At 38.8% G+C, this 57,671-nt stretch carries 59 protein-coding genes and 2 pseudogenes (1 of these 61 running past the window's edge); 35 read left to right on the forward strand and 26 right to left on the reverse strand.

Going from position 1 to position 57,671, the window contains the following annotated elements; genetic code table 11:
- The 5 genes and pseudogenes from B9T24_RS15000 to B9T24_RS15020 form a co-directional block, all read right to left on the reverse strand.
- Positions 1-194: pseudogene (locus B9T24_RS15000) on the reverse strand (alkyl hydroperoxide reductase subunit F); the annotation flags it as partial.
- Positions 195-632: 438 nt separating this feature from the next.
- The gene (locus B9T24_RS15005) at positions 633-1,553 is read right to left on the reverse strand and encodes a hypothetical protein (RefSeq protein WP_086166522.1); all 921 of its coding nucleotides are present in this window, start codon (positions 1,551-1,553) and stop codon (positions 633-635) included.
- 30 nt (positions 1,554-1,583) lie between these two features.
- Complete coding sequence (locus tag B9T24_RS15010; RefSeq protein ID WP_086166523.1) at positions 1,584-2,729, reverse strand: toxic anion resistance protein; 1,146 nt, start codon at positions 2,727-2,729, stop codon at positions 1,584-1,586.
- Between the two features lie 19 nt (positions 2,730-2,748).
- Positions 2,749-3,537: a tellurium resistance protein gene (locus B9T24_RS15015; RefSeq protein ID WP_086166524.1), complete on the reverse strand. Its 789-nt coding sequence runs from the start codon at positions 3,535-3,537 to the stop codon at positions 2,749-2,751.
- 353 nt (positions 3,538-3,890) lie between these two features.
- A complete protein-coding gene (locus tag B9T24_RS15020; protein WP_086166525.1) occupies positions 3,891-4,574 on the reverse strand; it encodes an alpha/beta hydrolase in 684 nt (227 codons plus the stop codon).
- Positions 4,575-5,133: 559 nt separating this feature from the next.
- On the opposite strand from B9T24_RS15020, the gene B9T24_RS15025 reads away from it, so the two are divergent.
- A complete protein-coding gene (locus tag B9T24_RS15025) occupies positions 5,134-6,045 on the forward strand; it encodes a LysR family transcriptional regulator (protein WP_086166526.1) in 912 nt (303 codons plus the stop codon).
- Positions 6,046-6,118: 73 nt separating this feature from the next.
- On the opposite strand, the gene madM is transcribed toward B9T24_RS15025, so the two are convergent.
- From madM to B9T24_RS17240, 13 genes and pseudogenes are all read right to left on the reverse strand, one after another.
- Positions 6,119-6,880, reverse strand: a complete 762-nt coding sequence (gene madM / locus B9T24_RS15030) for a malonate transporter subunit MadM (protein WP_086166527.1) — start codon at positions 6,878-6,880, stop codon at positions 6,119-6,121.
- A 47-nt stretch (positions 6,881-6,927) separates the two neighbouring features.
- Complete coding sequence (gene madL, locus B9T24_RS15035; RefSeq protein ID WP_086166528.1) at positions 6,928-7,329, reverse strand: malonate transporter subunit MadL; 402 nt, start codon at positions 7,327-7,329, stop codon at positions 6,928-6,930.
- A 44-nt stretch (positions 7,330-7,373) separates the two neighbouring features.
- Complete coding sequence (mdcH, locus tag B9T24_RS15040; protein WP_086166529.1) at positions 7,374-8,312, reverse strand: malonate decarboxylase subunit epsilon; 939 nt, start codon at positions 8,310-8,312, stop codon at positions 7,374-7,376.
- A gap of 12 nt (positions 8,313-8,324) precedes the next feature.
- On the reverse strand, positions 8,325-8,927 hold the full coding sequence (locus B9T24_RS15045; RefSeq protein WP_086166530.1) for a malonate decarboxylase holo-ACP synthase: 603 nt from the start codon (positions 8,925-8,927) through the stop codon (positions 8,325-8,327).
- The gene (gene mdcE, locus B9T24_RS15050) at positions 8,927-9,751 is read right to left on the reverse strand and encodes a biotin-independent malonate decarboxylase subunit gamma (RefSeq protein WP_086166531.1); all 825 of its coding nucleotides are present in this window, start codon (positions 9,749-9,751) and stop codon (positions 8,927-8,929) included. Before mdcE ends, B9T24_RS15045 begins: the two co-directional genes overlap by 1 nt.
- On the reverse strand, positions 9,748-10,599 hold the full coding sequence (locus B9T24_RS15055; protein WP_086166532.1) for a biotin-independent malonate decarboxylase subunit beta: 852 nt from the start codon (positions 10,597-10,599) through the stop codon (positions 9,748-9,750). Before B9T24_RS15055 ends, mdcE begins: the two co-directional genes overlap by 4 nt.
- The gene (locus B9T24_RS15060) at positions 10,592-10,891 is read right to left on the reverse strand and encodes a malonate decarboxylase subunit delta (RefSeq protein ID WP_086166533.1); all 300 of its coding nucleotides are present in this window, start codon (positions 10,889-10,891) and stop codon (positions 10,592-10,594) included. The genes B9T24_RS15055 and B9T24_RS15060 overlap by 8 nt, the downstream gene beginning before the upstream one ends.
- Positions 10,892-10,902: 11 nt before the next feature.
- On the reverse strand, positions 10,903-11,778 hold the full coding sequence (locus B9T24_RS15065; RefSeq protein WP_086166534.1) for a triphosphoribosyl-dephospho-CoA synthase: 876 nt from the start codon (positions 11,776-11,778) through the stop codon (positions 10,903-10,905).
- Positions 11,778-13,457: a malonate decarboxylase subunit alpha gene (gene mdcA, locus B9T24_RS15070; RefSeq protein ID WP_086166535.1), complete on the reverse strand. Its 1,680-nt coding sequence runs from the start codon at positions 13,455-13,457 to the stop codon at positions 11,778-11,780. Before mdcA ends, B9T24_RS15065 begins: the two co-directional genes overlap by 1 nt.
- 450 nt (positions 13,458-13,907) lie before the next feature.
- Positions 13,908-15,356 carry an NAD-dependent succinate-semialdehyde dehydrogenase gene (locus B9T24_RS15075; RefSeq protein WP_086166536.1) on the reverse strand — a complete coding sequence of 483 codons (1,449 nt, stop codon included), beginning with the start codon at positions 15,354-15,356 and terminating at the stop codon, positions 13,908-13,910.
- Positions 15,357-15,375: 19 nt separating this feature from the next.
- Positions 15,376-16,635, reverse strand: a complete 1,260-nt coding sequence (gene gabT / locus B9T24_RS15080) for a 4-aminobutyrate--2-oxoglutarate transaminase (RefSeq protein ID WP_086166537.1) — start codon at positions 16,633-16,635, stop codon at positions 15,376-15,378.
- A gap of 256 nt (positions 16,636-16,891) precedes the next feature.
- Positions 16,892-18,064, reverse strand: coding sequence for a porin (locus tag B9T24_RS15085; RefSeq protein WP_143223763.1), 1,173 nt, complete (start codon positions 18,062-18,064; stop codon positions 16,892-16,894).
- Between the two features lie 144 nt (positions 18,065-18,208).
- Positions 18,209-18,289: pseudogene (locus B9T24_RS17240) on the reverse strand (hypothetical protein); the annotation flags it as partial.
- A gap of 419 nt (positions 18,290-18,708) precedes the next feature.
- Between B9T24_RS17240 and B9T24_RS15090 the strand changes: the two are divergent.
- Both B9T24_RS15090 and B9T24_RS15095 read left to right on the forward strand, forming a co-directional pair.
- A complete protein-coding gene (locus B9T24_RS15090) occupies positions 18,709-20,211 on the forward strand; it encodes a PLP-dependent aminotransferase family protein (protein WP_086166538.1) in 1,503 nt (500 codons plus the stop codon).
- 418 nt (positions 20,212-20,629) lie between these two features.
- Positions 20,630-22,087 carry an amino acid permease gene (locus tag B9T24_RS15095; RefSeq protein WP_086166539.1) on the forward strand — a complete coding sequence of 486 codons (1,458 nt, stop codon included), beginning with the start codon at positions 20,630-20,632 and terminating at the stop codon, positions 22,085-22,087.
- Between the two features lie 191 nt (positions 22,088-22,278).
- Here the strand turns inward: B9T24_RS15095 and B9T24_RS15100 are convergent, their stop codons facing one another.
- Entirely contained in the window at positions 22,279-24,378 is a 2,100-nt protein-coding gene (locus B9T24_RS15100; protein WP_086166540.1) for a TonB-dependent siderophore receptor, read from the reverse strand.
- Between the two features lie 360 nt (positions 24,379-24,738).
- Here B9T24_RS15100 and B9T24_RS15105 point away from each other — a divergent pair, with 360 nt between their 5' ends.
- Both B9T24_RS15105 and B9T24_RS15110 read left to right on the forward strand, forming a co-directional pair.
- Positions 24,739-25,416 (forward strand): epoxyqueuosine reductase QueH, encoded by a 678-nt coding sequence (locus tag B9T24_RS15105; RefSeq protein WP_086166541.1) that lies wholly within the window; start codon positions 24,739-24,741, stop codon positions 25,414-25,416.
- Between the two features lie 329 nt (positions 25,417-25,745).
- The gene (locus tag B9T24_RS15110) at positions 25,746-26,978 is read left to right on the forward strand and encodes an MFS transporter (RefSeq protein ID WP_086166591.1); all 1,233 of its coding nucleotides are present in this window, start codon (positions 25,746-25,748) and stop codon (positions 26,976-26,978) included.
- A 93-nt stretch (positions 26,979-27,071) separates the two neighbouring features.
- Here B9T24_RS15110 and B9T24_RS15115 read toward each other — a convergent pair whose 3' ends face one another.
- A complete protein-coding gene (locus B9T24_RS15115) occupies positions 27,072-28,466 on the reverse strand; it encodes a methylenetetrahydrofolate reductase C-terminal domain-containing protein (RefSeq protein WP_086166542.1) in 1,395 nt (464 codons plus the stop codon).
- 122 nt (positions 28,467-28,588) lie between these two features.
- A complete protein-coding gene (locus B9T24_RS15120) occupies positions 28,589-29,722 on the reverse strand; it encodes a 5-methyltetrahydropteroyltriglutamate--homocysteine S-methyltransferase (protein ID WP_086166543.1) in 1,134 nt (377 codons plus the stop codon).
- 1,627 nt (positions 29,723-31,349) lie between these two features.
- Between B9T24_RS15120 and B9T24_RS15125 the strand changes: the two genes are divergently transcribed.
- From B9T24_RS15125 to B9T24_RS15155, 7 genes are all read left to right on the forward strand, one after another.
- On the forward strand, positions 31,350-31,775 hold the full coding sequence (locus tag B9T24_RS15125; RefSeq protein ID WP_086166544.1) for an organic hydroperoxide resistance protein: 426 nt from the start codon (positions 31,350-31,352) through the stop codon (positions 31,773-31,775).
- Positions 31,776-31,785: 10 nt separating this feature from the next.
- Complete coding sequence (locus B9T24_RS15130; RefSeq protein ID WP_086166545.1) at positions 31,786-32,217, forward strand: MarR family winged helix-turn-helix transcriptional regulator; 432 nt, start codon at positions 31,786-31,788, stop codon at positions 32,215-32,217.
- Between the two features lie 136 nt (positions 32,218-32,353).
- Positions 32,354-32,986 (forward strand): glutathione S-transferase family protein, encoded by a 633-nt coding sequence (locus B9T24_RS15135; protein WP_086166546.1) that lies wholly within the window; start codon positions 32,354-32,356, stop codon positions 32,984-32,986.
- A 265-nt stretch (positions 32,987-33,251) separates the two neighbouring features.
- Entirely contained in the window at positions 33,252-33,734 is a 483-nt protein-coding gene (locus B9T24_RS15140) for a hypothetical protein (RefSeq protein WP_086166547.1), read from the forward strand.
- 106 nt (positions 33,735-33,840) lie between these two features.
- Complete coding sequence (locus B9T24_RS15145) at positions 33,841-34,086, forward strand: type II toxin-antitoxin system RelB/DinJ family antitoxin (protein WP_086166548.1); 246 nt, start codon at positions 33,841-33,843, stop codon at positions 34,084-34,086.
- Complete coding sequence (locus tag B9T24_RS15150; protein ID WP_086166549.1) at positions 34,076-34,369, forward strand: type II toxin-antitoxin system RelE family toxin; 294 nt, start codon at positions 34,076-34,078, stop codon at positions 34,367-34,369. The genes B9T24_RS15145 and B9T24_RS15150 overlap by 11 nt, the downstream gene beginning before the upstream one ends.
- Before the next feature lie 98 nt (positions 34,370-34,467).
- Positions 34,468-34,716: a hypothetical protein gene (locus B9T24_RS15155; protein ID WP_086166550.1), complete on the forward strand. Its 249-nt coding sequence runs from the start codon at positions 34,468-34,470 to the stop codon at positions 34,714-34,716.
- Between the two features lie 522 nt (positions 34,717-35,238).
- Here B9T24_RS15155 and B9T24_RS15160 read toward each other — a convergent pair.
- Both B9T24_RS15160 and B9T24_RS15165 read right to left on the reverse strand, forming a co-directional pair.
- Entirely contained in the window at positions 35,239-36,300 is a 1,062-nt protein-coding gene (locus tag B9T24_RS15160; RefSeq protein WP_086166551.1) for a phage portal protein, read from the reverse strand.
- Positions 36,297-38,078 (reverse strand): terminase large subunit domain-containing protein, encoded by a 1,782-nt coding sequence (locus tag B9T24_RS15165; RefSeq protein ID WP_086166552.1) that lies wholly within the window; start codon positions 38,076-38,078, stop codon positions 36,297-36,299. The genes B9T24_RS15160 and B9T24_RS15165 overlap by 4 nt, the downstream gene beginning before the upstream one ends.
- A gap of 138 nt (positions 38,079-38,216) precedes the next feature.
- On the opposite strand from B9T24_RS15165, the gene B9T24_RS15170 reads away from it, so the two are divergent.
- From B9T24_RS15170 to B9T24_RS15280, 23 genes are all read left to right on the forward strand, one after another.
- Complete coding sequence (locus B9T24_RS15170; RefSeq protein ID WP_086166553.1) at positions 38,217-39,110, forward strand: GPO family capsid scaffolding protein; 894 nt, start codon at positions 38,217-38,219, stop codon at positions 39,108-39,110.
- 18 nt (positions 39,111-39,128) lie between these two features.
- Positions 39,129-40,157 carry a phage major capsid protein, P2 family gene (locus B9T24_RS15175; protein ID WP_086166554.1) on the forward strand — a complete coding sequence of 343 codons (1,029 nt, stop codon included), beginning with the start codon at positions 39,129-39,131 and terminating at the stop codon, positions 40,155-40,157.
- A complete protein-coding gene (gpM, locus tag B9T24_RS15180; RefSeq protein ID WP_086166555.1) occupies positions 40,157-40,990 on the forward strand; it encodes a phage terminase small subunit in 834 nt (277 codons plus the stop codon). Before B9T24_RS15175 ends, gpM begins: the two co-directional genes overlap by 1 nt.
- A gap of 5 nt (positions 40,991-40,995) precedes the next feature.
- Positions 40,996-41,394 carry a head completion/stabilization protein gene (locus tag B9T24_RS15185; protein WP_086166556.1) on the forward strand — a complete coding sequence of 133 codons (399 nt, stop codon included), beginning with the start codon at positions 40,996-40,998 and terminating at the stop codon, positions 41,392-41,394.
- On the forward strand, positions 41,391-41,594 hold the full coding sequence (locus B9T24_RS15190; RefSeq protein WP_086166557.1) for a tail protein X: 204 nt from the start codon (positions 41,391-41,393) through the stop codon (positions 41,592-41,594). Before B9T24_RS15185 ends, B9T24_RS15190 begins: the two co-directional genes overlap by 4 nt.
- A gap of 11 nt (positions 41,595-41,605) precedes the next feature.
- Complete coding sequence (locus B9T24_RS15195; protein ID WP_086166558.1) at positions 41,606-41,977, forward strand: hypothetical protein; 372 nt, start codon at positions 41,606-41,608, stop codon at positions 41,975-41,977.
- 10 nt (positions 41,978-41,987) lie between these two features.
- Positions 41,988-42,578, forward strand: coding sequence for an N-acetylmuramidase family protein (locus B9T24_RS15200; RefSeq protein ID WP_086166559.1), 591 nt, complete (start codon positions 41,988-41,990; stop codon positions 42,576-42,578).
- Between the two features lie 3 nt (positions 42,579-42,581).
- The gene (locus tag B9T24_RS15205) at positions 42,582-42,977 is read left to right on the forward strand and encodes a phage tail protein (protein WP_086166560.1); all 396 of its coding nucleotides are present in this window, start codon (positions 42,582-42,584) and stop codon (positions 42,975-42,977) included.
- Positions 42,977-43,411, forward strand: a complete 435-nt coding sequence (locus B9T24_RS15210) for a phage virion morphogenesis protein (protein WP_086166561.1) — start codon at positions 42,977-42,979, stop codon at positions 43,409-43,411. Before B9T24_RS15205 ends, B9T24_RS15210 begins: the two co-directional genes overlap by 1 nt.
- A gap of 58 nt (positions 43,412-43,469) precedes the next feature.
- On the forward strand, positions 43,470-44,903 hold the full coding sequence (locus B9T24_RS15215; RefSeq protein ID WP_086166562.1) for a putative phage abortive infection protein: 1,434 nt from the start codon (positions 43,470-43,472) through the stop codon (positions 44,901-44,903).
- Positions 44,904-45,167: 264 nt separating this feature from the next.
- Positions 45,168-45,704: a phage baseplate assembly protein V gene (locus B9T24_RS15220; RefSeq protein WP_228145737.1), complete on the forward strand. Its 537-nt coding sequence runs from the start codon at positions 45,168-45,170 to the stop codon at positions 45,702-45,704.
- Positions 45,701-46,066 (forward strand): GPW/gp25 family protein, encoded by a 366-nt coding sequence (locus B9T24_RS15225; RefSeq protein WP_086166564.1) that lies wholly within the window; start codon positions 45,701-45,703, stop codon positions 46,064-46,066. The genes B9T24_RS15220 and B9T24_RS15225 overlap by 4 nt, the downstream gene beginning before the upstream one ends.
- A complete protein-coding gene (locus B9T24_RS15230; protein ID WP_086166565.1) occupies positions 46,063-46,962 on the forward strand; it encodes a baseplate assembly protein in 900 nt (299 codons plus the stop codon). The genes B9T24_RS15225 and B9T24_RS15230 overlap by 4 nt, the downstream gene beginning before the upstream one ends.
- On the forward strand, positions 46,955-47,479 hold the full coding sequence (locus B9T24_RS15235) for a phage tail protein I (protein WP_086166566.1): 525 nt from the start codon (positions 46,955-46,957) through the stop codon (positions 47,477-47,479). The genes B9T24_RS15230 and B9T24_RS15235 overlap by 8 nt, the downstream gene beginning before the upstream one ends.
- 10 nt (positions 47,480-47,489) lie before the next feature.
- The gene (locus B9T24_RS15240) at positions 47,490-48,467 is read left to right on the forward strand and encodes a phage tail protein (RefSeq protein WP_086166567.1); all 978 of its coding nucleotides are present in this window, start codon (positions 47,490-47,492) and stop codon (positions 48,465-48,467) included.
- Between the two features lie 112 nt (positions 48,468-48,579).
- Entirely contained in the window at positions 48,580-49,611 is a 1,032-nt protein-coding gene (locus B9T24_RS15245; RefSeq protein ID WP_086166568.1) for a hypothetical protein, read from the forward strand.
- A gap of 5 nt (positions 49,612-49,616) precedes the next feature.
- The gene (locus B9T24_RS15250) at positions 49,617-50,240 is read left to right on the forward strand and encodes a phage tail sheath subtilisin-like domain-containing protein (protein WP_086166569.1); all 624 of its coding nucleotides are present in this window, start codon (positions 49,617-49,619) and stop codon (positions 50,238-50,240) included.
- Between the two features lie 3 nt (positions 50,241-50,243).
- Positions 50,244-50,750 carry a phage major tail tube protein gene (locus tag B9T24_RS15255; protein WP_086166570.1) on the forward strand — a complete coding sequence of 169 codons (507 nt, stop codon included), beginning with the start codon at positions 50,244-50,246 and terminating at the stop codon, positions 50,748-50,750.
- Between the two features lie 45 nt (positions 50,751-50,795).
- A complete protein-coding gene (locus tag B9T24_RS15260) occupies positions 50,796-51,140 on the forward strand; it encodes a phage tail assembly protein (RefSeq protein WP_086166571.1) in 345 nt (114 codons plus the stop codon).
- Positions 51,140-51,256 carry a GpE family phage tail protein gene (locus tag B9T24_RS15265; RefSeq protein WP_086166572.1) on the forward strand — a complete coding sequence of 39 codons (117 nt, stop codon included), beginning with the start codon at positions 51,140-51,142 and terminating at the stop codon, positions 51,254-51,256. Before B9T24_RS15260 ends, B9T24_RS15265 begins: the two co-directional genes overlap by 1 nt.
- A 16-nt stretch (positions 51,257-51,272) precedes the next feature.
- On the forward strand, positions 51,273-53,816 hold the full coding sequence (locus B9T24_RS15270) for a phage tail tape measure protein (RefSeq protein WP_086166573.1): 2,544 nt from the start codon (positions 51,273-51,275) through the stop codon (positions 53,814-53,816).
- 14 nt (positions 53,817-53,830) lie between these two features.
- Positions 53,831-54,259 carry a phage tail protein gene (locus tag B9T24_RS15275; RefSeq protein ID WP_086166574.1) on the forward strand — a complete coding sequence of 143 codons (429 nt, stop codon included), beginning with the start codon at positions 53,831-53,833 and terminating at the stop codon, positions 54,257-54,259.
- Positions 54,256-55,242: a contractile injection system protein, VgrG/Pvc8 family gene (locus B9T24_RS15280; protein WP_086166575.1), complete on the forward strand. Its 987-nt coding sequence runs from the start codon at positions 54,256-54,258 to the stop codon at positions 55,240-55,242. Before B9T24_RS15275 ends, B9T24_RS15280 begins: the two co-directional genes overlap by 4 nt.
- Positions 55,243-55,263: 21 nt before the next feature.
- Here B9T24_RS15280 and B9T24_RS15285 read toward each other — a convergent pair whose 3' ends face one another.
- The 3 genes in view from B9T24_RS15285 to B9T24_RS15295 are tightly spaced (at most 15 nt apart) and all read right to left on the reverse strand, a layout consistent with a single transcriptional unit that may run on beyond the window.
- Positions 55,264-56,178, reverse strand: a complete 915-nt coding sequence (locus tag B9T24_RS15285) for a hypothetical protein (RefSeq protein WP_086166576.1) — start codon at positions 56,176-56,178, stop codon at positions 55,264-55,266.
- A gap of 15 nt (positions 56,179-56,193) precedes the next feature.
- Positions 56,194-56,805, reverse strand: a complete 612-nt coding sequence (locus B9T24_RS15290) for an alpha-ketoglutarate-dependent dioxygenase AlkB (RefSeq protein WP_086166577.1) — start codon at positions 56,803-56,805, stop codon at positions 56,194-56,196.
- A 5-nt stretch (positions 56,806-56,810) separates the two neighbouring features.
- Positions 56,811-57,671 carry the 3' portion of a hypothetical protein gene (locus tag B9T24_RS15295; RefSeq protein WP_086166578.1) on the reverse strand. The gene runs 66 nt beyond the window's last position, so 861 of the gene's 927 nt are visible here — the last part of the coding sequence; its start codon lies beyond the right edge, outside the window; its stop codon occupies positions 56,811-56,813.

Below are 57,671 nucleotides of genomic sequence, written 5' to 3' on the forward strand. Positions count from 1 at the left end.
CCAAAACTTGGACGACGGCTATTGCTGCCATCAAAACGAGCAGTCACTTGATCGGATAATGCTGCAATTTCAGTGACCAATTCTTTAATTTTGTCTGATTTATCGGAATCATTGAGTGATGCCACAATTTCAATTGGACTTTCTAAGCGTTCAAGTAGGGTTTTTAATTGTGCTGAAGTATTTTGATCTAACATGGCAAAGGTCTCCAAAGGAGTAAATGTCTATTGAATGCAGTCATCATAAGATAAATTTTTAAATAGGTGAAACAGTTTGTTTTTATAATTAAGATCGAATTATCAGATAACTCGCATAAATCAAAAAATGTTTAATATTTGATTCTTTAAAATCAGCACTGCCTCATTTAATTGATTTAATTCTTTTCCCTTTACGTAGGCACTATCTCTACTTTTGAAAGGTCAAAATGAGGATCTCAAAATATATTTTAAGTCCGCAAGAAAAACCTTTTGTTTCCCATACACGACATCCTGAGCCAGTTTTAAGCACTGCTTTAAAATGCAGCGCAAGGATGGGAAACGTGTGGCATCCATGCCACAATCATGAATCCAATACCTACTAAAAAAAATTTAATTTTGACTTTACGAACTACGTGATCAGGTTTTTAAGGTTGATGATCAAGGTATAAGCCGCTGTTCTACTCTTAAAGCTCGACCTTTTAAATGCTGTGCTAAGAGAAATAAAATCAAGCTCAAAACCGCAGATACAATCAGTATCGCAATAATCAATATTTTCATAAAGGCACTCATTTGTGCGGCCTGTTCCACTTGACGCGACACGCTTTCAGCCATCGGTGTTAAGCTCTTGCCATAAAGCTGATGCTGCATTGTCCATAATTGTTCAGGTTTAAAACCATATTCAATAAAATGCGGATCTGATTTTTCCGCTTTAACCAAAGCTAAAACCTGAGGAATTGCGGCATCTTTATCGGCAGGCTTATGCAATAATGCAGTTTGCGCCAGTAAATAAGCCTTCACGGGTGCATCTAAATCAGCTTGCTGTAAATATTGGGCCAGCTCACTTTGCTGAATATTTTTATCGTATTGAATCGCTTTGGCATAGGCATCATTTTCATCATGCTTTAAATCATATTGTAAATAAGTCAGTCCTGACCACAACACGATCAATGCGATCAACCAACCAACAAATTTCAAAATAAAAGACTGAAAACGAATATAAAAAAAACGGATTTTTTTCAAAAAATGAATAACAAAAAATGCCCCTACAAAAGAGACAAACAGCTTCAAAATGAGCCAACCAAACCATGACAGCAAACTGGTAAAATAATCTGAATGCTGCCCCAATGCCGCAAGATGACTGTCTATACTGATGGGCATATGTAATTGTTTAAGTTCAGTGGTCACACCAAAAAAACTATAGACAAAATCATGTTGTAAAAATAATGCCACGACAGAAGCAAGAAAAATTGTGGTACTACTAATGCACAGTAGCATCACATTACGTTGGCGCTTTTTCAACGCCACCACACCCGATTCAATCTGTTGTGGATTCACAGCATATTCATCTAAGGGAGGCAAATACTTTCTCCTAAAGTGTAAGCAATCAATTTAAGAACGATCATCATGTTTATTGCTCCCACCTGTATTTGATTCTAAAACCAAATGATTCAAATTATTCTGCAAAGCACGTAACCGTGTGGTTGCTTCTGCACGTTTCTGCATGCCCTCTTTTTGCACTTGAAGCACATCATTCACTGTTTTAATGAGGGTGTTTTGCACATGTTCAAGTGTTTCAATATCAATCACCGAACGCTGATTGGCTTTGGCGGTGTCTACAGAGTTTTGATGTAACAAATCCGCATTACGGCGTAACAGATCATTGGTCGCATCATCAATACTATTCGCCAGTTGGACACTATTTTTTTGCTCATGCAAAGAAATGGCCAAGCTAATTTGGTTTTTCCATGCAGGCAAGGTAATGTTCTTAATGGCATAAAATTTATCCACCAACATTAAATTATTGGATTGAATAATCCGAATCATCGGTAACGTTTGCATCGCCGATTGCTGTAAAACTTGTAAATCACTGACTCGTTTTTCTAAATTATTGGCAAGATGATTAAGATCATAAATTTTTTGTACCGTTGATTGATCCTGAATATGTGTGGTTAAGAACGCTATGTCTTGCTGAATTTCCTGTTCTTTTAATTTTCCAGCGGCAATATAAATACCCAACTGTTTATATTCATCTTGTACGCCATGAAACATTTTATCCAAAGTTGTAACACGGCTTTTTAACCCCGACTGAGAGGTTTCAATTTCTTTAACTAGCACATCAATTTGTTCTTTGGTGCTATTAAAATGTTGATCAAAGCTTTGCTTCGCGCCTCTCATTCTACTAAACAAACTGCCAAAGAAACCCGAACTCTTTTTCTGATTTAAAATACTGTTGGTATTCAACTGCTGCGCAACTTGAACCACCTGATTTAACTTTTGACCTGTGCTATCAAGGTCTTTATTTTGTACTAAGTTTAATAATTCATCGGTATAGGTCGAGGTTTTTGTCGCAATATTTTTACCATATTCAGCAACGGCTGTATGACTCATTTCAGCTAATTCTTTATGTGCATTCATCACTTCATTAAAGTCAGAATCCTGCAATCCGATTTCTTGTAAATTCAGTTGCTGAAATTTTTGCTGAACGACATCTGTAGTCACGTCTGTAGGTAAATCTTTATGCTCAAAATTGGTCATGGGACACCTAAGGAAATTATTAATGTGTTGGTTTCTGGAGAGATTTTCTTAAAGTTTTAATCAGATTTTCACGGCTATTATCTAACTTTTCCAATTCACTTGTCGAACTGGTTTGATTGCTTTGTTTAACATGATATTGCCACGCGGGAATAAGCACCTGCTGTGCCTCTTTAAAACGATCGAGTAAGGTAAAAGAGAGTTGCTGAGACAACTGCATTTGTGTAATTGCAATATCATTACTTGCTTGTAAAGTTTGTAATGTATGAATTTTTTTAGCTAACCGATCAGCAAAATTATCGAGTGGATGTTGATTCTGTACAAACTTCGGATATTCCTGCAAGAATTCTTGCGCAGCCCGAATGTATTTTGCCATTTGCTCACGATGCCCAAGCAACTGCTGAAAACGTGCTTGTGACTTTTGAATCTCAATCTGTAATTTTTGACTTAAATGATTGGCTCGATTGAGTAACTGATCTAAATTTTTATAATATTCAACCTGACCAGAACCATATTCTAAATCTATCCCCAACCATTTTTGCAAAGCATTAAACTTTCGCGTTTTTAAATATTTTTTTGAATCTGCTAAAGATTGAATCAGTTGTTCGATGGTTAAACTTAACTGCTGCGTTAAATGTGGATCGACGCCATTTAACAGCACAGATTGTGCTTGAATGAGTTGGTCTGCATAATGATTGAGACGATACTGATCATTCAGTAACGGCACCAAATCATTGCGTTGAATGGAGAGAAGTTCAGCTCGATTCACTTCAATTTCAGCCAAAGGAACGAGAACATCTATCTGAGACATAATATTAGAAACTCAATAAAATCATTTTTATAGTACGGCTTTTATACAAAATATCATGTGTTCTTTTGCAATTTCTAGTTGATATTTTTATTTATTTCATTCGATTTAAAATAATGAATTGGAAAGTTAAGCAAATTAAAAAATTGAATCATACATAGCTGCTTTTTTCTAAAGTTATGTTTCTAACGTTTAGCAATAGCATGGACAGAAGTTAGAAAATCAGCTCCTGATGCATCAGATTGTTTAATGCTTTGACTGATTCTAAAATCCCTTTATTTTTAAAGGGATTTTAAGAAAACAGTCTATTTAACAGCAGTATTAAATGACAAACGATCATGCACATATATAAAAGATTAAAAAGATGAAGCCGCCTTGATAATAAAATCAGCGATTTCATTCGGTCTTGATGCAAGAGAAGCATGACTCGCCTCAAGTTCAAGGACTTCTTTAGCATTTAATCTTTCAGCCATTTTTCTTTGATTTTCAGGGGCAATCATACGATCCTGATTTGAAATTTGATACCAAGATGGTTTAGTCCTCCATGCAGGTGTCACGACAGTATCACCAAAGGTACTGGCAAGAGGCGCTTTCTGAGCAATAGCCATTGCTATAGATTCTGAAGGGTCTAAATCTTGACAGAAACTCTCATGGTATTTTTCTGCATTGACCCATAAATAACCATCACTATCTGGATAAAGATTAGCAGCAGCTTCTGGTGGATGTTGTTGAGTAATCAGGCCGGGGCTTTCTGAACGATCTGGCGCAAATGCGGCAATGTATACCAACCCCACCACTTTTTCATTATTACCTGCTTCAGTAATGACCACGCCACCATATGAATGACCGACGAGCAATACAGGGCCATCTATTTGATTAATCATTTTATTGGTTCTTTCAACATCATCCGCTAAAGACGTTAAAGGAATTTCTACAGCTTTCACTTTGAAATTTTGTTTGATTAATAAAGGAATGACATGTTGCCAATGCAGAGCATTTCCCCAAAATCCGTGAACCAGCACAATGGTAGGCAATTTCATATTTGATCCTGTTGCTCTAAAGAAATTTAGATCTAAATAATAGATGAAATTCTTTTCATTGATATGTTGCGGTTTTGTACTTTTAAAATCACAATTGTTGATGCTTTTTGGGTACTAAAATCAGTCTATTTTTGAGTATAAATTGGATACACATTCCCGCAGAGAGTCCCATTTTCACTACATTATCCATAATGAGCACGATATAAAAATGAGCTTGCTCATTTCATATAAAATATATTTTTCTAAATCATAATTATGAGGGAGTTTGGGATAATCAAGCTTTTTAACTTTATCCATGCCTAATCTATTTATAAGGGATTAAGAATACGAACTGCAAGCTGACAATTAAAGAACCCTAGATACGCCAACGTTAAAAACAATCTCAACCCTAGCTAAATTTTTTAACATAATTCCTAGCCTAAATCATTGATTAGATAGATTAGACAGTACATATACCCAGTACGAACATCATTTTCAACATGCCATCCCATTAAACATTTTAAAAATTGGCATGCTATATTCATCCATCACTGCCATCAGCATTTAAGGATAAAACTCGGTGGAAATAGATGAAGAACTGACGCTTAAAAAAATTCAAATTTTTTTAGCTTTTATGCGCTGTGGTAATTTGTCAAAAACAGCGGTTGAAATGCAAATCAGTAATGTCAGTGTTCATAAAGCATTACATTCTCTTGAAAATTCATTACGTTGCCCTTTGTTCAAAAATGAAGGTCGAAATTTAATTCCCTTAAAGAGTGCTTATGTACTCGAAGAACATTCTAAGAAAATTGTTCAAGATATTGTCACTACCGTCAATAAAACACGAGAAGCTGCTGGATTTGCATCCAAAATTTTTCATTTAGGTTCTTTGTATTCTTTAACAGTGAACACTATTCCAAGTGTTATTAGTGGTTTAAAACTTAGACGAGGTGATTTAGATATACAACTTTCTTTAAGTTCAAATTTGGATTTGGTCAAAAAGTTAAAGGCCACGGAGTTAGATGCCATTATTGTTGCACTTAATGAAACAACTCAAAATCATGAATTTGAGTGCTTACCCATGTTTCAAGATGACATTTTTTTAGCTGTACATAAGAACTCCAAATATGCAGAACTTGATGAAGTCGATTTAAGTCAGCTCAAAGATGAAACTTTCCTGACCCTTGCAAAAGGGTTCGCTACGCGTAACGATAGTGATGTAGTCTTTGAAAAAGCTAAAATTGATCCTAAAGTTTTTTTACAGGTTTCTGATATTTTTACCTTAATTAGTATGGTCAGTTCTGGGGTTGGACTGGCTTTATTGCCTGGTCGAATTTCAACAATTTATGAAAGCTCTGTAAAGCTAATTCGACTTAAAGCGCAATATCAAATCAAGCAAGAAATTGGTTTAGTCTTTTTAAAAAGTAAAGAACGTGATCCTAATTTATTGGCATTTATTGCCGAATGTCGTATGTTTTCAAGAAATATTTAACATGAAATTTGGGCAATTTATTTAATCCTTAGATCTTAATAAATTGCCCATACAGGATAAAATCCATTCATTCTTAACCAAAAATAGCATTTATGGTAAGAAAGAAGACTGAAGGGCCTAATAAACACCCTAAACCTGTATAAAATGTTGCAACCAATGCGCCATAAGGGACTAGGCGTACATCAGTACCCGCTAAACCAGCAGCCGTTCCACTTGTGGTTCCCGCCAAACCACCGAATACCATGGCAGATTTTGGGCTTTTTAAGTACATAAATTTAGCCAATAATGGGGTTCCCACCATAAAGAACACCGACTTAATCAAGCCAATCGCAATTGATAATGCAATGACATCTGAAGTCGCACCAATGGCCGTCCCTGTAATTGGACCAACAATATAAGTCATTGCCCCAGCACCAATGGTGGTCATTGAAACAGGGTCTTTATATCCCATTAGCCATGCCGTCATTGCGCCAATCACAAAAGGAACAACACAACCAAGTGCTAATGCAATAAGCCCCACTTTCCCAGCCTTTTTCACCTCTTTAACATCGACTTCAAATGCAGTCGATGCAATGGCAAGGTCACGAATCATTGCACCACCAAGCAAAGCAAATCCAGAGAAAATGGCAATATCTGAAATTCCCTTTGTTCCTTGTGTATACACGCCTGCAAAATACGCCACCACTAAGCCTAATGTAATTGCAATTGCCGAACTTTGCAGTTTACCTCTGGTCAAATACTTTGAAAGTAAATGAGAAACAAACATCATCAACCCTGTGACTGCAAGTGCAGTGACCAGCGCATTTTTACTTAATACTGTAATTAAAGCATCCATTATTTAATTCCTTTTAATCATTGAACTCGTATTTTTTATAACGAAAATTAAGCTGTTTTTTCCTTAGCTTCGACTGGCCATTCATAGACCTCGTAATCGTTATTCATTTTATTTAAATAACGAATCACCAAAACAGTACCGATTAATGATGCAACTGAAACGATCAGCCCTAACATTCCACCTGATAGTGCAGCCACAACATTCTGGCCAGCAGACATGGCAACAACAATTGGAATGTACATCCCTGACCAATACAACACACCAAATTGAGTTCCTTGTGGCAAATATCCTTTCTTGGCTAAAAGCTCTTTTGATAAAATAAGCAAGATCATCGAGATGGCTACGCCACCTACATTTGCTTTGACACCGAGTAACATACCCAACGTATTACCAAAATAGTCTCCTAATAAATGGCAAATGGCTAAGAGTGCTGTTCCATATATAATCATTGTTAATTCCTCATATCCTTGGATAATGACTTAAATTTATCTATTTATGCATTCAGTGATCGGGCACTTTCTTTATGCATGGCACCAATAAGACTGTCTAAACGTGTTCCTTGAAAAGACAGCACAGTTCCTTCTTTAAATGTCTGACGGGCTAATCCTGTTAAGACGGTTCCCGGCAAACTCTCAATCTGCAAACGGACGCCTCTTTCCCAAGCGGATTGAACCGTACTTTCCCAATCAATCATTCGACACATATTGAAGCTAATATCTTCAATAACTTGCTCTTTCTTCATGAGTAAACGAGCAGATGTTCCACTTAAATAACGTATATTCGGCTGTTGTTGCACAACTCCCTTTATGTGTTCAGCCAATTGTTTTGCCTGAACATCTAATAATGAACAATGTGATGGCACACTCACCTCTAAACGCTTGGCCAATACTCCATTTTCCTGTGCTTTTTCAGCAACCTGTTTCATTGCTTGATTTGATCCAGAAATCACGATTTGATTTGCTGTATTCAAATTGGCAATAAAAACATCTTGATTCTGCTGATAAACCTGATTAACCCAAATCTCTACATCAGATTGATTCGTACCAATCAAAGCTGTCATGCCATAACCTGAAGGATAGGCCTGCTGCATTAAACGTCCGCGAAGCGCAACCAGCTTGAGTCCATCTTCAAAACTCAAGACTCCTGCTACTGTTGCCGCAGCCCAAGCACCTATGGACAAGCCTGCAACATAATCTGGTTTAACTCCTTGTTCCGACATTAAACAAGAACTAATAACCCCTGAAATAAACAAACAAAGCTGCACAGCATAAGTTGATTTCAGCGCTTCTGGCTGATCCAGCAACAGCACATCTTGTTTAAGAATATCTGTTGCCTGTTCAAGATAATGTTGAACCAAAGTAGTCTGCGGTAAATCACGCAACATATTGACCTTTTGCGCACCTTGACCTGGATATACCCAAATTGAACTCATGCCATCATCCCTTTACTGCCAAGGATTGTTTACCAAAACTGCGCCATCATTTCGTTTTAGTAAGACCTTTCCCGTTGTCCTTGCCCATTCTTTAAGTGCCACACCACCTTTTGGGGTTTGCAGTTGCACATCCAGTTTTAATTCGGTTTGTTCCAACTGATGCAGCAATTGTTTGGCTTCATCCTTGGTCAAAAATCCCTCTGTCCGAATCAACAAGTCAATGTCACTATTTTCAGTCACTGTCTGAATACCCGTTGCTAGTTCAAACCCGACGCTACCTGCATACCCCCAAACCCATGGCAGCATTTTCATTGTTTGCTGCACGCGCTGTAACTGTTTGGCCAAATGTGGAAAATGCTCAAGTTCTACCTGACAGAGTTGCTCAGGCTTCATAATTTGCTTAATCTGCTGACTCGGCATCTCTAGTTTATAGCGCTGATAACGCTCAACTCCCCGAATCCCAACAGGAATCATTCCTCTGTGAGTGACCGCTCTGCGCATAACAACAGGGTCTCCGCGTTGCACAACTTCTTTCACCCAATCAGGCACGGGTGAAGCAAGATCTGCAACAGTGATTCCCCAGAGTAGGTCATGTGGTTGCGGTTGCATGATCATTACCACTGTTCACGCAAAAGTTCACGCACCTGTTTCGAAGCCTGTCGATTTTCACCATGTAAGCGATGTTCAAGTCCCGTTGAACCAGTGGCTTGAATGTCATTTAATGCATGTAAAAATGCCTCTTGAACACATGCAATATCTTCAGTTGTAGGTTGTTCAGGATTCACGACGGTTAAAAGACTGGATAACAAGCCTAATGTGGCATAGCTTTCAATGTCGTATGCCATAGGTGGAATACTAGATGCGAGTTTTTCTAACTCATCAACGGTACGCAGTGTTACACGAGCAGCCGACTCTTTCCCCATGGCATGTACCATAACACCGGTATCTTTAAGTGCAATGATACGATTTGCTTGGTAGCCATGGGCTAAAAATGCACCTGACATCGACTTTCCAACCAATAAACTAATCACAGGATGTCCTGCCAAACGTGCTCGCACATAACTATCGACTGCACCAGCAAGCGCCTGATGAATACCAAAAAGTTCTTCACGGCGACCATAAGCCTGACTTGGGACATCGACAATACATAAGATTGCACGTTTTTGATCGCTGTCTTGATCAGATCGAATCACATCATCTACCGCTTTGGCCAATGTCCAACCTTCTAATAACCCCACCTCACCATTTTGAGCGCGCGGATAAAGATTGTGCTGATCTGGAACAACGGCAATCACACGAACTGTTTTTCCTGCCATTTGTCCATCTGCAACCCAGACTGATTCTGCATCTTGCTCGATTCGGCTAAAGTCAGCACTGAGTGCTTGAAACCAATGCTTGCCACGTATTGACGTTTTCACTGCATGTACATCCATATTCATGCTTGTTCTCCTTGATATAAAGTCCGAACTTGAAGCGGTGTGGCTTGCTCTGTCGTATCAACGCCCTGTAAATGATTCAAATAAAAATTATAGTTTGAGCTGCGATGTAATGTCGGTACACCTTGGTTTAAATACTGCAAAACTTGCTGTTTAATCTGCTGACGGTCATCTTCGACATAGGCATCAACCAAGCCACTTGCAGCACGTTGTTCTCCGCCTGTAACACTCCAGATAAATGGTCGATCCTTCGAATCATATTCTTGCACACCCGCTTCTTGCTCAATCACTTGTGGGCCATTGAGTCCTAAACGTCCTTCTTGGGTCATAATCAAATAACTGCATAATGCTGCTGCAATCGACATGCCACCGAAACAGCCAACACTCCCAGCAATAACTGCGACCACAGGTTGATATTGTCTAAGTGCCACGATTGCTGCTTGTATTTCTGCAATGGCGGCCAATCCCAGATTCGCTTCTTGTAAACGTACACCACCCGTTTCAAGTAACAAAATCGCTGCGGTTGGAATGCCCTTACGGTTATCTTCCGCGGCCAGTTCTAATGCACCTGCAATTTTTGCACCACCGACTTCACCTAGGCTTCCGCCCTGAAAAATACCTTCAATCGAGATAATGACGACAGGTTTTTGCTGAAGTGTGCCTTTTGCAACTACCACACCATCATCCGCTTGTGGCACGATATTCTGCTTTGGCAGCCAAGGTGACATCATTCGTGTAAAAGGATCTAATAACTCACGAAAGCTTTTTTCATCTAATAATGCTTTGGCACGTTCTCTCGCACTCAGTTCAATAAAGCTCTGTTTTGCCAGTAAAGTTTGAAAATCAGCCACCGTTCACCTCCTCAAATGCTTGTTCTAAACGTAGGCGAACAACACCCGGTGTTGCACCAAAGTCATGTATATCAATATGTACAGCGGGTGGTGCTTGATCACTAAACATCCGTTCAAACAAATTTTCCCAACGCTTTGAACTACCATCAACCGATGTGACAACATGGATTGACATCTTTTCCGTTTGACTCGGTTGCATTAAAATTTCTAAATCACCAGAGCCCACACAACCAACCAATGCTTTTTTAGTTGGTCTACTTCCAGCTGCAAATTCAAACTTGAGTATTTCCATTACTGCATTTCCTATTTATTGTTAAAATAAAATTGCTCAACACGATCAATAAATAATGTGGCTGCAAGTAAATCTGCAACCCCACCCGGTGAAGCTCTTAAGCGTAAAAGATCCTGTTCTAAAAAATTAAATGCACGTTGCCCAGCAAAGGCTGAATAACCACCTAAATCCAGCACCTCTTGAGCACCCTGCTGCATTCGCGCTAATCCTGCTTCTCCTGCACGGTACAAAACGCAGGTATCATTCAAGGTGGTCATCATGGCAAGCAAAGCATCTACCCGTGCAGTTGTTTCATTGCCCTGTGTTTGGCGGCTTTTATCAAGTTCAGGTAATCCAAACTTCACAATTGCAGGAAACCCTTGCTGTGCTTGTGCTTTCGCACCAAGGATGCCCAATGCTTTTTGTACCTGTTGACCGTGACTGAGTGCCTGTTGGGGAATAAAACGATCTTCAAATTGGGCAATTTTTCCTGCTAATTGACACAGTTCAACAGCTTGTACTGGTTTAGTATCTAAACTCATCAATGCACTAGCCGTGACCATCAATCCTAATGCCCAGATTGCACCGCGATGGGTATTCACCCCATTGGTGGCGTGCAACATGGTGGCTTCACCGACACGACCAATTTCACCAATCGCTTCACGTAATGCTTGTGAACACGTTCTATGTTGAAAGGCCGCGTGTGCCATTGCCACAAACATCGGCTGTAAACTGTGGGCTGAACGCTCCATCAAATCCAGTGTCAAATCATCATGGGCACCGCTTCCACGTTGATCGACCAACGCAGGTTTGGGCGTTAAATTGACTTCTGCAACTAAAGCATGGACTGCAAAATCTGCGAGCAAAATACAATGTTGACGAATATAGGGTTGAACACGTGCATTCATTACCAACTCCTAAATTTTGCTGGAGGTTGATAAAGCCCATCAGACCATGTCACAAGATCCGCAATATTTTTTGCCGCCAGTAATTCACGCGTGGCATCGGTACGGCGAATGCCTAAATCTTCTGGAAACACCACCAATCCTTCACGTCTTAAACGCTCTGTTGTTTTAGGATTATGGTTTAAGCCAATTTCAGTCACCCCTGCAACCGCAGCAATCATCTCCTGACGTTCTTCTAAACTTCTTGCTTTATACAAGTAAGCAATACCTTCTTCAGTCAAAAGATGGGTTACATCGTCGCCATAAATCATGATGGGTGCTAAAGGCATATTGGCTTTTTTGGCTACGTCTACCGCATCTAAGGTATGTACAAAAGTGGGTTTGCCACCTTCCTGAAAGGTTTCCACCATTTGCACAACCAGTTTTTTACCGCGTGCAAGATAGGTCTCGGTTTCTGTTGCACCTGATGGACGCATATCCAACCATGCAGGCGTAGCGTGACGACGCCCTCGTGGGTCATGCCCCATATTTGGTGCGCCACCAAAACCAGCCAAACGACCTTTGGTCACTGTTGAAGAATGTCCACTGCCATCGACTTGCAAGGTTGCGCCAATAAATAAGTCCACTGCATACTGACCCGCAAGCTGACACATCATTCGATTCGAACGCAGTGAACCATCACGGCCTGTAAAAAATACATCAGGTCGCGCCGCAACATATTTTTCCATTCCCAGCTCTGTACCAAAACAATGCACACTTTGAACCCAGCCTGTTTCAATGGCAGGAATTAAGGTCGGATGCGGGTTTAAAGTCCAGTTACGACAAATCTTGCCTTTTAAACCTAAAGACTCACCATAGGTTGGTAAAATTAGTTCAATTGCAGCAGTGTTGAAACCAATGCCATGATTCAGCGACTGTACATTATGCCGTTCATAAATTCCGCGAATCGCCATCATTGCCATTAAGATATGCACAGGCTTGATATGTTTAGGATCACGGGTAAACAAAGGCTCAATATAGAAAGGTTTGTCAGCCACAACCACAAAATCGACCCAAGAAGCAGGAATATCGACCCGTGGTAAATCTTTAACGTCATCCACCAACTCATTCACTTGCACAATCACAATGCCATCGCTAAAGGCTGCGGGTTCAATCAATGCGGGCGTGTCTTCTGTACTTGCGCCGGTATAAATATTCCCTTCACGATCCGCCATGAAACCTGCTGAAAGCACGACATTCGGAATTAAATCAACCAATAAGCGTGAATAAAGTTCGATATAAGTATGAATCGCACCAATTTCGAGTAAACCATCTTCAATCAACTGACTAATGCGTAGACTTTGTGTGCCAGCAAATGAAAAATCGAGTTTACGAGCAATGCCTTTTTCAAATAAATCGAGATGTTCAGGACGTCCGACACTCGGCATAATCATATGTAGATCATGTAAAACATCGGGATTAGTTTGTGCCAAAGAGCGAGAAAGAAAATCAGCTTGTTTCTGGTTATTGCCTTCTAAAACAACTCGATCACCCGCAGTAATTAAGGTTTCTAAAACCTTAACAATATCTTGGGTTGGAATAACCACGCCATCAGCATACTTACTGACCATTTCTATTTTGAGCTGTTTAGCCTGTCGACGTGTATTCCATTTACGTTCTTTGTTCTGAACCGAACCATCCATGTCATTTATCCTAATTCTGTATTTTGGTCTAAGCCTATAAAAGCGTTTTATTAGATTTTGATCAATCAACCTCCAATCACTTTCATTAACTTAAAGTTAATATTTAAATTAGCTAAAGGTTTTATGCACAATAAAAGCCACTTATGATGCGAGTCATGCCCGATTCAATTCAGTGGAAGATTAATTACTCTTGCAGAAGTTACTGTAGATTTATCCCATTCACAATTTCAGCAATCAAATTCATCCTGAAACCAAATCTATTTTTTTATTTTTATAACATTGAGTTAACTCATTTTTTGCTTTCATAAAAGAGCTATTGAATTAAAAACTCTCTGTATTATTTTTAATGTTTAAAGCAGTTCATGATTATTTTAAAAATTATGATGAATTAAAAAAAAATCAGCCTTGAATGGGCAAGGCTGATTTTAACGGGTCACTGTGAGAATTTATTTATGAGGATAAATCCACACACAGATATTTCATTTCGAGGTATTCATCAATACCAAATTTAGAACCTTCACGCCCTAAACCAGATTGCTTCACCCCGCCAAATGGAGCAACTTCATTTGAAATAGCACCAGTGTTTATGCCGACCATGCCATATTCCAATGCCTCGCCCACACGCCATTGACGCGCGGTATTCTGCGTGAATACATAACTTGCCAAACCAAACTCGGTATCATTTGCCATCGCAACCGCGTCTTCTTCAGTGTTAAAGCGGAACAATGCAGCCAATGGGCCAAAGGTTTCTTCTTTAGCAACCTTCATGTCTTGGGTCACTTCAGTCAGCACGGTTGGCTCAAAGAAAGTACCGCCTAAACTTGAACGCTGACCGCCAATTTTAACCTGCGCACCTTTGCTCGCTGCATCTGCAATATGTGACTGCACTTTAGCAATGGCATCTTCATCAATGAGCGGGCCTTGGGTCGAACCTTCCTGACGACCATCACCCACTTTTAAATGGGCTACAGCCGCAGTCAACTTTTCAGCCAGCGCATCATAAATACCGTCTTGTACATAAATACGGTTCGCGCAGACACAGGTTTGACCGCTATTACGGAATTTACTGACCATAATACCTTGGACAGCCTGCTCCAGATTGGCATCATCAAAAACCAATACTGGTGCATTGCCACCCAATTCAAGCGACAGTTTTTTGATGGTTGGCGCACACTGCTCCATCAAAATACGGCCGACTTGAGTCGAACCAGTAAAGCTAAGCTTCTTCACGCTATCGCTTTCGCACAGCGTTTTGCCGACTTCAATCGCATCGCCACTAATGTGCAGCAATACATCTTGTGGCAAGCCCGCTTGCAGTGCCAATACTTCTAAAGCATAAGCCGTTAATGGCGTTTGCTCAGCAGGCTTCACCAGCATCGAACAACCAGCAGCAATGGCTGGCGCAGCTTTACGGGTAATCATCGCCGCAGGGAAATTCCACGGCGTAATTGCCGCAGTCACCCCAATGGCTTGCTTAATCACCAACAAACGCTGATTTGCTAGGGTTGGTGTAAGTACCTCACCATCAATACGACGCGCCTGTTCTGCAAACCAGCGGATAAATGATGCCGCATAAGCAATCTCACCGCGCGCTTCCGCCAAGGGCTTACCCTGTTCTGCGGTCAGTATTTGCGCCAATTGCTCTTTGTTCTGCAACATTAAGTTGTACCAAGCCCACAAAACATCAGCGCGCTGCAATGCAGTTTGCGCTTTCCATGTAGTTTGCGCAGCCTGTGAACGGGCAATCGCCTGTTCTACAGCCTGACGGTCAAGTGATTTGACCCATGCCAGTGTTTCGTTGGTTGCAGCATCATTCACTTCAATATAACAACCGTTTAAAGGCTGCTCAAAGCAAACATCAGGATGCTGTAATAAATCTTTCAAATGATCTGGAAGCATTTCAATCACTCATTCATTATTATGCAGTTAAAGTTGCAAATCCTTGTTTTAAAATAGCAAGGCCTTCACGAAATTGCTCTGTTGGAATCGTTAAAGGATAAAGGAAACGAATCACATTACCATAACGACCACAGGTTAAAATCAACAAGCCATTTTGCATTGCATGATTTTGCACAGCTTTGGCTTGTTCAGCTGTTTCCAGTTCAACCGCAACCATTGAACCCAATGCGCGAATATCGGTCACGACATTGCTGGTGGCTTTAAGTGTATTTAAGACCGAAACCAATTCAGCACCCAATACATTGGCACGATCACACAGACCTTCACTTTCAATAACATCAATCACCGCATGCGCTGCGGCAACAGCAATAGGGCTACCTGCATACGTACCACCTAAACCACCAGGATTTGGCGCATCCATCACATCAGCGCGTCCAACTACAGCAGAGATAGGAAAACCACCACCCAAGCTTTTTGCCATCGTAATAAGATCTACTTTAGTTTTATAGTGGTTCATAGCAAACAACTTGCCTGTACGGGCAAAGCCTGACTGAACTTCATCAGCAATCATCAAAATACCATGCTGATCACATAATGCGCGTAAACGTGTTAAAAATTCTGCGGGTACAACATTAAAGCCACCTTCACCTTGTACAGGTTCAAGCACAATCGCTGCAACATCATGTGCAGCAATATCTTCAGCAAAAATATCTTCAACACTTTGGATAGCATCATCCACAGTAATGCCTTTTGATTCTACTGGATAACGTGCATGGAAAACGCCTGCAGGCATCACCCCAAAGTCACGTTTGTAAGGTGCAGTTTTACCAGTCATTGCCATCGTCATAAATGAACGACCGTGGAAACCATTACCAAAAGTCACAATGCCGTGACGACCTGTATGTGAACGCGCAATTTTGACTGCATTTTCCACTGCTTCAGCGCCAGTAGAAAAGAATGAAGTTTTTGCAGCACCCTCAATCGGTGCACGTTCATTAATACGCTCAGCAAGAGAGACATAACTTTCGTAAGGAACAACTTGATAAGCTGTATGGGTAAATTTTGTTAATTGTTCAGTAACAGCAGCAATAATTTTAGGATGGCGATGACCCGTATTCAGTACTGCAATGCCGCCTGCGAAATCGATAAATTGATTGCCTTCTACATCCCAAATCGTCGCATTTTCTGCTTTCTCCGCATACCATTGACACATGACACCAACACCACGAGGCGTTGCTTGCTGTTTACGTGCATTCAGTGCAGAGTGTTTACTGTCCATTTCGTACCTCATTCTTGATTCATACATTGTAAAATTTTGGCATCCATATCATGCGATTGATGATATGCAAATGATTCATTGATTTTGCGCTTTTACTGGCATGAAACGAGAGCCACTTTGGATAAGATAGAGAGGGCCAATTTATACTTATCTGGCAATTTAAAATTTTTTTAAATATATAAATCAAATAATTAAAATAAAGTTATAAAAATGGTACCTTTTTTAAAGGTGCCATTCTGATGAGTTACAACAATCATTAAAAATTATAGATAAACAATAAATTCAAGAGTCTACTGTGCCCAGATGCATCTCCTCCTGCCAAAGAACCTGCATCACCGCCAATGAATACATCATTTTTGCCAGTGATATATTCTGCGGCCAGCGAAAACTGCTGAACATCTAGCTGAGCACCCCAAATACTACGGGTCGATGTGGCAAAACCTGATTTATCCTTATCAAATACGGCATAGCTCGCATAAGGTGTTAAATCATAATCTTTGTAAAAATCATTGATTTGATAATCAACATTCGCCACATAATAATTGGCTTTGTTGGCAACATAATACTTCGATTCAAATGAGCCGACCGTTGCATAATCCGCATTGCTCAAAGACTTAGTATCTGCACGATTCTGTCCGGCAGTCAAAGTTACATTGGCATTTTGATAGTTTAAACGACCAAAGATATTCCATGCATTACGATGCCCCGTTTGACCATTGCTGTTTTCCAAATCTGAATGCCAGTACGACCCGCCTAGATTAAGTTTAACTGGACTGTCCTGTAGTGGAATCTGCTGACTGATACGTGCAACCCACATGTTTTTTTCTTCAATGTCATCTGTCGTGGCATCTTCAGGCTTAACATAATTGGCCGCATAGCGCGCTGCATCGCCATCACCCACAAAACTTCCGCCATCACGGAGAAAATAAGCCAAATTTACGCTGGTATTGGCACCTAATTGCTGCTGCCAATTGATGCCCAAATTATGCACATCTTCTAGGCCAGCATTGTCCATTGAGCTGCCGTACCAACTGCTGCTCCAGAAACGGCCGATGCCAAAAGGCATATCCTGCAAACCTACTGTAATGCGGCTCTCATCATTCAGCTTATAGCCCAAATTGGCATTCACCAAAGTTGAAAAATCACATAAGGTATCATTTTGATAGCAGCGGTATTCCACACCGCCAAAAAATGTCTTGGCATCATATTTCAAGCTAAGCTTTGCCGCATTAAACTTTAATTTATGGTCACTGTCCGAATAATCCTTATCTTGATAATTCGCACGTACCCACCCTGACACCGTCAGTTTTCCTAAATCTGTCTCTGCATCTCCCCAAGAGAGCGTATCTGCCTGCACGGCTGCCGACATTGCCATTACACTGGTAAGGGTAAAAAATGAAAATGGTTTCACTAGAAAATGCTGCAACATAATAAAAATCCCAAAAAGAAAGAATAAATTCCAAAAGCCCATCTCTGGCAAAAGCAAAATTTTTGATAAAATTTGATCAGCGAAGGTATTCAAATTTCAAATTCATGGTTGATCCAATTCTGCATCCTGCAAGAAATCTGATCATTAACCCAGATAAATGCCGCGTTCTTTACGCGCCATTAAAATGCGTTCACATGCCAAAATGTAGGCTGCGGCACGTAAAGAATATCTAGCCTTTCGCCCAGATGGAGAGCCTCTTTATCTAACTGCTTAAGCTCATTATTCCAAGCAGTTGTACCTTGCTCCGTATACGTCAGACCTTTCACCATCGTGTTCATTGCATGATCCTATTTTTGTATGCAGACGCATTTCCTTGCGGCTGCAAAAAGTATAAATTTATGTAGGTTTGTTGGCATTTATTGATTCATGTCTTCAGGCTGCCTGATCTAAATTAAAAAATTAAGCTTAGATTTTTCGCTTGGGCTTTAACCAAGATGTGTGTATATTGCCTGCCGTTTACAGGCTCGCATTTACACCAACCACGCAAGAGCGAGATACTTTACAATTACTGCCTGACCAGATTATTTTGCACGTACCGACATTGCTCTCACGAGAGCCACTTTGAATTTGTAGGAGAGAGCCAATTGCGTAGTTTGCTTGGAGATTATTTGCTGCAGCGATTACAGCAAGATATTGATGGAACATTGCAGCTACGATTATTTCGCTGCTTGCGTAATGCCATGATTGATGGCGTATTGGCACCCAAAACTCGTTTACCTGCATCAAGAGATCTTGCCAAAGAGATCAAAGTCTCCCGCAATACGGTATTAAGCGCTTATGAACAATTACAGGCACAAGGTTATGTCGATGCCCGTACAGGACAAGGCACTTGGGTTACAGAGAAATTGCCCGAGTCCTTTTTAATCAAAGCAGAAAACACCAATATTCCGATTCAAGAAAAAAAATCTCAGCAAAGTTACAGCTTATCTCAGCGCGGTTCGTATTTAATCGGCTATTCAGCGGCATCGCCTTATCAATGGGGGGCATTTGTCCCTGGTGCACCAGATGTAACTGAATTTCCTCACCATATTTTTAGCCGAATTCAGACTCGTTTGAGCCGTGAACCAGAAATTACTCGATTAATTTACAGCAATGCAGGCGGATGTCTGGAACTGCGCCAAGAACTTGCGGAATACCTCAAAATTGCGCGTTCTGTACAATGCGATGCCGATCAAATCATCATTACCGAAGGCACGCATCAGGCCATAGATTTGGTTGCGCGTACCTTGAGCGATATCGGCGACGAAGTCTGGATCGAAGACCCAGCTTACTGGGGCGCGCGCAATATTTTACGCATTAATGGTGTAAATTTGCGTTCGCTACCTGTTGACCAAGAAGGCATTATTCCTGACCTAGATCCCAAGAAACCGCCTAAGCTGATCTTTGTCACACCATCACATCAATATCCTTTAGGTTCACATTTGAGCCTTGAACGGCGCAAGCAACTGATTGCAATTGCCCGTCAGCATAAAAGCTGGATTGTGGAGGATGATTATGACAGTGAATTCAGATTCTCAGGTCAGCCCTATCCGTCTTTGCAAGGATTGGAACCTGATTCACCCGTCATTTATATGGGAACATTCAGCAAAACCATTTATCCTGCGCTGCGTATCGGTTATTTAGTGGTACCGAAAAAACTGTTTTCGCCACTGCGCATTGTGGCATCAGAACTGTATCGAGGTGGACATTTACTGGATCAAAAAGTATTGGCAGAGTTTATCCGTGAAGGACATTATGGGGCACATATTCGACGTATGCGCTTACTTTACAGCAAACGCCATGCATTTTTAATTGATTTAATTCACCGTCATTTGGGGCCAGATTTTCTACACGAATACAACACCGCAGCGGGCTTACACCTTATTTTAAAATTGCCAAGCAGCAGTGATGATGTACTAATTGCATCAAATGCACTCGATCAAAATGTAAAGGTCAGAGCACTCTCTCAATATTATACAAAACACTATTCTACGCGGCAGAAAGGATTGTTGCTTGGTTTCGCTTGTGTCAGCGAACAAGAAATACTGGTCGCTTTTGGCATTTTGTTGAAGTGCTTACGCGATGTCGGTATTCCCACACTTAATTAATTAATTTTCTATATTAATCAAAATTTTATTTTTAAATTAAACTTAACTTTTTGTCAGTTTTTAAATCTCTGGCAAAACTATGTATTGCTTTTTTATTTTATTTAGTCTTTATTTTTCTGTAAATATCCTTTCCTGTACTTTTCACATTTTTAAAGCAATTGGCTCCTTTCAATAGATAAAAAATGGCTCTCGTCACCTGCCAACAAAAAAGAGAAATTAGCAGCACACATAAACAACATGTAACAGTTTTGTAACCAAAGTGTGATCTTTCACCCGTTTACAGAACCATCAGATTTATCCAAGTTAACTTAATCTTAATTAAGTGCTTAATAATTCAGTTGCAGTTTCAATGGATAAATAGTGCGAAAAAGGTATAGACCAATATTGCAACTATATCCTTGATATTAAGGGAAATAATATGGCTGAAAATCAACATACCTCCAAGCCAGATTCATCACAAGGCTTAAAAAATGGACTTAAGTCACGCCACCTCACCATGATTTCTATTGCAGGTGTGATTGGCGGCGCATTATTTGTCGGCTCAGGAAATGTAATCTACAATGCAGGGCCAGCTGCACTCATAGCATATACACTAGGCGGATTATTGGTTCTATTCATCATGCGTATGCTGGGTGAAATGGCGGTACTGAACCCCGACAGTGGCTCATTTTCAACTTATGCAGACCGCGGAATTGGTCGTTGGGCTGGATTTTCGATTGGATGGCTATATTGGTCTTTCTGGACCTTACTTATGGGATGGGAAGCCTTTGTTGCTGGCAAAATTCTCAATAGCTGGTTTCCATTTATTCCGATTTGGGGCTACATGCTGTTCGTCATTGTAGCTTTGGTCTGGATTAATTTACGCGATGTCAAAAACTACGGTGAATTTGAATTCTGGTTTGCCTTAATCAAGGTCATTGCCATTGTACTATTCTTGGTTGTCGGAAGTTTAGCCATTATGCACCTTTGGCCTTGGGGCGATGCCACTATGCTAGGCGGGGTGACTTATTTGACCGCTGAAGGGTTTATGCCAAATGGTTTTTCTTCTATTATTACAGCCTTACTGGGTGTTATGTTTGCCTATATGGGGGCAGAAATTGTCACCGTTGCAGCCGCTGAAACTAAAGATCCTGCGAAAGAAATCCGCAAAGCATCTAACTCAATTGTCTGGCGAATCATTTTATTTTATGTCGGCTCAATGCTGATTACCGTTTGCTTAATTCCACACAACAACCCTCTATTAAAAGACCCAACTTGGGGTACATACAGCGTTACCCTTACTGCATTGGGTATTCCTGAAGCGCGCCATATTGTCAATTTTGTAGTGTTAACTTCTGTGTGTAGCTGCTTTAACTCTGCACTCTATACCTGTTCACGTATGATGTATTCTCTGTCCAAACGTGGCGATGCACCGAAAAGTTTTGCATTTACTAACCGCAATAACAGCCCATGGGTCGGTGTTATTTTCTCAAGTCTTTTTTCAATCGTTGCAGTATATTTCACTGCGACAAAAAGCATGAATATTTATGATGTATTAATGCTGGCAACCGGTACGGTGTCTTTGTATGTATACCTTGCGATTGCAATTTCACAATTGAAGCTGCGTAAGAAATTGGAAACAGAAGGTGTCGATATTCCATTTAAAATGTGGCTCTTTCCTTGGCTGACTTATCTCGTCATCATCTTTATTATTGGCGCCTTAATTACCATGGTCATTGAAGGGACTTATCTTAAGGAAGTGGCATATACCAGTGTTCTTGCCTTATTTATTGTTGGCTTAGGAATTTGCGCACAGAAGTTTAATTGGGGTGGCGGTAAATCTGCAAACAATAAAACTGCACAAAATAAAATTAATATTACTGACAATCACTATTAACAAACTGCTATAGATCCCCTTAAGATGTTCTGTGAATGACCTCTATGGTTGTTCACAGAATATGATTGTCTTTTTAGATTAATTCAACTCTCATATAAATTTAATACATAAAATTCATATCATTTCGTAAGTTGAAACTTATCTACCATTGCCTCCACATCAACTATGTAAAACTGAATCGTTTTAGATTTTTAGTATTTAAACTTCAGATTAAAACGAACCATCATTGGATCTCCCCAATTGACCAATTGCGCATTCGGTGTTGTTCCAGCCAGATATTCTTTATCGAATACGTTTTTAATACTTAGACCTGCTCCCCAAGTTTTGGCTTCATAACCCGCATTCACATCAAATAACGCATAACTGGGCAAGTAGACAAAGTCTGTATTGCGCTGTGCTGTTCGAGAACCTTGATAACGAATACCCGCACCAATATTCCAACCGAATTGATCAGGGCTAAAATAATATTGGGTGGATAATGAGCTGGCATTTTTAGGAACATGATTGCTACGTTTACCTATTTCACTGGCAGTCACACTTTCTGTTATTTTTGCAGTTGGAATATAGCTATATGTTGCCGCTACATTCCATTGCTCAGTTAATGCCGCCGCCATTTCAGCTTCAAAACCTTCGGTGACTTGCTCACCCGTTTGAATTGAGAAATTTCCAGAAGCATCTGATTCAGTCACATTTTTACGGGTTAAATCATAATAAGCCACATAGCCTTGCAAACGCTGATCCAAAGCCTGAAATTTTACGCCTACTTCCGCTTGTTTACCTTCTTCAGGATTAAGTAATGTGCCATTTTCCCCTGCATCCGTCACTGGCATAAAAGAAGTTGAATAACTGATATACGGTGCAAACATATCATTCATGCGGTACATGACCGAAGCACTGCCCGTAAAAGCATTGTCTGAATTTTTAGTGGCTGTATTTTTCAATACATTATCAATTTCAACTTGAGTCCAATCATGACGACCTGATAGCCCAACAATCCAGTGATCATCAATTTTAATGGTATTACGCAAATATAAACCTGCATATTGACTATAAGTAACTTCTTGAGTTGGAGTACCGAGTTTGGTACTGGTAATACCATAGACAGGATTATCTGCATTAAACGAATTAATAGTATCTGTGCGACGATAATAATCACTGCGTTCTCGCATCATATCGACACCGACCATGACATCATAGTTGAGCTTTCCAAAATCGAAATTACGCTGTAAATGATTATCTAAGGTATAGTTAATATCTTGTTTATCTTGATTGTTAATTGCACGTTTAATCGTTGGCAGAGTATTTGTACCCGATGCTAATATCGCATTCCCTTTTGTATCGGTTTTTGTCACAGCAAGGTTTTGTTTGAAAGTCCAGTCATTATCAAAATAGTGGGCATAATTCGTACCAATCCGATAAACATCCACATCATAGCCATAATCTGGCTCACCAAAAAACAAGCTAGACGAATAATTTTTATAATCGCCCTTACTATAGGGAATACCCTGCTGACGGATATATTTACGATGTTGATAACTGGCAATGACCGATAAATCATCTTTATCGCCTAAATCAAAATTATATGATGGTGCAATATATTGATTTTTAAAATATACATAGTCTGTAGGATCATCCTGATCAGACACTCGTCCTACCACACGAAAAGCACCTTTTGCACTTTCATTTGGCGCATAGTTCATATCAAAAGTTGCTTCTTTTAAACCATAACTGCCATAACTTAACGCCCCTTTATAAGATGTTTCTGCTTGTGGACGTTTAGTGGTCAAATTAACCAAACCACCTGGCAATGCTAATCCAAAACCCACTGATGTTGGGCCTTTCACAACCTCAATAGATTCTAGGCCCGAAATATCTTCAGCTCTTAAAACATTATCTGATGCTTGTACACGCAATCCATCAATATAGGTTTGTGAACTGGAAATTTGTCCGCGGATAATAAAGTCATCCCAACCCCGACGTCCATATTGACCAGAGGTCACGCCAGCGACCCCTTCTAAAGCTTCCGCAACTGTTTTTGCTTGTTTTTGTTCTATTTGCTGATTGGTGATAACACTAATCGATTGTGCGGTTTCAAATAAAGGGGCATCTGACCGAAGTACTGCACTTGCTGTTTTAGCTGCATAGGGTTTTTCATCGGTTCCAGCTTGAGTAATAATGGTCGGTAATTGATTTCCCGATGACTGTTCTAAATCGGATTCTGATTGAGCATGTGATGCTGTTGCCATAATGGCCAGAACTGAAAATGCTAAAAAGGACAGATTGAACTGCATGATACAATACCGATAAAAACTTAAGCGTAATTATAATCATTTTCATTTAAAAATATCACGATTACTAAATGTAATGTCATCAAAGCTGTTTAATCGTAAAAATAATATACAAATGAAGAAATATCATAAGTTAAAAAAGCTTGGGATTTAATTCAAGCATTAAATAGAGCGGTACAACCAAAGGCAGACCCTATAAATCAACTCAGGACTTTGTAATAACTTATAGAGAGTTGACTCAAATCCTAATATGGACTTGAAGTGAAAATTACTTATCCTAAAATGAAAATATTTCATCAAATTCATAATTTTAAAGTACTGATAAAAACTAAAATACTCTGCTTCAATTTTTCATTATTTACTATGTCTAAGCTAAAGCGCCAAAAACTTACTCTTCCAGATGGTCATAATAAACTTTTACTACACTCTTGCTGTGCACCGTGCTCTGGTGAAGTCATGGAAACCATGATCGAATCAGGCATCGACTTCTCCATTTTCTTTTACAATCCCAACATTCATCCTGTTAAAGAATACTTAATTCGTAAGGAAGAAAATATTCGCTTTGCTGAAAAACACAATATTCCTTTTATTGACTGCGACTATGACACCGACAATTGGTTTGAACGTGCTAAAGGGATGGAAAATGAGCCCGAAAAAGGTAGTCGCTGCACGATGTGCTTCGATATGCGTTTCGAACGTACGGCGCTCTATGCACATGAACATGGCTTTAGTCTAATCAGTAGTTCGCTTGGCATTTCTCGATGGAAAGATATGAAGCAAATTAATGGTTGTGGTATACGTGCTGCTGAGCACTATCCCAATATAACTTACTGGGATTACAACTGGCGAAAAAATGGTGGTGCTCACCGCATGATTGAAATCAGTAAAAAGGAAGAATTTTATCAACAAGAATACTGTGGATGCGTATATTCACTCAGAGATACCAATCGTTGGCGTACGAGCAATGGTCGTGACCGCATCAAATTAGGTGTGAAATTCTACTCCAATGCTATGGATAGTGAAAAATCCAGCACCGATTAAATTATATATCCCTGTAATTAATATCATAAGAAAACGATCCTTTTTCTGGTGCTGAAAATACCCAATTTTCGTTCATCTCGTAGGTATGTTAAACTATATGTACTTTTAACACCTGCGCTATGTCGTGGGTGTATTTTTTTAAATCTCCCTTTTTGAAATTGAATTGTTCTGTCTGTTCAGCGTGATCTCCCCATCGACGCTGTGAACCGTTATTACTTTTCTATTTGCAAAATTATTTTTTAATCTTCCTGCCCGTCAGGAAGTAAGGTCCTTTTATTTCTAAAAAAGTGACTTTGTGCTGACGGGTTGTAAAAACGATGTTGAAAACCATGTCTCCCCCACACATTTCTAAACTCACTTTTGCCACTTTATTGTTTCCTTTGGCATTGGTTTTATTTGAGTTCGCTGTCTATTTGGGCAACGATTTAATCCAACCAGCCATGCTTGGTGTAACCCGTGATTTTGGCGTGAGCAGCGCTTGGGCACCCTCGTCTATGTCATTCTACCTGCTTGGTGGTGGCTGTATCGCGTGGCTAATGGGTCCCTTGTCGGATCGTATTGGGCGTAAGAAAATTTTATTGGCAGGTGCACTATTTTTTGCAATAACTTGCTTACTGATTTTATTCATACAAAATATTCAAAGTTTTTTAGGCTTACGTTTCCTACAAGGCATGGGTTTGACCGTGATTAGTGCCGTAGGTTATGCAGCCGTTCAAGAAAACTTTGAAGAGCGTACTGCAATTAAAGTCATGGCAATTATGGGCAATATGACTTTATTTGCACCACTCTTAGGTCCTTTAGTCGGCTCATTGCTGATTGACCACGTGTCTTGGCATTGGGGCTTTATTGGAATTGCAATATTGGCTTTACTGGGTTGGTTTGGTCTCAAAGTGGCCATGCCAGCAGATCAAAAAGCGAATCTGACGCAAAAACCTATGAGCAGTATTTGGAGTGATTTTAAAACAGTCTTTAACAATAAACAGTTTGTGATCATGACCAGTGCCCTACCAATGGCATGTTTACCAATCATGCTCTGGATTGCATTATCGCCTGTAATGCTCGTTGAAAACCTCGGTTTCAGTGGTATGCAATATGGTATGGCGCAAGTGCCTGTATTGGGTGCGCTCATCTTGGGTAGTGTGATTTTAGTTAAAATTATTGATAAATATCCACTCGGTCAAACCATTCTATTCGGTCTACCAATCATGTTAGTTGGTGCACTGATCATCCTAATCGGCTTATTCATCCCGACTTATTTTGTATGGGCGCTAATTATGGGTATGACCATCATGAGCTTTGGTGAAGGGATTTGTTTCTCTGTGCTGTATCGTTTAGCCATGATGTCATCGGACGTATCGAAAGGTACAGTTGCGTCTGCTATGTCAATGATCATGATGTTCAGCTACTTTGTCGTGCTTGAAGTATCGCGCATGTTGTTTGAAGCTTATGACCTGATGGCATTTAGCTTATGTAGTTTGGCATTGGTGCTAATGTGGTTTACTTTGCCACGTACAATGTTGAAAAAAGTGATGCTTGAGCGTAAAGAAAAAGGCCAGTTCTAATATTTTTTAAAATTAGACCAAACTTAAAAAGGCGGAATCATTTTAGTGATCCCGCCTTTTTTTATAATGTATTTTTAATCAAACAACCATACTTTAACTGGCTTGATTTACATACCAGTTTTTCCATGAACTACTACCACGCACCTCTATCGGCACTGTCGGAATCAAGTTGTTTTTTAAAATTTGCGTTTGATCAACTGCTTTGGCAAGGCGAGCTTTGACCGAGTGAATACATTCACGATCACCAAATTCACAGCGGTCTAATGTTGTTCCACCACAAGGGCCATTGGCGAGGCCTTTCGGGCAGGTTTCAGGGCAAATATATAAGGTATCACCTAGGCGACATTGCCCACAGCTTTCACAGCCCACTACACCATGTTTACTGACAAATTCAGTTTTAAGCAATGCTTGTGCTGCAAGCGATCCATTCCAAAACCGCGACTGGAAAATAAAATGTCCAACACCTTTTGCAACTTTAGACTCGAACAAAGCATCATGCATTAAATTCAAATGCTGATATTTTAAAACCTGCATGGAGCTTACAGGGCGTGAATAATACGTCAGCGCTGGATAAAACTCTTTGCCTGTTTTAACTTGCCAAAGTGCATTCCACAGCAGCTCAAGTTCATCTAAACCAAGATGACGATATGCCTCAATATAGCTCTCTAACAGCAATTGCTCTTCAGGTTTATGACATGCCGAAAGGTGCACACCTGCAAAACCTAACTGTTTACAGATTAAAATTTGTAACGCACAGCGTAGATATACCCGATCAGTCAAACCTGATTCTTTTTCTTCACCCAAGATCTTGAGCATATGCGGTGTAATCACAATGCCCGCCACTTGATGCTTCACCATAAAATTGGCGCGTCCCAATGTTAGCGGCATAACACAAGCAAGTATTTTTTGAGCATAGCCATGCTGAGTTAAAAATACTTTCGCTTCTTTCAAAGCAGACAAATCATAACCCAGTTGAGTAATAATGTAATCTGCACCTGCCTTCAGCTTTTTATGCAATTTTAAATACTGGGCATCGCGTTCAGCTTCAGCATATTTAAACGGATTAAATGCAACACCTACACAAAAATCACCATGTTGTTTCGCTGCCATCACGGCATTTACCGATTCAAGGTAACGTGTACGCTCACTAGAGTCCTTGCCCTTGTGATGGTTCTTAAGCTTATCACCTGTGAGCAATAATAAATTTTGCTGTCCAATCGCTTGAGCGGCATTTAAAAACTGCTCAAAGTCACGAATGTCCCGCCCCTTACCAGCAAAATGCAGCACTTTTTCAATGTGTTTCGGGTAAGCTTGTGCAGCAATAATCGGGGCAAGATCATCATCTGCATGGACGCGATCTGCTAAAGTCATCAATGCAGGAAAGTCAGCAAATTGAGTTTTTACAGGCAAAATCTCTTTCATTGAGCAGAGATATTCCACCAGTACACAAAACTGATTTTGAGTAAAATAAGTCGAAAGTTGAGACATAAAGGGAAAGTGATCCAGAGGATCAAGACAAAATAAAAGCGAATTATAGTCAAGATTGGCTTAAAGTGCATCTGATGCCACACGATTTGGCAACATCAGAAGTCATACCGATAAAATATAGGCTAGCCCCATACCTCCTGTGCAATTTCATTCATCAGTTTCAGTTTTTTCCACTGCGTATCATACGAAATACGGTTGCCCTCTTCCATCGAGGCAAAGCCACTTTGTGGACATAAACCCAATTGCTCAAGGGGGAGATACGCTGCCGCTTGCTGAATTTTGGCAATCAGCTTCGTTTTGTCTTCAACAGTCTCCACTTTAGTCGAGATCAAGCCTAAAAAGACTTCAGCATTCGTGCCCTGTAATTTTGCTAAAGGCTCAAAACCACCTGCACGCTCGGTGTCAAACTCTAATAAGTAACGATCAATATTATGTAATTTTTCAAAGATAAAACATTCAATCGCTGCATAGCCACCTTGATACAACCAACTCGATAAAAAATTACCGCGGTTAATATGCACTGCCACCACAAGGTCTTCAGGCTTATTGGCAAGTGCAATATTTAAAGTCTGAACAGCAAAATCTGCTAAATCATCAGGATTCATGCCCAATGCAAGCTCTTTTTCACGTTGTTCTTCATCGCACAAATAAGCCCAAAATTCATCGTTAATCTGAAGATAACGACAACCTTGCTCATATAAGGCTTGAATCGCTTTTTGATAGGCCTGCCCTAAATCTTCAACGTATTCAGTCAAACGATCAGCATAATGACGATTATTGCGCAGATGTGGATACAACATCATGTTGGGACTCGGCAAAGTAAATTTTGCCGTTGCAAAACCATCAATGGCCTGATGTAAAAAACGATAATGCGCAAGGCTTGGATGATCTTCTGGAAAATCAATTTTTCCCGTTACACGAACATCATAGGCTTTGCTAATGACACTTTTAAACTGTAGTCCATCACGGGTCTTATAGCCTTGAATACCGTCAAACTGTTCAAGAAAATCGTAATGCCACCAACCACGGCGAAAGTCACCATCTGTCATAATGGTGCAATCATTATCCAACTGAATATCAATCAGGTTATCAATTTCGGTATCTTCCACTTGGCGTAATGTTTCTTCATAAATCACACGATCAGCAAAATCATAACGGGCTTTTTTCAGTTTTAAGGGTCTTAAAAAGCTCCCGACATGCTCGACCTTATTATTAGCGTACTGGTTTTTTGCTGCTTGGCTCGTGTTGCTCTTCATAAATGTCGTCATTTAAAATGTGGTTTGAATTGAATCGGAGTGTGGAAGAAATGTCGAATTTAACTTTTAGATGCTGTAATTTTTGAATAATGATAAGCATCATAGACTTAACAATATTTATGCATGTTATTTAACATATTTACTGAAACATGCTCATGTTAAGGTGAACTTATTTCATGTTTTACTTCATAAAAAGCCAGATAATGTATCATCTGGTTTTCGACTCGTCACACTTAACCCGAAAAATTAAATATATTTTGAAATTATGCTCAGAGCGCCCCAAAACTTTTACTACAATTTCATTCACAAGTTAAAGCTTACGCAAATGTGCATCATAAGGAACACGATTGCCTTCTTTAGTTGATGAGAAACCACATTGTGTGGCTTAGCTCAAGCGGTAAGAATTTAGAAGCTTCATGAATACGTGCAATAATTGCATCTTTATCCTCAAGCTCTTCGACTTTCTGATACAAAACACAGTTTATTTGGATTATTAAAGGCAACAAACAATAGACAAAAAAAAGACTTATAAGCATTTGATTAGCTTATAAGTCTTTGATTTATATCTGGTAGGTATAAGCAGACTCGAACTGCTGACCTCTACGATGTCAAAGACAATGCAACTTAAATAATATCAAAAGCTTAAATTTTTCCTGTCGTATTCCTGTCGCATTTTATAATTTTTATACTAATTAATCTTTGTACTTACATCTAATAAAACATTGTTCAAGTGAGCATTCCGTTTAAGCAAATATCAGGTCATAGAGTCAGTGTATTTAATAAGCATCACAGCATTTATGAACAGAATATATTTGAAGGATTGAACAAATACTTCATGCCTGAATTCTTGTAATCTAAAATTTTAGGTCATAAAAAAAATAGGTTACTTTAGTTACCAAAATTAATATTAATAGATATATGTATGAAATTATTAAGATTTAATTGAATTTATAAAAGTTACTTTTAGGTTACTTTTGAGTTACCAGTAACCCAATTTTTGGGTTACCACCAGTAACCTTTTAAGTTTTTGTTTTTTAATAATTAATTGATTTTTTAATTGACTTGGTAACCCAAAGCAACCTAATAAAAGTTACCAATTATTTTAATATAAATTAATAACTTATCTATTGTTTTTGATGTTGGTAACCTAAATTGAACTTTTATTTTTGGACTTATAAAATTCATTAAATAGTTCTATTTGTTCTCTATCTTTTAATTTGCATCAGATTGCATCACTTTGCATCAACTTCAACGCCTTGATATACCCTCAAATCCTTTGATAGCATAGGTTTGAGTTATTTTTACTACTGCATCAAAATAATGACTTTTAGTAAGACTGCGGAGGCGTGAGGGAACTGCGTTTGGCTCTGCCCTGCTCTTTAAATTAATTAAAAGAACAAAGCTCTAAAGAATTCAATTCAGATAAAATAATATTATTCATTGTAAATTTATTTAATTTATTGATATTTAAACCAAAAAATAAGTATTTAATAATTCTTTATATGTGCCATTGCAAGTATTGAGTTAAAGGAAAATTTATATAACAAAATTATAATAGTTGACATGGGTTTTATTTCAAGCAATTATATTGCTATCAATTTAATTGTTAGCTAAATAAGGCACTGTAATGAGCACTCTATATTCAACACAAGTTAAAGCAGTTGGCGGTCGTAACGGAAATGTACATAGCGAGGATGATTTATTAAATCTCAATCTTGCTTTACCAAAAGCGTTAGGTGGTAAAGGTGGTGCAACCAATCCAGAACAATTATTTGCAGCAGGTTACGCAGCTTGTTTTGGCAATGCAGTCATTCATGTATCTCGAAATAAAAGCAATAAGGTTCGCGACAATGATATTGAAGTTATTGCCACTGTGGGGATGAAACCAAATGAACATGGTGGTTTTGCTTTAACAGTAGCACTAGATGTAACTATTGCAGATCTGGATCAAGAAACTGCTGAGTTAATTGTCAGTGAAGCAGATAAGGTTTGTCCTTACTCGAATGCAATTCGAGGTAATATAGAAGTATCGCTCACTGTAAAAACTCGATAAAGATTTCTATATGTCTAATGATCATCTAAAGCTAGATAAGCAGTTATGTTTTCCTTTATATGCTGCATCAAACTTGCTAGTAAAAGTATATAGACCTTTACTGGAACCTTTAGGTCTTACTTATTCTCAATATTTAGTAATGCTTGTGTTATGGGAACGTGATTCTGTAAGCGTAGGTGATCTTGGACATTGCTTGTATTTAGATAGTGGAACTTTGACACCATTACTTAAGCGGATGGAAAACTCAGGTTTTATTAACCGTCAAAGAGATCCTAATGATGAACGAAGAGTTCTAGTATCCTTAACGACTAAGGGATTAGAGATAAAGGAACTGGCTGTAAATATTCCCAATAAACTTTCCGAACAGTTAAATATATCTGATATTGGAAAGTTAAGAGGTGAAATACAATCTTTAGTCCAATTATTGGTAAAAGCCATATAAATATTTATTAGGTTTAAGATTATTTAATCTATTTATTGTGTAAACAATTGATTAAAATACTTTTATAAACAAGGATCGACTTATAAAAGTAATCTAGATAATTAACCCATTCAAGTTTTAAAAGGTAGAAATTGTTTTGATTACATTGCACCATTTAGATCAGTCGCGTTCTTTTCGCATTCTTTGGTTGTTGGAAGAAATTAAACAACCATATCAACTTAAACGATACTATAGAGATTCAAATACCCATTTAGCTCCACAATCTTTAAAAGATATTCATCCGTTGGGTAAATCTCCAGTGATTGAATGGAATGGAAAAGTAATTATTGAATCAGGTGCAATTGTTGAATTATTAATTCAAAAACTAGCACCTCAATTAGCACCTGATCTTAATGACCCAGATTATGCTGATTATTTACAGTGGATTCATTTTTCCGAAAGTTCGGCAATGGTACCTTACTTGTTGAAAATTTTTAATTCTATTGAGAGTCAACATGGTACTGAATTAGTATTTTTAGAAAATTATAGCCAAGTAGAATTTGACAAAGTATTTAGTTTTTTAAATGACTATTTAGAGAATAAAAAATACTTAGTTGCTAATCGCTTAACTGGTGCTGATTTTATGATGGGCTTTGTATTAAATAGTCTAGTTTATTCATTAAATCAGGCAGAGAATTATCCGCATATTAAACATTATGTTGATGGTCTAATAGCCTTAGATAGTTGGAAAACCGCAGTTAAAGTTGAAGGTTCTTTAAGTTTGAAGTGAGTAAACTAAATATAAAATAAAATCAGCATAAGGATTGTGAGGTATGACAGAAGTTATACCTTCGCAACAAATATGGAACAGCCTAACAAGATGTTGGGTTTTTTTATTTATAATATATTTTAGACCAAAGGCTTTTATGCCCGTAGATAAACTATCCTACTCTTGAAATCAATAAAATAAGCTTAAGCTCTCTTTCAATTTCACATAAAGTTTATTATGTTAATTTTAGAAAAATTTAAAAGTATAAAAAACAAGGTAACAATAAGTGAAAATATTTTTTATAGTATTAGGTATTTTACTTACTGCTTTAACAACCATTTATTCTTTTGAGAAAATCCAACAAAACTTTTTCCCGAAAAAATTTGTTCTTAATTGGGGAAACAGAATGAAAAATTCACCCAATGGTGGAACAGGAAAAAATTGTTTCCCTACCAATTACTCAACGTCTAAATACCCTGAATTAAAAGAAGAACTATTAGAAGCTAAAAAACTTAATATGTTTCAACCAGATCAATCAGAAAGTGGTCTTTTAATGATTCCGCTAGAAAACTGTTTTAGTGAAGCAAAGCTTGTTCAATTAACTGGTGATGAGTATTCGAATACGGCTTACGCTATATATCGCTGTGAAAAAGATGGAATGGGATTAGAAGTGAAATTATCTAGCTTTGATGAATATTGTAGCTATACCTACTATTTAACAAAATGGAATTTTCCTATAGGAAAATATACTCCCATTTCCGAACCCTAATCTTTTACCTTTTCTCCTCTATTTAAGACAATGGTCATTATGCGAACTCGCATTGTAATGCAGTATGCATTACAATATTCTCATCTATCAAATAAATGAGAATAATATGGCTACTGTCAATTTTAGAGTGGATGAAACGCTCAAAGAGAAATCTTATTCCGTCCTTAAAGAACAAGGAATTGCTCCTACAGAATTCTTTATTAGCGTCTTAGAGTACATTGCTACAACAGGAAAACTTCCAGTTCAAAAGGCATTACTCTCAGAAGAAGATGCGGCGCTACTGGCTATTGTCCGTAAACGTATTAATGATCCTAAAGAGATGTTTGAGGAAATCACTTTAGATGACTTATAAGCTTTTACGTCACAAGGATTTCACTGCTGAATGGGAAAAACTTCCAGTTGCTATACGAGATCAATTCAAGAAAAAACTCATCAAAGTCATAGAGCAACCACATATCCCAAAGAATATGCTTCGAGGAGATCTTGCTGGCTGTTATAAAATTAAGTTGCTAAAAGCAGGAGTAAGATTGGTCTATCAAGTTAAAGATAATGAAGTTGTTATTTTGCTTATTACCGTTGGTAAACGGGCTGATAGCATAGTTTACGATGAAGCCCAAAAGCGTATTAAAGACTAAAAAATGAGAGCTCGAGGCCCTCATTTCTGATTTCGTATAAGGTGTATTATGTTAATAATGGAAGTTTTTTAATATCAAATAATTATGGTTAAAGTTACATGATGGAGAAAAAACACAAGATAACTCTAAAAATAGAAATAACTATTTTCTTAGTAAAATTATTTGCAATTTTATTTATTACGGTTGGTACTATTCTAGTTTTTACAATTTTCCTTGCACCTATTGGTTTCTTTATGATCCCTATAGGAATTGCTCTGTATATAGATATCCCTAAATATTTGAAAAAAATCCTAACAAGAAAAATGTTATTGCTAGATTCTGAAAATCACCTAGATCATAAAAATTGAATTACCCTTTTTCAAAAATGAGTCCATTTAACATAATGGTGCTTATACGAAATTTTTTAAAAATAGTTTTAAATTTCAAAAAGTTATGCTATAAAAAATTGGGACGCAAAACCTAAAAAACCGACTTGGAAACAAGTCGGCTTTTTTATGTACAACTCTGTAAAATATGGCCAGAAAAATAGATCATTATTTGATCAAATTGAAGCTTTAGTGTGTATTATCAACTCATCCACTGCTCAAATTATCCCCAATTTCTGCGAATAACCCTTGGGGTAAAATTTAAACAGTTATGTACGCTTAGGCGCACATGGATTCAAGCCCTTTGCGGCTATACGACCTCACACTGATTTCTTATCATGGGGACATAGAGAGCAGGATGCTCCAGATAAGAATAACAAGATCTGATACAAGGAATGTGAGGTACGACAGGAGTTATACCTAAGCATCAAATACGAAAAACCCCGACAGGATGTCGGGGTTTTTTTATGCAAAAATATTTTTATAAAATATGAATAGTTTTAACTACTCACTAGTGGATAAAAGCTCATAATTTTTAAACTTTATCACTTCCACACCCAATCGTTCATTGACCTGTTTAAGTAAGTTTTGATAAAAAACAATTTCATTGTAATAAAAAACTTTTGCAGCCTTTTCAATATCACCAAACCCACCTGCATTTTGTGGTACTACACCAATGAGTTGCGGTGGTATACGATGCCCTGCAAGTTGGTCATCACGACTGGCTATTTTAATATTATAAAATTCATCCTTGGCAGCAACTTCAGCCAGTGGAATGACTTTAACTCCATCTTTAGTTCCCCCGGGCGTATAAACCAATAAATTTTTAAAATTGCCTGCCCCCTTTGAGTTTTCAAGCGAATCTTCTAAATCATCGACATCTTGCTGACTTTGTAATGCATCAGTCATGTGTAGAATAAAACCTGCATGTGCTCCATTTTTATAATATCGACGACGGAATAAAGTAGCTGCTTCATTGAGTAAAATTGCATTTACACTACTCAAATAATTAGGTATGCCGTAAATTTCCTGTCCAATATCAGTTTCAAAAATATGAATCATATCTTGAGGTTCAAATTTATGGTTATTGATCTGATCATAGCCCAACTGATAATAACTTGATAAATCCAATGCCCTTCGCATATTTAGTGCTGGTCTAGATCCAAGTCCAACAACACCACCAAAACGGTTACGTTTCACATGCACATAACAATTGGCAAAGGTTAAAAGATTCAGAGCCAAAGCATTAAATTCATGGCGACTTAACAACGGATGAGGAATGTAATCACTGGTTAGAATATTGCGCTTCACAATTAAAGCACTGGTGTGATGACTGGTCGCTCGAAACAATTTTGCCGTGGCCAACATATCGTAGGGTAATTCATACCAGTCTAACCATTTTGGACAATAGCCATATTCAAATAAGGCATGGCCATCCAGTACTGGTTCTGCTTCCCCAAAATTTTTACAAATAATTTTACTGGTTGGAGCATCTACAGCCAATTCTTGTTTTTGCAACAAACCAAACCGATCCAATTGCTGATGTAGCATTGATTTTATATTCATGATTTAAATACTCTGATTCGGCTACGTGCTGCGCCTTGTTGAGATGGATCTGTGATGTCGACAATCGGTGCTTTTTCTAAACCATTCATAATTGCCCAAGCGATATCACCATGCCCATTTTCTGCAGAGCGACTGGTGACTAAGGTTTTATTCCCCCCTCCACTGGTCATGGCTTTTTTAATGGAAAGGAAGGCTTTTGCCACAGTGGTGAGACCTGCATCAAAATTGAGTCGTCGTTTTTGAAATAACTCTTTGGCTCTGAGTCCCATACGAATTTTTAATTCGGGGTTATAGTTCAGTCTGGTTAAAGCAGGGAAAAACTTAGATACATATTCAGAAACAGCAAGACCATTACCAGTGTTATCAATGCCAATAAAAGTGACGTTGTAGCGGCCACAGACTTTTTTAATATATAAAGATTGCTCTTGAGCTGTTTGCCCTTTGAATTGTTTTATTTCAAGTACTCGATAAGGCGACAATGATGTTGGTGGTGGCGCAATAACGGCAAGTGCAGCATTGTCACCTGTGAAAGATGGATCATAGCCAATCCATACTTCGCCTTGATAATGTGGCGTTTCATTGGGGTTAAAATCATTCCAGATTTCCCATGAATCCACCATATTGGGGATGATGTCTTTCAGTGGAAAATAAGAACCTGAATCATCGATAAAATCACAATCAAATAAATTGGCATATTCCTCATCGCCATATTCTGCAAGTAAGTCATCCCGATCAAATAAATCACAGCCTTTCGCTTCAGCAGCATCCAATGTCACAATTTGACGAGTCTTTCTATCAGCACATTTAACAGGCATTTTTAATGCGACTTTGCTGACATCAATTTCAATCGGTAATTTACGTTTACTATCTGTACCCGTCCAGAATGCATACGCTTCATGCAAAATACTGGAAGGTGTCGACATATAAATTTGCTTATACATTTTCTGCGATGCCATTGCAGAAGCGACTTTTTTGAACTTTAAAAAACTACGAATCCAAAAGAACTCATCCATGATGACATCACCATGACGGCCTTGAGCTGTTAAAGCATTTGTCCCTAAATAATATAAACTCGCTTGTCCATTTGGTCCGTTGACAACAATGGGATCTCCTGTCAATTCAACTCCTATCACTTCTAAACAAAAGGCTTTAATATATTCAATAAATTGAAAGGCTTGTGCTCTTGAAGCGGACATAAAGATTTTATTTTTACCCGTTTTAAGTAAATCAATAAAAGCCCATAGCGCAATAATATAGGTCGCCCCGATTTGGCGTGATTTCAATAAAATAAAAATCCGTGACCATGAAATAGCATCCATCCATTCTTGTTGATATAGGAATAGAAACTCTGAAAATGCCTGTTCAAGTAAGACTAAATCTTCTTCGGTAATTTGGTTTTTAAGCTTTCTCTTTTTCGGCTTATTGTTGCGGTTTTCTAGTTTTGGATTGAGATCCGCTTGAGTCCCCCCTTGGCGGTATCTTTCAATTTTCGCCCATCGTTCAAATTGAACACCAATAAAATCCATTTCTTTGTAATTGGCATTGCTCTTATTTTCCATAAAAGTCAGTGCTAAATATCGGACTTTAAGTCCAAGCGTTACATCATCAAATAAATCAGATTTTTCCCATCCTTCACGTTGTTTCCAACTTTCGACAGTCGCTCGATTTTCTTCAATTTGCTTGGCAATTTCAGACACAGTCATACCCATCGCAAACAGGATTCGTCCATGTTGCCGTGGATTTAAATTTTCAAAACTAAGCGGATGCGATGTATTCATGCGCCTAATGTAGCCCCATGTCTTCATTTTCCACGAATAGAAAAATCCTGATTAAGCGTTAAACAGGATTCTGGTCGTTGCGACACATATCCATTCACAAGCAGACTGCATACATCAGAAACATAGATGGAAATTTAAATGGGACTAGCAGGAGAAGGACGTGTAGAAAAACGCTTTCGAGTTGCCCGTGAAGGTCAAACCGTGGATGGGCGTGAACTGACTGGACAAGAAATTCAACAGATGGGATCAAGCTATAGTCTGGAAAAATATGGTGCACGAATCAATCTTGAGCACTATTCAGGATGGTCACCAGAACCACCTTTCAATGCCTATGGCGACATCATCAAAGTTGAAGCAGTCCAAGAAGATGGGAAATGGTCACTCTATAACACCCTTTCTGCTCTGCCTCATTTTGTGGTCATGAATAAGGGTGGACAAAAAATTTACCCTTCAATTGAGTTCTATCGCAATTTTGCAGGGACAGGGATTGCCTATCAAGTTGGACTTGGTTTAACCGATACCCCTGCTTCACTTGGCACTGAACCTATTAAATTTTCAGCCAACCAATTTGCTTTACGCACTCAACCCAATTCGGAGATTTATATGTCAATGACAGCTCCAACTGAACCGAATACTTCAGTTCCAAATGATCAAAAAGGTTTTTTCGAGCAATTAAAAACCATGCTGACACCTGCTCAACCCAAACCGACAGCGCAGCCCGATGATTTTCAGGCTGTGGTGACTCAAGGTTTAGTGACGGCATTGAATGGTATTAAAGAGCTGAATGAAAAGTTTAGTACTTTAAGTTCAACACCTGCAGCGACAACCCCACCAGTGAACCTACCTGCTCCTGCACCTGTTACGCAAAATACTGAGCAGCCGACAACAGCGCAAGATGCTTTGAATCAAGCACTCACACCCATTTTGCAATCCATTCAAGACTTACAAACCCAATTCACCCAACTTTCAACGACTCCAGTCAATAACCCACCTGCTGCTGCAGGCGGTGATGCTGACCGTGTTGATTATTAATTAAGGAATTTATCAATTATGGCAGTCGTTCTCAGTTCCATTGCACGTACAAAATTATTCGCTTATATGGCCGACATCGCTCGAGCCAATCAGGTAGAAGATGTTAAACATAGTTTTGCCGTTCAACCTGTACCTGAACAAAAAATCATTGCTGCTTACCAAGAGTCTGCGGACTTTCTAAAGCAAATTAATGTATTTCCAGTGGACAATGCCACAGGTCAAAAAATTGGCTTACTCATCGGCACCACAATTGCAGGTACTACAGATACGCGTGTCAAAGCACGTACACCAACCGCAGTCGGTGCATTAGATTTACTGGATGAATATAACTGTACCCAAACCAACTATGACGTTGCTTATTATTGGTCATTACTCAATGCTTGGAAGCATCATCCAGACTTCAAAGCCAAGCTTCAAGCAATGGTCATCAATGCCGTTGCACTGGATAAGCTGTGTATTGGTTGGAATGGTGTCTATCGCTCAGCGACTTCAGATCGCGTGGCCAACCCTCTTTTACAAGATGTTAAAAAAGGTTGGTTGCAAAAAATTCGTGATATTGCACCAGAGCAACATTACGAAGGAATCGATGACGGTACAGGCAAACTGGTCACCAAAATTGGCGCAGGCAATGAGTTCAAAACGCTTGATGGTTTAGTTGAATATGCAGTTGAAGAATATATTGCCGTACAACACCGTGAAAGTGGCTTAGTCGCTATTTGTGGCCGTGGCGTGTTGAGTGATAAATACTTGCCATTGCTGAATACCATTCAAGATCCAACAGAACAATTGGCAGCACGTACCATTTACGCCAATAAGCAGCTTGGAACTTTACCTGCGCTGCATGTGCCTAACTTCCCTGCAAAAACCATTCTGATTACTCATCCGAAAAACCTGTCGATTTACCTTCAGTCAGGCACTTTGGTGCGTTCTATTGCAGAACAGCCTGAATGGGATCGTGCAGTCGACTTCCAGTCTGTGAATGAAGACTTTGTGGTTGAAGACTATAGCAAGTGCGTACTGATCGAAAATATTGAGGTACAAGCCTAATGTCTAGTAACTCAATGCGAGAGCATCGCGAAAAAATGCTCGCAATCAAAGCACAAAAAATGGCACAAAGCCCAGATCCACGCTTACGAAAAAAAGCAGTGATTATGGGTGTTGATCCTGGTGCAGCAGAAGGTGGTCAAACTGGTTTAATCCCACAGTCTACGCCAACAGCAAATATTGAACTACGCCTGTTCAATCACATGAGCCAATTAAAAGACACCAAATCGACTCAGGACAAAATTGCCAAGAAAAAACAATGGCTACCTGAATATTTCGGTTATATCGATGGCTGTTTAGCCGTTTCCCCTTCTGCACAAAATACAACGCTGGTGACGTTAATGGTGTGGGCAGTGGATGCAGGTGAATATGAACTCGCTGTGCGAATTGCTGAATTTGCCATTCTCAATGACATGGTCATGCCTGAAGGACACATTCGTGGTATTGCGGAATTTGTTACAGAGCAATGCGCTATAGATTTTTGTGATGATTTAGACCTTGCCATTGCCCATGCTGAATTGATTAAAAAAATCATTGAGCTGGGTGTCGGTGAACAAATGGTGGATCAGGCTCGTGCCAAAATTTACCGTGCGCTAGGTGATGCCTTGAAAGATGCTCAACCTTTCGAAGCACAGAATGCTTATAAAAATGCCTTGCGACTCGATAGTAAAGTAGGCTGTAAAAAAGACCTTACAACCCTTGGAAAACTATTGACGAAGCAAACAACCGAGTCGTCTCCCGACGCCACTGTCGGCTCGCAGGCTGATTCACCTGATGCTTCGGCAGCAGATGTGTCAGTTCCTGCGTCCACCGACTCCAATACGGCTGCGGAGTAACGGTCATGCTTCTAAATGCACCGCTACCTGATCGTATGGTTCAAAATCCTGAACCAGAACGTCCAAATGTCAGCATTAAGGATTTATTGGGAACGGTGCGTTTAGATCAATCCAAAGGTGAGGATCTTTTAGCAGAAAAGATTCTCACCGCAATGGATGACATCAATACTCAAGTTATGTTGCTCAAAATCGAAACTGATACACAGATTCGCAAATATAAACGTGCAGTTTGCTATGAAGCTGCTGCACTGATTTGTGAAGATAATTTAGATTTTGATACCACAACAAACGGTCAATCACGTGGCGAAAATCAACAAGCAAAAATGCAGTCGTTACGTCGTATTGTCAATCATATGATTGCTGATTTGACCAACCGCAGACGTAATCGGGTCAAACTGGTATGAGTACTGTCAATGCCATACAGGGCGATACTTTAGATGCCATTGCATACCGTTATTTCAAAGACAATTCAGTGCAAGTTTTGGCTGCATTGATTGAATTAAATCCTGAGTTGCATGAAACATTTTTAGATGAGCATCAAACCGTTATTTTGCCTGAAGCGACTCAAATGCAAAGTACTCCCTCATTAAAACTGTGGGATTAAAGGGGAACCCAATGAATGATCCTATTTCAATTAAAGGATTACCGTGGCTTTTAAAAATTATTGCCGCAATTATGGGCGCAATTTTAGCGCTGATTTTAAGCGGTGATATCGACACACAAGGACGGATTAAAATTACCGTCGGTGTGATTTTAAAATTCGCAATTAGTGTGGCCATCAGCTTATATGGCGGATCTGCTTTTATTGAATATTACCAACTCACCCATTATTCAATGCAGTCCCAAGGTTTTGTGATGCTGATTTTTGCCGTCTTTGGCATGCTGTTAATCGGTATTTGGTATCAATCGATGCAGTTATGGAAAGGTAAAACGGTCAGTGAAATTATTGCTGAAGTAAAAGCAGCTTTCATTGCCATGTTTAAATAGGAATAGAGAAATGTCAAAACAGCTCACTATTGAACAAATACAGCAACAAGCGGAAGAACTGGGTATTGCCCCTGCTGCACTTCAAGCCATTCATGAAGTGGAATGTCGGGGTTCAGGATTTAATCCAGATAATACACCTGTGATTTTGTTTGAACGTCATGTCATGCGAGAGCGTTTAATTGCCAATAAATTTTTTAGCATTGCCGAAAAAATGGAAATTAAGTGCCCTGACCTGTGTAATAAATTATCTGGTGCTTATGGCTTATATTCAGCTCAACATGGTCGATTAGCAGTTGCTGCTGAATATCATCGTGAAATTGCGCTTGAATCTTGTTCATGGGGTATTGGTCAAGTGATGGGTTATCACTGGAAATCTCTTGGCTATCCATCGCTACAAGCATTCATCAATGCCATGTATAAAAATGAAGCCTCACAGCTTGAAGCCATGTGCCGATATATCAAGGTAAATAATCTTGTGAATGCGCTTAAAAATAATGACTGGAAAGCCTTTGCATTGGGCTATAACGGCAAAGCTTATGCAAAAAATAAATATGACATCAAATTAGCAAATGCATATAAAAAATTTGCTGAAGGATCATAAACCATGCAAGCCTTAATTCCGTTAAAGCCCTATTTACAAGCAAAATTACCTTTAATGACTGCAGATAAATGTCATCTGTTTATCGTGAATGGGACTCAAGCAAAGGGCTATATGGAATATACAGCTCGGCTGTTATTTCTAGATTATCGTGGTGACCCGATTGAAGTCATTATGCAGATTCGCGAATGGCTCAAGTCCAAAAATCTGCATTTAGATGCCACAGGTAACGATGTTCAAATTTCATTTAGCTCTGAAATTATTGATGCCAATACCTTTGATCTAGAAGTTGATTTTCCGCAGCGCGATAAAATCGTGATGGATGAAGATGGTTACCATGTTTGTCCAGAACTGGTGTGGAGCGATACATTTGATAAATTTGTACCTGCAGGGACTGAATAATGGATGCTTATGCAGGTTTACACCATTGGCTTGATCAGATTGCGCTGCGCCTTGAACCAACCCAGCGACGAGAACTGATGCGTCGCTTGGCTCAAGGTTTAAGAGTACGCACTCGGGATCGAATCAAACAGCAACGAGATCCAGATGGTCACCGTTTTATTCCACGTAAACGTAATCAAATTGGCAATAAAAAACGCCAAGGCGCTTTATTCCAGAACATCGGTAAACAGATAAAAACCGAATATTCTGCCAATCATGCTGCCGTCGGTTTTGGTGGACGGACGGCTGTCATTGCTGGAGTACATCAAGAAGGTAAAACCATTAAGCCTAGTCACTATGCAAAAGCCACCAATTATCCAATTCGTGCATTGGTTGGCTTTAGTCAAGATGATGAAAAATGGATTGAGCGCGAGATTCAAAATTATTTAAAGTAGTAGCTCATTAACATTAATAACACTATAATTTTGTTAAATTTTTTTATTACTTTCAAATATGATTAATAATACTGCCCCAGATAATTCAGAAAATGACTCAACTGATTTAGATAAAATTGATAAAGATATTACCAAACATAGATTACGTGCATTTCTAATTATTATTTTAGTTGGAGTTTTATATCTATTTTTAGGGGATAAGACTTTATCTCCAAGTGCTCAATCATGGGGAACTTTTGGAGACTTTATAGGCGGCATTCTAAATCCAATTTTTGCCCTTTTTGCGTTTTATTGGCTAACCTATTCTGTTCGACTACAAATTAAAGAGTTAAAAGATACTCGTACAGAATTACAAAAAGCTGCTGATGCACAAGTTGAAACGGCTAGACACCAAGAAAAGATTGCAATTTTAGAAGATAAAAATATAAATACCCAGCAAGAAATTTTACAACTCCAAAAAGATAGCCTTGAAAAACAAATTGAGGCAGCTAGATTACAACAACTCCAAATTGAAATTCAGAATTTTGAAAGCCTATTTTTCGAATTATTAAAAACAAAGTCTAATGCTTTAGATAATATCTTATATGAAGAAATAATATTAAATGAAAACTTTGACATAAATACAGATCCTAATATAAGTAATCAAATTCTTTCAGGACCAAATACATTTAAATCTATTGATGCTGTAAAAAAGCATGTGCATGAGTTTAAAATAACATTTAAAGATGAATGGAAAGATTACTATAAAACTTATCTTCTAGGATACATGGGGAGTTATTTTCGAATTTGTTATCAAATTGTAAAACTTATTGAACAAAATCCTACACTACGCAAATCATCGCCAGTACATGGGAAAAAATATAGTATTACTCAAAAAAAATATTTTGATATATTTAGGTCAACTTTAAGCCAATATGAACTTGAAGCTTTTTTCTTTAATTGTCTTAGTCCATATGGAAATAAAAAATTTAAAAAATTAATTGAAAAATATGGTCTTTTCGAGCCTTTATTAATTGATTTAAATACTTCCTACACAACTATCCATCGTCTAACAAGATATGCTTATGAATATGACCCTAGCGTTTTTGAAAAAAACTCTAGCTGGAACAAATTTTTTGAGGATATAAATAAAATAGATATTTCATATAACACTAAAAAAATCATACAGGATGCTAAACATATTAAAAATTTACTAATTAAAATAGAGCATGAAAAATATATTAATGATTTATTGGGATTTGAATCAATTAAAAATAAATTAACTGACCTAAAAAATAGTTATACAGAAATATTTAAAAACACTAAGAATCCAAGCTTGCTCAATTCGCAGTATTTAGAAAAATATAATCAATTAAATGTCTTAAAAAATGTAAATTTTAATCATGAAGTCTATATGGTTTTGAAATATAACATCGACTTTAATAATTTTGTTGCTTTTAAAACAGCATCACCCTCTACTCTTTATCCAGACTCAAAAAATTTTACTTTATAACAGCACTTCAAGTGGATGAGATCAGTACCTCTGAAGATTTGATCTACCTTTCATATGGTAGATCGTACGAATTTTTATACACAGTCTTTGCTTTAAGTTCAGCCGTACACCAACTTCGTTCAATCCTCCCCAAATTTAGTTAATTACTGCTGTAATAGTGTTTTATAAAATTCCTGATTAAGCGTTAAACAGGATTCAAGTCCTCGCACTTTAAAATCAAATTGCCCATGATTTCGGTCATGGGCAATTTACGTTTATATGAGCATGACGAATCAACTTTTAAGACAATTTCAAAACCTTTCTAGCATCGGTACCGTAATCGCTATCGATGCTTCAGCTTGGAAAATTCGCCTAAAAATTGATGAAAATGAAACGGATTGGATACCCATTCCAACGATGGCTGCAGGTGTCGTCAAAATTTGGCGATGCCCATCGTTAGGAGAACAATTTTCTGTTTCAGCACAAGGTGGTGAGCTCACCAGTGCAGTACCTCAAATCAGCCTTTTTTCTGATGCGTTCCCTCCCCCAAGCACCGACCCTGACGAAGTTTACATCCAGTTAGGTGAACATTTTTTTGTCGTTAATGTCGCTTCAGGTGAGGCCCTATTCAAATTAAACAAATGCACTTTTGATGTATCTGAAACTGTTTTTACTGGCACTGTGCATGCCGAAAAAGCGATTTCATCGAATGAAGATATCACATCTGAGACAGATGTAATTGCCCAAAATATTAGCTTAACCAAGCACAAAACATCAGGTATCAAAGGTGGATCAGAAAATTCAGGAGTACCCATTCCATGAAAGGAATGTCACGGCATACAGGAAAAACCATTCGTGATGATGGGCAATTGCCTGCCCACCTTCAGCAATCACTGCATGACATTTTAAGCACCTTAATTGGTACCCGAATATGCCGACGACATTACGGCTCACTTTTACCGCATTTAATTGATCAGCCCTGCAATGACATCACCAAGTTGAAAATTATGAATGGCTCTGCCACAGCGATTATTCGCTTTGAACCTCGTCTTAAAATCAAACAGGTTCAGGTCCGCAGCGCAGATCGTCAGAATGCTTGGGATGTCACCCTCATCGGCACTTATTCGCAATATAACCAAGATCAAACTTTCAAACAGAGCTATACATTTGGAGCAGCTGCATGAGTACCATAAACCGTGTTGATTTATCCTCATTACCTTTTCCAAATGTGCTGCAACAACTCGATTTTGAAGCAGAACTTTTAGCGTGTAAGCAAGAGTTAATTTCAAGAGATCCTGAGCTGTTAGATGCCTTAAATTTTGAAAGTGAACCTTTGGTTAAATTACTAGAAACCTTTGCCTATCGTTTTCTTTTAAAGACCGGACAAATGAATGCAACCGCCAAAGCATTGATGTTGGCCTATGCAACGAAATCCGATTTAGATCACTTAGCTGCCAATCGCGATGTGTACCGAAAAATCATTATTGCTGCACAACCTAATACAAATCCTCCAATTGAAGCAGTGATGGAATCAGATGAAGATTTACGTCGACGCGTACATTTACAACCAGAAAGCATGTCCGCAGGTTCAATCGGTGCATATCAGTTTTGGGGTTTAAGTGCGCATGGCCATGTCAAAGATATTTCCGTCGAAACGCCTGAAGAAGGTCATGTCAATATTTGGGTGCAAAGCCATGTTGATGCGATTGCCCCTCAAACTTTACTGGATATTATCGATGTCACTTTAGATCCAGAGACCCGACGACCTTTTACCGATCAGGTTCATGTCAAAGCTGCGACTGTAGAAGAATGGCAACTCAATGCCACACTGGTCCTTTTCCCTGGTCCCGACTCTGCTGTGGTTAAAGCTGCTGCTGAAGCGGACGTAAATTTATACATCGAAAAAATTTCATCATTGGGCTATGACGTGACGCGCAGCGGACTATTCCGAGCATTGCACCAGGGTGGTGTTCAAAATGTAATCTTAAACAATCCGCCTACAGATATTGTCCTACCAAAAAGCCGTTATTCCAAGTGTATAGCGATTAAAATCAATATTGTGGAGTTTACAGATGTCTAATCTTCTTCCACGAAATGCCACGAAACTAGAAAAAAATATTGAGCAACTTGGTGAAAAAATTTCCCTTATTCGAGTGCCTTTTGTCGATCTACACAGTATCGATCGTTGTCCTGTGCCTCATTTGCCTTGGCTTGCATGGGAACACCGGGTCGAATATTGGCAACCCGATTGGAATGAACAAGACAAGCGAAATGCCATCCGTGAAAGTGAGTCTTTCAATGCTGGGCGCGGCACACGATCATCCATCTCCAGTCTTATTGGCACCGTAGTCGATCATTATCAATTAAAAGCATGGTATGAGTTTAATCCCCCACAAAAACCATTCACTTTTGTGGTCATCATCAGCCCACAATATCTCCTCTCAATTGAACAACTGCTGCAAGTTCATACCGCCATTGATGCGACCAAATCAGCCCGAGATAACTATTCAATTTCAGCCAAAGTAAAAACAAGCTGTGATTTTTACCTCACAGGTTCAGTCACGTCTGGCACTAAAATTCATTTAGAAAGTATTTAAAGAGAAAAATATGTCTGCAAAATATTACATCACACTCACTAATTATGGTGCTGAACTTGTTGCTGCAGCACACGATCTGCAATCTATCACATTGACTGAAATGGTGATCGGTGATGCAAATGGTATACCGTACCAACCGATTGACCATACTGACTTAACCCAACTCGTTCATCAAACTGCTGCAATCGAAATACACCAAATTAAAGTCGAAAATAATAGTGCCACTGTTTCAGCAATTATCCCTGCCAATGTGGGTGGCTTCAATATTCATGAAATCGGCCTAAAAGATACGTCAGGAAAACTGGTGTATATCGGTAATTATCATGGGGCATATAAACCAGTGATTGCTGAAGGTGGCGGTGGTGAACTTGAATTGGTGATCGATATTAAAGCCACGGCAGGTGCACAGGCATTGATTGAAATTGATCCGCTAATCCTTTCTGCAAGTAAAACATGGGTATTAGAAAAATTTAACGAACTAATGGAAGCCATCAACAATAAAGAAGACGTTAAAGTCGGTGATTTGTTCATCACAACCTCTAATTTTGCCGATTCTACAGCTGTTACAGCGCATAAAAAATATGGCGTATGGGAAAAATTTGGTGATGGCCATGCCCTTGTTGCACGTGCCTCTGCTACTAATGAACTCGCGCCAGAATTCATGAAAACCATTGGCGACTCTGATGGTGAATATGAACATCAAATAACAAAAGCTGAAATGCCAGAACATGATCATATTGATGAGGGTTCACCTTACAATAAACTTGTGGCTTCATTAGGGGACATTACACCAAGTGATGGCGATGGCATGAGCGGTACAAATCCTGCAGGAGCAGCCTCACCCCATTACAACAATAGCTACATTCAAACTTCAGATATTACTGCTGCACAATTTACCAAGATGAAGATTAAAAAAAATGGCAGTAGTCAAGCCCATAACAACATTCAACCCTCTATCATCGTTGACGTATGGAAACGAACCGCATAATCATTTTTTGTAAAATCCTAATTAAGCGTTAAACAGGATTTTGCTCATAGAATATTAAAACGCCTCCATTCATTATGACTTTAAAAGCACAACCACTTTTGGAGTCATAATAATGGCTGAATTTCATCACGGTATTACAGGCCGAGAAACAGCTTCAGGAAAAATCCCGATTCGCGATGCAGCCACGGCTGTGATTGCAATGCTTGCCTTTGCAGATGATGCGGATGAAGAAATATTTCCACTTAACACCCCTGTTCTGGTCACCTCAATTAATCGTGTTTTACCCAAAGCCGGTACAACTGGAAATCTGCGTAAAAATCTAGAAATCATTTCTCAAATTACATCACCAACCTTAGTGGTGATTCGAATTGATCACCCCCTAGTAGAAGGTTTAGATCAATCTTTGGTGATTGGCACTACAGAAGAAACAGGTCAGCGAACAGGTTTACAAGCCTTACTGACCGTTAAATCCATGCTCGGCATTACACCCAAAATCATTTGTGTTCCTGATGTTGAAACAATTGATATCGCTAATGCCATCGGTGCGATTTGCAAAAAGCTACGCGCTTATTCATACATCACACCACGCAATAATAACGGTGTCATTTTAGAGTCGGCTGAAGCTGTAGTGAATTTCCGCAATATGCTGGCATTCCGTGAAGTTGAACTGATCTGGCCTGAATGGACCAGTGGCAATGTCTTCTTAGGCAGTACTGATTCAGACCTAGATTTTAATGAAATTTCAATTCAAGCAGCTCCACCAGATCTTTCCTCAGTTTCACTGACCTATGATCTTTATCGTAATGGTGAAAAATTAGAGTCTAATCAAACGATCGTCATCCAAGAACCAAACAATACCGCTGATGCTTTCTTAGACAGTATTGTTAATATTTTGGACGCATATCCTGATATTACTGTGAATCACGGTGGTGGCGGTATCGCACATTTCTTTAGTCCCATCCAATATACGATTCGAGGCAATGCGGGTGATTTAGAAAAAGATACAGTCCGTTTTGTGTTCAAACAAAATTCATCAGAAGAAAATGACCTCTTTCCTATGCTCCGAGATCGTTATAGCGGACTGCCTTTTACCAGTCCGTTGGAATTAATTACCTTGGGCAAAACCATGTATGAAGGAGTCTAACCATCATGACCTTAAAATATGGAACAGGCATTTTTACCGCTGCCGTCGCAGCTGCTGCATTACGTGCTGAAACGGATCAAAAAATCGGATGGCATAAATCACTGTCTAATATTCCTGTGACGGGTCCAACAGGAATCAGCCAACCGATCACATGGGATTTAGAAGATCCTGACACCGATGCAGGTTATTTAAATAGCCATGACATCACCACCATGATTCAGCATATGGGATTTCGTTTTTGGGGCAATCGTAACTGTTCTGATGACATTCGCTTTTCTTTTGAAGTGGCAACACGTACAGCTCAGTTTTTATTAGACACCATTATCAATGGCTGTTTTCCTTTCGTCGACCAACCGCTTACCCCTTTCTTGGCCAAAGACATTATTGACTCGATTAATGCCAAATTACGTGAGCATGTCGATGCCAAGCATTTGATTGGTGCATCCGTCTGGTATGACCAAGCTGAAAATTCAGTCGAACAATTATCGCAAGGTGTGATGTGGATTGATTATAACTATACCCCTGTCCCTACGCTTGAAAACTTGGGGCTAAACCAACGTATTACCGACCGTTATTTAGTTGACTTCGCTCAACTGATCAATGGTGCAAATACCACTGAAGGAATCTAAGCCATGCTTCCACGTACGCTCAAAAACTTTAATGTATTTGTGGATACACATTCATGGGCAGGTGTCGCTGAAAGCGTCACCATTCCCAAAATCACCAAGAAAACTGAAGACTATCGTGGCGCAGGCATGATTGGCGATATTGCATTGGTGATGGGCTATGAAAAGCTTGAAGGTGAAGTCACCTATGCAGGTTTTGATGTCAAACAGTACCGTCAGCTCGGTGTCTGCGGTACTTCAGATTTACCTGTTCGTTATGTCGGTGTCTATGAACGTCAGGACAATTGCACCACTCAAACAGTAGAAATTTATACCCGTGGCCAAGCCCTCGAACTTGATCCGGGTGATTCCAAAAACGGTGAAAAAACCGAAATCAAAATGTCTTACAACTACACCTATTTCCGCATGGAGGTGGATGGTGTAGTTGAAGTTGAACTGGACTTTATCAATGGTACCGAGCGTTTTGGCTCAACCGATATCGCTGAAGAAATTAAAAAATTACTTGGTCTGTAAAGACCAGGTAACCCCTACCCACAATTTTTTAAATGAGTATTAAAAATGGCTAAAGTTACTGATGAACAAAGTAAAAACCTTGAAACAATTACAGATCCAAATCTACGCGTGGTGATTTTAGAAAATCCTATTCTGCGTGGTGATCAGTCAATTTCTCGCATCGAAATCCGAAAACCTAACGTAGGAACGCTGCGTAATCTCAGCCTTCAAGATGTTTTGAAATGGGATATCAATGCGACCAATACCGTACTGTCACGGGTGACTTCTCCAACATTAAACCCTGCCGAACTTAACAATATGGATGTATCTGATTACACCTCATTGGCAGTGGAGTTGACCAATTTTTTAGTCAGTGCGAAAGCCAAATCCCAAGCAGCGTTGATGACGTAATCGCCAACCTTGCTGTGGTTTTTCACTGGGCACCGAAAGATTGCGAGTATTGGGAAATTGAAGAACTCATGCAATGGAATGAACGTGCGAGAGTGCGTTCAGAAGTAAGTAAATAAAAGGTCAGAATTGAAAATGAGTAATCTAAGTTTAAGTGCGATTTTAAAAATTGTGGATGAAGCATCTAAGCCTCTCAAGCTGATTCGCCAACAAACTGATGCTAGTTCAGATTCAATTGAAGACCTTACGCGCAGTATCGACCGCTTAAATCGAACTTTAGGCGGTTCAAATACCCAACGCTATAACCAGTCATTAAATCAAACTGAAAAATCCTCTCGTGCTGTACGTGCAGCGACACGCATGATGGTGACAGAGTATGGTCATGTAGATCATGCTTTAACTGCGTTGCTGCACAAAACCGATCAATGGAATACAAAACTTTCTCAAAACCGCCAAGCGATGCGTCAGGAATTTAAAAGCCTTGCTATTGGTGGTATAGCCGCAGGTGCAGGTTTATATAAATTCTTTCAGCCTGCGATTGCTTTTGAAAAACAAATGAGTGGTGTACAGGCTGTACTTGATTTAGAAAAACACAGTGCTGCCATGAAAATGCTTGAAGCAGATGCTCGAAAATGGGGTGCAGCTTCGTCCTTTAGCCCTAAAGAGGCAGCAGAAGCACAATTTAATTTAGGCTCAGGTGGCTTTAATCCGAGTCAAATTCGTGATGCTTTGGGGGGAACATTACAACTGGCTGAAGCAGGTAAAGTTGAACTGGCTGAAGCTGCACAAATTGCCATTGGTACCTTGAATGGTTTTGGTCTGGCAGCCAAAGAAATTAACCGGGTCAATGATGTTTTTCTTCAATCCACCAACGCCACTGCAACCAGTGTCCAAGGGCTTGGCGAAACCATGAAATATGTAGCCCCTGTTGCGAAACAATATGGTGCAAGTATTGAAGAAACCACCGCAATGGCAGGTTTACTTGGCAATAATAATATTCTCGACACACAGGCAGGTACATCCCTTCGCGGCATTATGCTTCGTTTGGCCTCCCCCCCAAAAGCTGCATATTTAGCATTAAGAGAACTCAATGTCACGACTGTAGATGCCAAAGGTAATCTGCGATCAATGGCCGATATTTTAGATGATGTTCGCAAATCCACCAAAGGAATGGGATCACAAAAACGGCTTGAACTTATCTCTGATATTTCAGGCGTAGAAGCAGCTTCAGCAATGGCGGTGTTGGTCGATCAAACAGCCGTACTGGATGAAAACTCAGGAAAAGTGGTCAATAAGATTAAACAACTGACCAGTGAATTAGAAAACTCTGAAGGTGCAGCTGCACGTGCTGCTGCAATTTTAAAAGACAACCTCGCAGGCGACATTGAAAATATGGGTGGTGCTTGGCAAGACTTCAGTATTTCTATCCAAAAAGTGTTGGGTAATGATATGCGGAATTTTATTCAGCAAATCACTGCCATCATTGAACGTGTTAAAAACTGGGTCGATGCCAACCCTGAATTGGTTCGTACATTAGCCAAAATTGCGATGCAGCTACTTCTGTTTAAAGTTGCTTTACTTGGGGTTCGATACACCACTAACCTTTTCTTTGGGGCAATCGTCAGTGTTATTGCGGGTATTACCAAACTCACCATTTTAATGTTTGTTCTTAGAGCAATTGCAGGCAAATTAGGCATTGGTTTACCCAGTCGTATTAACCTAATTACCAAGGCAGTCGGGTTATTAAGTCGGGCATTTATGTTCTTAGCACGACAGGCTATTCCATTGCTCATCCGAGGCATTTTAACCATGAGTGCTGCCCTACTAACTAATCCACTGACTTGGATTATCGTGCTGATTGGTGCAGTCGCGCTTGCGATTTATCGCTATTGGGATCCAATCAAAGCATTCTTTAAAGGGTTCTGGTCAGGGCTTCAAATGGGCCTATCCCCTTTGATTGATACCCTGCGTACCTCATTTAACAGCTTAAAAACTACACTTGCGCCATTAAAACCAATATGGGACGGCCTAGTCACTGTTTGGGGCATATTCAAAGGCGTTTTGGCTGAAGCACTGACACCATTTCAAGCCACCAACCAACAATTAGCCAATGCCTCTTCTTATGGCCAAATATTCGGTCAGGCACTGGGAATCATTCTGGGCGTATTGGCTGAAGTCATTGTTACTCTGGTCAAATTCGGTGCCACCATTTTTACTGTTGTGGGTACAGCAATTGGTGTGTTTTTTGGTTGGATATCTTTAATTCCAGAACGTGTGAGTTCTGCATTCAGCTCTGTTAAAGCCAGTGTCATGGAAGCAGGTGCAGCATTTATCAATTACCTCCTTACCCCATTAAGACAGGTGATCGGTGCAGTTAATTTGCTGATTACAGGAATGAATAAAATTCCGAACGTTAATATTCCTAAAATTCCGAAAATCCCTCAAGTCAGTGCAACAGGAACATCTGTTCCAACCAAAGTGGTACAAACCAAAGCGATTATTCCGTTGCGAGCACCTCAATCTGGGCAAACTGTTAATCACTTTGGCGCACCGCAAATTAGTATCACAGGCGTAACAGATCCGAAGGCTGTCGGTGTCGTGATTGACCAAAAAATGAAGCAATGGCAAAGCAGTTTTGCGGCACCATCTTCAAACCGCAGCTACAGTGACAAGGACTGAACAGGAGAATTGTTATGTTAATGAGTCTAGGGCAATTTATTTTTAAGACCAGTACGTTGGCCTTTCAGGAAATTCAACGGCAACGTGCGTGGAATTATGCAGATAATGCGGTTGCTTTTGGTCGTCCCAAAAAACAATTTACAGGTGCAGGTGCAGACACCGTCACTTTACCTGGTCTCATTTATGAAGAGTACGGATTCGGTACACGTTTTGCTTTGGATGAATTGGCAAGTATGGCAGATACAGGTCAAGGCTATGTGTTGATGGATGGCTCTGGGTATTTATACGGTGTCTTTGTCATCGATAGCATTGACGAAACCAAATCCATTTTGATGGATAACGGTGTACCAAGAAAAATTGATTACACCCTTAAATTATCTCGTACCGATGATGAACGCATTGAAAATCAAGCTGCACCTAAAATGATGGATGATTCGGTATGATTAAAACACCAATTTGCATTATCACTGCCAACAACCAACCATTAAATGCATTGATTTCAAGCCGTATTATTAGTGTCACTGTGACTGATAATCGAGCCAATGAAGCAGATGAATTGAGTATTGTTTTAGATGACTCCGACGGTGCTTTAGAGTTACCCAAGCGTGGCGTAAAACTGAATTGTAAAATGGGCTATTTAGGTGAAGATATTCATGATAAAGGCGACTTTGTTGTAGATGAAACTGAATGGTCAGGTACACCCGATCTTATTACAGTGAAAGCTTCTAGTGCCAATTTCAAAAGCAAAATTAAGGAAGCAAAATCGAAGTCTTATCACCGTAAAAAATTTGGTGAAATAGCCTCTGAAGTTGCCAAAAATCATGAGCTAACTTTGGTCATGACTGCTGACTTAAAAGCCATAAATTTAGCCCATGTTGACCAGACCAATGAATCGGATCTCAACCTATTACAGCGTCTAGCCAAACAAAATGGTGCTGAAATGGCGGTGAAAAAAGATCGCTTACTTATATTCAAAGCCGGTTCTGCAAAGACAGCCTCAGGTAAGAATTTACCTACCATCACATTAACCAGAAATGATGGTGATCAATTTCGTTATAGTGAACAGGATCGTGAATCTGACCATACTGGCGTATCAGCCAGTTATCAGGACACAAGTAAAGCCAAACGTGAAAAGGCTGTCGCAGGTGAAAAAGGAAAAGTTAAGCATCTGAAGGGAACTTTTGCCAATAAAGAAGAAGCTGCACGTGCAAGCAAAGCAAAAATGGCTGAAATTAAAAGGCAGATGGCAAAATTCAGTATCACAACGGCTTATGGCATACCTGAAATGAGTACCGAGTCACCAGTCAAACTAAATGGCTTTAAAGCTGAAGTTGATAAGCTGAAATGGATCGTTGAAAAAGCCACTCATAGCTATGCTAAAAGTGGCGGATTGACTACACAACTAGAGCTAGAAGCAGGTATATAATTTATAAATAGTAAAATACACTTAATCTTCAAGACAATCAAAATGACAATTATCACAAATATAATTAACCATATTATATTCATCTTTATAAGAGCGTGTATAAAACTTTTCGAATGTGATACTACACCGTTCACATGTAACGGGTATTTCATCAGAATCTATTTCACCACAATTTTGACACTTATATCCTGTAGAGGATGTATTATCTCGAATCATTACATCTGATTCACAACAATAAAGGCAATCTAAAACATTCCACTCAACCCAATGCCATTCTTTAGGTCGATATCCTCTATAGGCATCTTCTGTTTCTTCAGTCACTGTTTCACGAGCAGCTTTAAGTTTATGCTCGTATTCATCCATTAATAAATTATATACTTCTATATTAGATGCACTTATATGTTGATCAAGATCAAAAAGCTTAAAATCGACTGTAAATTTTTTAGCCGATCTGACTAACCTACCTATTACTAAACGCGTATCTTTAAGACTTAATTCAAATTCAAAATGTTCAATATTATTTCTAAGTATTTTAAGCAAATTAATATCATCTAAAAACTCTGTATTTAAATTAAAGCTTTCTGGTAAAGTTATTAAAAATTTCTTCGCATCATTCACGGAAATAGTATGATTACTTTTTCCAACCTCAGGATCATAACTATAATTAGCAACCTTCATTTGCTCAGACATTTCATATAATGATATTTTTTTATTATTTGCTCTTTTCTCCATTTCTTTAAAAGCACTTGTATAAACCAAATTAGAATTTATCACTAAAACTGCTTGCTTTAATACTAATTCCAAAAAATGCGCCATATGTAATACTGCGAATTTATATGGTTTAGAATTATTTTCAGTACCTAGATCATATTTTTCTAATGCTTCATTAAAACTATCAACTGCATTTTCAACTAAGTTTAGATTTAACTTACGCATTATCATGCCCAATTATTATTTATTTAGAATATGTCTAAATGTTAATGAAACACGTCTTTGACGTATAAATTCATGACTCTGCCAAATATCCTTTTTCCGTTTAGGAATAGCATGCTTCCACTTGTAACGCGCATCATCTTGAACTTTTAATAAACTACCTCTTTCTAGAAGCAATGATACTTTTTCTCCATATTCTTCTTTTAATGGGATGAAATCCATTACACAGGTAGAATTTAGTGAAATCATTATAATAGTGTCTTGGAAAGCTGATGGGGAGTCAACATGTTCAAAAATACCTTGACCAGGTAAGTACTCGTTTATAATTAGCTGATCAGGTGCATTAGACAGACCACATTCTTCTATCAAATCATAAACTAACTTATTCAAAAAACTTGGTATTTTAGGTACTATTTGTGATCTATCTAAATTCCCTTTTTTATAATCATATCTAGCACCATAATGTTGTACCCTACGGTCTAGTTCTGTAATCCATGGTTGCTGATCTATATGGTTGAGTATACCCTCTTCCTGCTCTCTACTTAAGAAATCTGATAAGTACTCTAAACCCAAAATATTTACTTCAATAGGCTCTGGCTTAAATTCACCAAAGAGATCAGCAGTATCCATAAAATTTAATCTCGTCTAATTTCTAACAATTGATAATATAGTGGTCCCATATTATATATATCCGATACATTACCTGTATCAAAATCTCGAATAGCTTTACCATCATACTTTGTGTTGTGCATGTAAGGTTTACCACTTCTCCAATCACTATCTGGATAGATGGTGAAATCGGCTTCCTCTATTGCCTTCACAAAAATATCATAAGCACTACCATCATGTTGATAATCCTTATTTAAATATAAAATATGGTAAGTTTCAGCAGTTTCATTTTGTTCTATAATTTCACAGATATCATTAATAAATGACTGAACTGAGTCAGCAACTTCCCCCTGACTAAAAATATAGCTAAAAACAAATAGTATTGTTTTCGGTGCTATATAATTATTAATACGTATTTCTTTAGGTTTAAACTCTTTAACACCATTCTCATCAATATATTTACCTTTTAAATATACAAAATTCTCATCATTATTAAACAAATCGCTAGAAAGAATATCTTTAGCCAAATAAATCATATCGGATGACAAATCCTTCCCAATATAGTTTATGTCAACAATTGCTTCCCTCTTAGTCATTCTATGATAGTAATAGGCAAATGCTAAAGCTACAGTAGCAGGGCCACAACCAAAATCCACCACTAGAGTATATTCTAAATTTCTTATTATCCCTTTTAAATCCGCTATTCCACGAATGGCACTAAATATGGCCTCACAACGACTTAAAGTATAAGTATATGCGTACATACGTGCCAATTGCTCATTGTCACAAATAGTACCACCCTGCTTTAGTATTTCAACTCTAATATAATCATCAATGTTAGCTGCCTTAGGTTCAGGCTTTTTATCCAGATATTCTTGAAAATCAGC

Origin of the sequence: Acinetobacter sp. ANC 4654, assembly GCF_002135425.1 — a bacterium.
Taxonomy (GTDB): Bacteria; Pseudomonadota; Gammaproteobacteria; order Pseudomonadales; family Moraxellaceae; genus Acinetobacter; species Acinetobacter kyonggiensis.

What these genes read in the sequence shown, in the direction of transcription:
- B9T24_RS15010 (WP_086166523.1), bottom strand. Translation starts at nt 2,729, where the DNA reads ATGACCAATTTTGAGCATAAAGATTTACCTACAGACGTGACTACAGAT.
- B9T24_RS15015 (WP_086166524.1), bottom strand. Translation starts at nt 3,537, where the DNA reads ATGTCTCAGATAGATGTTCTCGTTCCTTTGGCTGAAATTGAAGTGAAT.
- B9T24_RS15020 (WP_086166525.1), bottom strand. Translation starts at nt 4,574, where the DNA reads ATGAAATTGCCTACCATTGTGCTGGTTCACGGATTTTGGGGAAATGCT.
- madM (WP_086166527.1), bottom strand. Translation starts at nt 6,880, where the DNA reads ATGGATGCTTTAATTACAGTATTAAGTAAAAATGCGCTGGTCACTGCA.
- madL (WP_086166528.1), bottom strand. Translation starts at nt 7,329, where the DNA reads ATGATTATATATGGAACAGCACTCTTAGCCATTTGCCATTTATTAGGA.
- mdcH (WP_086166529.1), bottom strand. Translation starts at nt 8,312, where the DNA reads ATGAGTTCAATTTGGGTATATCCAGGTCAAGGTGCGCAAAAGGTCAAT.
- B9T24_RS15045 (WP_086166530.1), bottom strand. Translation starts at nt 8,927, where the DNA reads ATGATCATGCAACCGCAACCACATGACCTACTCTGGGGAATCACTGTT.
- mdcE (WP_086166531.1), bottom strand. Translation starts at nt 9,751, where the DNA reads ATGAATATGGATGTACATGCAGTGAAAACGTCAATACGTGGCAAGCAT.
- B9T24_RS15060 (WP_086166533.1), bottom strand. Translation starts at nt 10,891, where the DNA reads ATGGAAATACTCAAGTTTGAATTTGCAGCTGGAAGTAGACCAACTAAA.
- B9T24_RS15065 (WP_086166534.1), bottom strand. Translation starts at nt 11,778, where the DNA reads ATGAATGCACGTGTTCAACCCTATATTCGTCAACATTGTATTTTGCTC.
- mdcA (WP_086166535.1), bottom strand. Translation starts at nt 13,457, where the DNA reads ATGGATGGTTCGGTTCAGAACAAAGAACGTAAATGGAATACACGTCGA.
- B9T24_RS15075 (WP_086166536.1), bottom strand. Translation starts at nt 15,356, where the DNA reads ATGCTTCCAGATCATTTGAAAGATTTATTACAGCATCCTGATGTTTGC.
- gabT (WP_086166537.1), bottom strand. Translation starts at nt 16,635, where the DNA reads ATGGACAGTAAACACTCTGCACTGAATGCACGTAAACAGCAAGCAACG.
- B9T24_RS15085 (WP_143223763.1), bottom strand. Translation starts at nt 18,064, where the DNA reads ATGTTGCAGCATTTTCTAGTGAAACCATTTTCATTTTTTACCCTTACC.
- B9T24_RS15095 (WP_086166539.1), top strand. Translation starts at nt 20,630, where the DNA reads ATGGCTGAAAATCAACATACCTCCAAGCCAGATTCATCACAAGGCTTA.
- B9T24_RS15100 (WP_086166540.1), bottom strand. Translation starts at nt 24,378, where the DNA reads ATGCAGTTCAATCTGTCCTTTTTAGCATTTTCAGTTCTGGCCATTATG.
- B9T24_RS15105 (WP_086166541.1), top strand. Translation starts at nt 24,739, where the DNA reads ATGTCTAAGCTAAAGCGCCAAAAACTTACTCTTCCAGATGGTCATAAT.
- B9T24_RS15110 (WP_086166591.1), top strand. Translation starts at nt 25,746, where the DNA reads ATGTCTCCCCCACACATTTCTAAACTCACTTTTGCCACTTTATTGTTT.
- B9T24_RS15115 (WP_086166542.1), bottom strand. Translation starts at nt 28,466, where the DNA reads ATGTCTCAACTTTCGACTTATTTTACTCAAAATCAGTTTTGTGTACTG.
- B9T24_RS15120 (WP_086166543.1), bottom strand. Translation starts at nt 29,722, where the DNA reads ATGAAGAGCAACACGAGCCAAGCAGCAAAAAACCAGTACGCTAATAAT.
- B9T24_RS15125 (WP_086166544.1), top strand. Translation starts at nt 31,350, where the DNA reads ATGAGCACTCTATATTCAACACAAGTTAAAGCAGTTGGCGGTCGTAAC.
- B9T24_RS15130 (WP_086166545.1), top strand. Translation starts at nt 31,786, where the DNA reads ATGTCTAATGATCATCTAAAGCTAGATAAGCAGTTATGTTTTCCTTTA.
- B9T24_RS15145 (WP_086166548.1), top strand. Translation starts at nt 33,841, where the DNA reads ATGGCTACTGTCAATTTTAGAGTGGATGAAACGCTCAAAGAGAAATCT.
- B9T24_RS15150 (WP_086166549.1), top strand. Translation starts at nt 34,076, where the DNA reads ATGACTTATAAGCTTTTACGTCACAAGGATTTCACTGCTGAATGGGAA.
- B9T24_RS15155 (WP_086166550.1), top strand. Translation starts at nt 34,468, where the DNA reads ATGATGGAGAAAAAACACAAGATAACTCTAAAAATAGAAATAACTATT.
- B9T24_RS15160 (WP_086166551.1), bottom strand. Translation starts at nt 36,300, where the DNA reads ATGAATATAAAATCAATGCTACATCAGCAATTGGATCGGTTTGGTTTG.
- B9T24_RS15165 (WP_086166552.1), bottom strand. Translation starts at nt 38,078, where the DNA reads ATGAATACATCGCATCCGCTTAGTTTTGAAAATTTAAATCCACGGCAA.
- B9T24_RS15170 (WP_086166553.1), top strand. Translation starts at nt 38,217, where the DNA reads ATGGGACTAGCAGGAGAAGGACGTGTAGAAAAACGCTTTCGAGTTGCC.
- B9T24_RS15175 (WP_086166554.1), top strand. Translation starts at nt 39,129, where the DNA reads ATGGCAGTCGTTCTCAGTTCCATTGCACGTACAAAATTATTCGCTTAT.
- gpM (WP_086166555.1), top strand. Translation starts at nt 40,157, where the DNA reads ATGTCTAGTAACTCAATGCGAGAGCATCGCGAAAAAATGCTCGCAATC.
- B9T24_RS15185 (WP_086166556.1), top strand. Translation starts at nt 40,996, where the DNA reads ATGCTTCTAAATGCACCGCTACCTGATCGTATGGTTCAAAATCCTGAA.
- B9T24_RS15190 (WP_086166557.1), top strand. Translation starts at nt 41,391, where the DNA reads ATGAGTACTGTCAATGCCATACAGGGCGATACTTTAGATGCCATTGCA.
- B9T24_RS15195 (WP_086166558.1), top strand. Translation starts at nt 41,606, where the DNA reads ATGAATGATCCTATTTCAATTAAAGGATTACCGTGGCTTTTAAAAATT.
- B9T24_RS15200 (WP_086166559.1), top strand. Translation starts at nt 41,988, where the DNA reads ATGTCAAAACAGCTCACTATTGAACAAATACAGCAACAAGCGGAAGAA.
- B9T24_RS15205 (WP_086166560.1), top strand. Translation starts at nt 42,582, where the DNA reads ATGCAAGCCTTAATTCCGTTAAAGCCCTATTTACAAGCAAAATTACCT.
- B9T24_RS15210 (WP_086166561.1), top strand. Translation starts at nt 42,977, where the DNA reads ATGGATGCTTATGCAGGTTTACACCATTGGCTTGATCAGATTGCGCTG.
- B9T24_RS15215 (WP_086166562.1), top strand. Translation starts at nt 43,470, where the DNA reads ATGATTAATAATACTGCCCCAGATAATTCAGAAAATGACTCAACTGAT.
- B9T24_RS15220 (WP_228145737.1), top strand. Translation starts at nt 45,168, where the DNA reads ATGACGAATCAACTTTTAAGACAATTTCAAAACCTTTCTAGCATCGGT.
- B9T24_RS15225 (WP_086166564.1), top strand. Translation starts at nt 45,701, where the DNA reads ATGAAAGGAATGTCACGGCATACAGGAAAAACCATTCGTGATGATGGG.
- B9T24_RS15230 (WP_086166565.1), top strand. Translation starts at nt 46,063, where the DNA reads ATGAGTACCATAAACCGTGTTGATTTATCCTCATTACCTTTTCCAAAT.
- B9T24_RS15235 (WP_086166566.1), top strand. Translation starts at nt 46,955, where the DNA reads ATGTCTAATCTTCTTCCACGAAATGCCACGAAACTAGAAAAAAATATT.
- B9T24_RS15240 (WP_086166567.1), top strand. Translation starts at nt 47,490, where the DNA reads ATGTCTGCAAAATATTACATCACACTCACTAATTATGGTGCTGAACTT.
- B9T24_RS15245 (WP_086166568.1), top strand. Translation starts at nt 48,580, where the DNA reads ATGGCTGAATTTCATCACGGTATTACAGGCCGAGAAACAGCTTCAGGA.
- B9T24_RS15250 (WP_086166569.1), top strand. Translation starts at nt 49,617, where the DNA reads ATGACCTTAAAATATGGAACAGGCATTTTTACCGCTGCCGTCGCAGCT.
- B9T24_RS15255 (WP_086166570.1), top strand. Translation starts at nt 50,244, where the DNA reads ATGCTTCCACGTACGCTCAAAAACTTTAATGTATTTGTGGATACACAT.
- B9T24_RS15260 (WP_086166571.1), top strand. Translation starts at nt 50,796, where the DNA reads ATGGCTAAAGTTACTGATGAACAAAGTAAAAACCTTGAAACAATTACA.
- B9T24_RS15270 (WP_086166573.1), top strand. Translation starts at nt 51,273, where the DNA reads ATGAGTAATCTAAGTTTAAGTGCGATTTTAAAAATTGTGGATGAAGCA.
- B9T24_RS15275 (WP_086166574.1), top strand. Translation starts at nt 53,831, where the DNA reads ATGTTAATGAGTCTAGGGCAATTTATTTTTAAGACCAGTACGTTGGCC.
- B9T24_RS15280 (WP_086166575.1), top strand. Translation starts at nt 54,256, where the DNA reads ATGATTAAAACACCAATTTGCATTATCACTGCCAACAACCAACCATTA.
- B9T24_RS15285 (WP_086166576.1), bottom strand. Translation starts at nt 56,178, where the DNA reads ATGCGTAAGTTAAATCTAAACTTAGTTGAAAATGCAGTTGATAGTTTT.
- B9T24_RS15290 (WP_086166577.1), bottom strand. Translation starts at nt 56,805, where the DNA reads ATGGATACTGCTGATCTCTTTGGTGAATTTAAGCCAGAGCCTATTGAA.